Raw genomic sequence first — 52,922 nt, 5'->3', positions numbered from 1 at the left:
TCGTGAGCGCGGTGGTGGCGCTGGCGCTGGGGTGTGCCCGGCAGACGTGGAAGAAGGAAGACGTCATGACGTGGGAGGGCTGCTGCAAGGGGGCCGACGCGTGCCTTGCGCTGCTTCAGGAAGTCCATGGCCCAGACACAGGGGAGCAGTGGCTGTCGCCAGAGCAGTCTTGTGCTGCGTGGAAGCTGGGGCGAGAGGGGGAGGACGTCGTCCCCCGGCTGATTCCGCTTCTTCGTCACGCGGACCGTCGCGTCCGCGGCGGTGCGGCGCAGGCGCTGGCGAAGATGGAAGAGAAGGCTACGGACGCCCTGCCTGCGCTCATCGAGGCGTATGCGCGAGAGCCCGGTGGGATGGCCCTGCACGCGCTCGCCTCACTCGACGACGAGCGAGCAGCGCCAGCCATTGTGCGCTACCTCCTGGAGTCGCCCACGTCGGCTCTGGCGCACCTCGGTCCGACATTGGCCCCGGTGCTGTTGGACGTGCTGGAGAACCCGGAGTCGAGCTGGGAGGAGCTGGTGCTGGTGCGGCACGTCCTCTCCCGGCGCGCCTCCATGTACACGGAGACGTTCGTCCCGCGCCTGCGGGCGCTCCTCGCGCGGGAGCTGGAGGAGCCCACTCTGCGGCGCTCACCAGGGACGGCCTGCCCGTCGGCGCCTGCGCCAGGCTGCGAGGCGGTGTTCGACGCGTGCACCCCGCGAGCGGCCTACGTGGCGTCGGTCCTCGCGGCCTATGGGCGCCAAGGCGCGAAGGCCGCGCCCGAGGCGTTGCAGGCGCTACAGCGGGCGGACGTGCGCCTCACACCCGTGGCGCTGCAGGCGCTGGTGGCCTTCGGGAGTCCTGCTGCGGTGCCGGGCGTCCTTGAGCAACTCGCCGTGCCTGAGTGCCGTGCCCGGGCCCTTGCGAGCCTCGTGTCCCTGGGGGACGTGGCGCGGCCAGTCGCGACGGAGCCGCTGCTGCGGCTGCTGGCCACGGGGGAGGAGGGGTGGGAGCGCGCGCGGGCCGCAGAGGCCCTTGGACGCGTGGGAGACGCCGCCGCCCTCGAGGCGCTACGCCAGGCGGTGTACGCGCCGCACAGCGAAGTCCAGGCCGCGGCGGTTGATGCGCTGGGCAGCTACGCCTTCCATACCCATGCAGAAGAGCTGGTGCCGCTGCTCCAGCGGGTGGTGACGACGCACGCCTCTCCGGTGGCGCGGAGCCACGCGAGATTGGCCCTGGAAGGCCTCGCCGAACAGGAGGTGCGGCATGCGGAGTCCATCGACTGCACCTGCATCATTCCTGGACGCAGCGGGGGTTGGACGCTGTGCGAGGGGCACACCTCCCTCCATTTGCACTGGGAGAAGCCGAAGGCGCCGCCACGAGGGAGTCCGTGTGCAGCCGTGCCTGGTGGGGACTCCGCATCCGTTCTCGAAGCCATGGGGGAGGCGTGCCTCGTCGGATGGGACGACGGGGAGTTTGGGGGCACGCTGGAAGTGCATGAGGCCGGGCGGGTGACGGTGCTGGAGGAGCCCCGGGCCAACCCCCTGCGTGTCGTGCGGATGCACGGCGCCCTCGTGGTGGTGGAGGGACTCGCACACATGTATGGCGGAGCCGGACGTCTGGTGCGTGTCGACGCTTCAGAGGGGCGGTGGCGTGCCACGCCTTGGGTGACTCTCCCAGGTGCACCGATGGCATACGCACTGGATGACGCGGGGGACTTGGTGGTGGGGACGACGAACCAGCGACTCGACGCAGTCGTGTGTGGCCGGGCTGGCACCTTCGCACCTGCCCACGTGGTGCGCGTCACGGGGGACGGGCGCCTGGCTTCCGTTGAACCGGACGGGCGGCCCTGACGCCACCGGTGGGGAAGGGCGCCCCTCCCAGGGCGGGAGGGGGCCTGGCGCGGGCGGGAGGGCTTCAGGCGCGCCGCGTCCGCGAGCGGAACTCGCTGGCCCAGCGCTGGGCGGTGGCCGTGGCGCGCTCGCGCTCCGAGGCGAGGGGCGGCTGCCCGGCAGGCGTTGGCGCCCCTTGGCCGGAGGCGCCGTCCACGCCTGCTGCCCCCTTCTTCCGCACCCACATGCGTGGGGAAGGGGGGGCGGTCGGGGCCGGCGTGGCTGGCGCGGCGTCGGCCTTGGGCCTGCGCCCGCGCGGGAGAATGACTTCAGGGATGCTGTGGGGCGCGGCGTCCTCCACCCACGAGGCGTGCAGGCGGCCCGTGGCCATCATGAGGCGCCGCTTCTGGTAGTGGGCGGCGCAGTAGCCCTGGCTGCGGTGGGGGCGCTTGCAGCCGATGACGGCACAGGCCCGGGCCGTGGGCGCGGCTGCCGGCGGTGGTTTCGCACGGACGGGCTGGGAAGTCTCTGTCGGTCGCGCGGGGCTCGCCGTGCGCATGGCCTGGACAGGCTGCGGCTCCCCGGACAACCGCCGCGCAATGCGACTCAGCGCTGCGGTGAGCGCAGCGACAGGGCCGGCAACCTCCGCTCGAATGGCCGCCCGAAACTCGGACTCAAGGAGTTGCGCTGGAAGAGCGCGGCCAGAAAGGCCCTGCTTCGGGTGGTGGAAAGACTGCAATTCGCGAAGACGATGGGATTTAGGCATATGTAAAATGCGTTGCACCGGATGCGCCGACGGCGCCGTTGTGGACGCGGCGACAAAGCAACGCTGGGAGACGATTACCATTCCCCAGGGCAGCGGCGTAGTCGATAGCGGTGCACGCACTTGCACACGGGATGTGACAGCCGCAGGAGCGCACCTCTTGAGGATGCCTTCCACCTGCACACTCTTGCAGTGGCCCCGCGGACGAACTCCACCACTTTGCTGTTCGTCACGGCCTCGTCGGTCGGCACCGAGCATGTCCCGTACTTCTCGACGAGGGCTAAGACATCCTGGCTTTGCCTACCGCGTGATGACGCTCTTCAGCCCCGTTCGTGTCTCGAAATCCTGGGCCAGTCGCTCCATCTCCGCCGAGTCCTCGCAGCCCAGGATGAATGAGAAGGTGGGCTGCGTCGGATGTCGGTAGAGCAGCAGAGCTGCGTCTCCTCGCTCGTACAGCGCGCAGTGCTCGACAGGAGGGAGCCGCCTGAAGCCCTTCTCCTCGGCGAGCGCAGTCACCACATCGGCCCGGTAGCGAGCTGCGGCAGCAGCGTCATCCGGTGACGAGAACTTTCGCCGGAAGGGTAGTTGTGACAGGCGAAGCTCCTTGAAGGCTTCGTAGTAGAGGAACTCCTCCAGCCCCACGTACATAGGGTGACTACCCTCTGGAGGATAGTTCTCGTCCAATAGTCGATTGACGACCAAGCAGTCGTCAGTCCCGTGAGGGCTTGAGCGATCAAGGAACCAATGCCAGCTTGCAAGCCCGTTGTCTCCTGCAAGGAAGATGTAGCGGCTGTCCTGCAGCCAGGACATGGTGCGGTATACGCCGAGAGTGCTGTGAATGGAGAAGTGGGCATCGGCAATCTCAAGGTCGCCCATGCTCGCTCCCATTGTCTCCAGGAAGCGACGGTAGGCCCCTGGGAGAGGGCCCGCGTCTTCCTCCAGCATTGATATGTCGACCCAATCCGCCGGAGTGATTTTTTCAGAAAAGCCTGGGCGGTATTTTTCGACAAATTCAACAAATGGTTTCATTGGGGCTCCTGGCTATTTGCAGATTGTCTTGCAGTACATGGCAGGGAGTTTTTCTTGGCACTCTGAGCACGACGGCACATCTTCGCCATGCTTGAATACCTGCTCGCGCTCCTTGGGTTCAGAAAGCTTCTTGGTGTTTATGTCTTCTTCTCGAATCTTGAATTTGATCTTCGGACCCCTTTCGAGCTTGATGCCCTCGACTATGGGGTAAAATAGTCGCTCGGCAAGGTGTTTGGGCTTGTGTCCCCCGTGGTTCTCCATGATCTGCTTGGCGGCACACATCCATTTCTCTTCTAGGGCCCCTGCTCCGACGCGAGAATTTACACACTCAAACTCCGCGGCTTTTACGGCCGGCCAAAAGCCTGGTGGCGCATGGCCTGAACAGGCCACGAGCTTCTTGGTCGCGCATGTGCATACCATGGCGCCAATCATGTAGCCCTTGGTGTATGAATTGGTGTTTGGGGTGTAGCGAAGCACAGCCTTGTTCTTGAAGAAGTCCCTTAGGGGGGCGAGTTTGGCCCTCAGGGCTGCGAGTTCGCCCGGCAGCCTTTCTAATTCTGCCCTCTGCTCTGGTCTTAGGCCTTTCCCTGCCGTTCGTCGTTCCGGTGTGTTGAGCTTCTTCAACTGTGCGAGCGCCGACCTCTTTGTGTACTCCTCTTTGTCCAACTCGGCGTACTCGAGAATCTGCTGCTTCTGCTTGTCGAGAGCCGCTTGGAGCCGCTTGAACAGCGTTGCAATCGCCTTCTGTGTCGCTTCGCCTGCCCCCAACGGGTGTTCCTTCCCGCAGAGCGAGCACGGGACGTCGTCGCCATAGATGACAGTCATCACACCGGATGCCTGCATGATGCCCGTCATGGTGGCGGCATTCGCCGGGCCGCCAGAGGGGCCGCAGTTGTTGAGCATGGGGTCGCCCAGCAACTGCACATTCCGCCCCTCGAATTTGACGTTCATCGAGCCGGGGCCAATGAACTTCGTCGACCCGTGGGTGTTGCTGGAGATGAGCCCGCCGCCCGTCCCCTTGCTGGCCATGTCCCCCTTGCTCCCGAAGCTGGCGCCGGCAATGGCGACGGGGTGCCCGTTGATGGTGACTGTCTTCGAGTACCCCTCGGGGGCGTCGCCGCTGTTGCCGATGTTGGGCAGGGGCGTGGGCACGAAGGGAGCCGGCGGGCCGGGCATTTTGCAGACGTTGGGCAGCGTGGCTGCGGCGATGCCCGAGCTGCCCTTGGTGACGGGCGTCCTCGGGAAGTTGACTGTTACCTTGGCCATGGTCTCGCTCCTTCTTCACTTCCGGAAAGTGGCTCTTCCAGCAGTGCGGCGGCGCGCAACCCGGCTTCCGAACTGCCCCAGAGTAGCGCACGAGGGCCGCTCGCGTACCGGCGCTGCCAGGCCTGCGCGCAGAGGACGAGGTTCATCGCTCCCGTGGCGGCGCCCACTTCGCCGCAGCTGCTCACGGGTGTGTGGACGGCGGAGGCGTCGCGGAACGAGGCCCCCAGCCGCAGGGCGACGAAGCCCCACTCCTCGGAGCGGTAGCGCTCGCCATTGAGGTCGCTGTGAATGGCCGCCACCGTCTCGCTCGTGCCTTCGAGTGGCGCGAGTGTCTCGCCCACGGCGGCCGTCAGCCCCTCGCCGAGGTTGAGGTCATCGGTGTGGATGCGCTTCGTCTCATGGGCCGTGGCGACGGTACGCACCGTGGCGTGGGGCGCCAGTCTCCACCGGCGCGCGTCGGGCGCGGACATCACCGCGACGAAGGCCGCGGCCTCGCCGGGAGCGAAGCCCGCCCGCGCCCCTTCTTCAAGCCACTGGCTCCGCTCGCGAAGCCAGGCCAGCGTCTGGACGTCGTGGTAGCTGTCGATGCCTCCCACAATCACCAGTGGGCAGCGAGAGGTGCGGCCAAGCCGAGTCACGGCGTCTCGTAGCCCCTCCAGCGCCGAGGCATGGCCCATCAACCGCGGCTCCACCTGGAGGTTCAGGCGCGCACTACCGAGGGCCGAGAGGGACGCGGCGACTCGCGAGGCATCCGCTGCCTTCCAGCCCGGACGCTCCTCGGGCAGTCCCACCAGCACCGGCACGTCGAGACTCCTCGGGGGAAGGGCGGGTGTCAGCTTGGCGAGGACTTCTTCCAACGCCGAGGCCCCAACCGCAGCCATGCGCGTCACACCACACCATTCCTTCGCGTCCAGCAGTCCGTCCCTCGCGATGAAGGAGTCCGCCTGGCGCCCGAGCTCCGGCACCTGGAGGAGTCGCACACGGCTGATGCCCGCACGCACCGCCGCTGCGACGCTCTCCGCTGTCGTCCCCACCGGGGCACGTGCTCCCGACGCTACGAGTACCGCCTCAGCGCTCATGTCAGTCCGTCCTTTCCGTAATGGCTGTGAAGTCGAGGCGGTCGACGTCCCGGGGGCCGACGCTCAAGCCCGTTTGGAAAACCATGCGCACCTTCTTCTCCTCGGGCTCGATGACGACGGTGCCCAGGGTGGCCTCATGGAAGTGCCGGACGGCGCCGAAGTAGGTGTCGAAGCCGAAACGCAGGTGCGGCAACCTGAAGTGGAGCGAGCCCTTCGGCGTGAGGTGCACCAGGGCTACCTTCTCTCCACCCACGAGGCGGCGTGAGGGCCGCTGGTCATCAGGGGCGCAGAGGGCGAAGCGCTCATTGAAGTCTCGCGGCAGCAGCGGGTGTCGCGTCTTCCGCCACGCTTCGTCGAAGGTGCCTGCCAGCTCGAGCCGTGGCGACCAGTAGCTGGCGACGGGGCCGAAGCCGGCCGGCCCAGCCTTCGCCGGGTTGCCCCGCAGGTATTCGATGCGGTGGGCGGGCTGGTCCACCAGGCGCGCCTCGGTGCTGGCCACCCCGCGCCCCACCGGGTTGCGCGAGTCACTGACGTGCTTGCGCGCGTCCGCGTCGCGCGTGTCGGTACCGCCCCAGGCCCACTCGTAGAGAATGGGCTGGGTGACAAAGGGCTTGGGGGACGAGGGCTTCACGCCCGCCAGGCCGCGCGTGTAGTAGCGCTCCCCATGCACCACGAGCATCTTGTCCACGTCGTGGATGCGGACGGCCACCTCGACGCTGGGCGCGGGCCGTCCGCCGGGTGCATGGGCGCACGCGTTGACGAGGACGTCTGTGTGGGGCTTGGGAGCGACGAGCTCGGCCTCGTAGCGCAAGCTGGAGTGGCCCGCCTCTCCCCAATAGACGGGCTCGGGCAGTGGAGGCTCCTGCGCGTCGGCTGGGCGGAGGTGGCCCGCGTCGTCGACGTCGAAGGTAGCCTTGAGCGCGATGACCCAGTGGTGGTGGCCGTCCTTGTCGCGGACCCACGTCCGCTCGGCCGCGTAGGGTGTCTTATTTTGAAGTGCCCACATGGTTGGTGACGAGGCGTGGGGGGCGTCGTCAGCGCAGGCCGCTGTCGAAGGGCTGCGTGCGGATTCGGGAGTTGGAGGCCCGGGCCTTGGCTTGCTCCGCGCGCTGGACGTGTGTGAAGGCCCGAGTGCGCACCGTCAGCGTGCCCTGGCTCCGCAGGGCTAATTCGCGGGCCAGGACGTGGCGGCGGCGCATGGGACTGGTTTCAAGGGCCTCCACCAAGCCGCTGCCGCTGAAGGGCCGGCCCAGGAGGTACCGCGTGTCCTTCACGAAGCGCTTCTTCTCTGCGCCCCACCAGTCCCTGACGGCGGTCACGTTCGGCCACGGCAAGTCGTCTTCGGGCTTGGGCACCAAGTCTGCGTCCAAGTCCTCTTCGAGTTCCGGCGGCGGTGGGACGTCCTCGGGCCTCTCGCCTGGAGGCAGGGCGTAGGGCCCCTCCAGTCGCAAACCCGTCATGGCGGCAAATGCCTCCCCGGCCAGTTGTGCAACGCTGGGTACTTCCAGCCAGGCGCGGCACGCCTCCATGGCTGCCACCCAGCCGCTGAAGCCCAGGGCCCAAAGGGCATGGGGCCGGAGTCTCTCCACGTCCAACACCGCCAGCAGCAAGGCAACGTCCACCTCGCCGCCGCCCATGGCGAGCAGCACCATGGCGTCAAGGCTGTGGGAGTCCCGGACGCGCACGGCGGTGCGGCACGTTTCCCAGGCTTGCCTCACACCGGAAGCCACCCCTGCCTCTATCGCCGCCGCACGAATGCCCGGGTGGGAGGAGTCCAGCAGGCTTGGAAGCAGCGTCCGCGCTGCGCCTTGTGGGAAGGGCAGGGCGGCACGAAGGGCTGCTACCCGGGCCCGTGGCTCGTCGTGGGTGAAGAAGTGCGCCAACACTTCCGGCGGTGCTTCCTGCCGAATGGACAGCGCCTCCAGCACTGCTGCCTGCAGCGCGGTGTCCTCTCGCTTCAACAAGTCGAGCAGGCGTGCGCCCAGTCCTGGTGCCTCGCTGAGCTCCAGGGCCCGTCGAATAGCAGCACGCGCTTCGGGCTCGGCCTCACGCAGCCGCAGCAGGACTTCATCCACCTCACCGAGGGCCAGCAGCGCGTAGGCCGCCGCGGAGATGCGAAAGGCGTCTTCTGTTTCAAATGCGGGGCGCAGAACGGCTTCGACAGCGGTAGACGCGCCAACCACCAGGCCGTCCAGATGCGCGAGGAGAAGTTCCTCAAGTCTCGCAGTCTCAGTCAGTGAGAAGTCTGGCGCCCCCAGCGCATTCTCCCACTGCAGCCACCGGAACTCCGCTTCGTCGAGATGCTCCTCCAGCACGTCTACCAACAGCATGATGTCTTCTTCCCCCCCTCTGGATTCCGCTACGCGTGGCTGCAAGGGCTCAGATGAATACGCGAAGGCCTTCCGGCCTCGCTTGCAGTCGGCGCGTGAGTGCCATTGCTACAAATGCAGTAGCAGTGGCGAGCATTAAGTTGAAAACGCGCGGCCGAGACAAAGCGCGCTAAACCCGATACGTCCAGCCACCGTCAGCCTGTGAACGAAGCTGGCGGCGGCGCTGCCTGATTGGAGCAGAGCCGCTCAGTGACATCGTCCTTCGGGGAGGGACGATTCACGGCCAATATCGTCAACGCTGCAGCCCGTGAGTCGCTGGGGCTGGCGTCTTCCGGTTCGGACTGGGGAGTGCGTGTCGAGAGACGGGGGCACCAAGCCGGCGCTCACCGTGCCTCGAGGGAAGAGGCGTCCGTGGAGGCGCGGCATGCCACCTGCTTTCCACCCTCGGCCATGAGCATGAAGAAGCGGCGGGCGCTCGCGGAGCGCCTGGGGCGGGCAGAGGTGGATCTGCAGCGGGCGCACGCGAGGTTGGACGGAAGTCCCGAAGCGCGGACGCGGCTGGCCGAGGCGAAAGCCGAGTACCGACTGGCGGAGGCCGCGGCGTTGCAGATGCTGGGCGCCCGTGAAGCCCTGGTGCCGGTGGAGGCGTGTGGTGCCGGCGAGGTTCGCGCCACGGTGGGCCTCCTGGCTGAAGGCCACGTCGCTGCACACGGTGGCCAGGTGGCCGAGAAGTGGCGAGGCACGCGCCGTAAGCGGCGGGCTCGGCCTGTGGCTGCTGAGCGCTTCCTGCGAAGCGGAGCCGCTACGGCGCGCGGCTGAAGCCGCCCTTCGCCGTATGGGTGAGCGCGCCTGGCGGGCGCGCCCTTACCCCTTCGTTGCCAAGCCCTCGCGCAGCATCTCGTCCACCAGCGAGGCGGCCTTCTCCTCGTCGGTCTCACCCTGGACGCGCAGCGCAACGGACTCGAAACGCTGGGCATTGCCTACCACCCAGTCGATGTACTCGCCCAGGGACAAGCGCTCCACGCCGAAGGCGATGTCCTGCATTCCCTTCACGATTTGGACGGCAGTGCCCTGAAGGACACGCCCGTCGCGCATGACGATTACCATGGCTTCCTCTCCTGTAGGTGTCGACGCCAGCAACCGGACTCGATGATGGGGCGGCCAGAGAGCCGCACCTTGGGGAACAGGTATGCCTCGACGCGGCCGACGTCGTCGAGGGTAATGGGCGTGCGTCGGTAGAAGCGCGGGTGGCTCTCGAGCCTGTCGAGCGCCGCCAGCATCGGCGCGTCGACTTCGTACACTTCGCCCTCGACGGCGTGTTTGCCACCGGAGGCGAGGGCGGGGAAGGGGCCGTAGTCATGGAGGGTGAAGCGGGGCCGCGTCCGCGCCGGGCCGATGAGGCGTGCGCCGCGCAGGAGTCGGTGGTTGGGCTCGCCGGACAGCAGCGTCCCGTAGACGAAGACGCGCGTCGAGGTTGAATCGCGCTTCACGCCGCACCTCCCAGGGCGTCCGCGAGCACTGCGCGGTTGAAGCCCAGGCGTCCGTAGGCGTGCCAGAGGACGCGGAAGTAGCGGACAGCGGGCGGCCAGGACTCGATGCTTGCCTCGGGCTGCAGGTACACCAGCGCGCGGCGGCGGAGGCCGGCCCTGTCCGTCACCAGCCGGGTGACGCGCTGGTATGCGAATGGGTGCCCCTCGAAGGCGTCGAGGGCGCGCAAGTCCTCGGGGGTGAGTCGGTACAGCAGCCCCTCGACGCTGGCGCCGCGCACGCGCTGGAGGCTGGCGACGGCGCCGCCCCAGCGGTGGCTGAACCCGCGAAACACCAGGGTGTGGCTGGGAAGCGTGGCCCGGGCCTCGACGGTGGCGCCGGGGCAGCGCGCGCGCATCTGGGCCCTGTCGAGGTTGGAGCCGTAGGCGAAGTAGAGCATGTGGATTCTCCGGTGGAGGACGGGCGCGCGGCCCGCCGTTGTCATTGCCAGCCAGGGCACCCGCAGGGCTCTGGCGCGGTGCCTCCGTGGTGGAGAGGCGTACTGGGTTGGGTTCGTCGCCCAGCGCGGCGGGGCCTACTTCTCGTTGTCGCTGCGCGAGGCGTTGCGCCTCTCGTTGAAGAGGGCCGCCCTCGCCTGGGCCCGGGCGCGCCGGTGTGCGAGCCGGGTGCCACGGACGTGGACCTTCCGTGAAAGACGTCCGCAGTAGCTTTTTGTGGGGTACCTGCCGTGCGATGGGCAGCAGCCCCATCGGCAGATGCTCCGGTCTTTTCGGTTGATTCCGTATGCTTTCATTGGTGCGTCTCTTGTATTGGCGAGGGGCACCCGCCCTTCGATAAAGACATACACGCTCTGGTTCGGCATTGAAGCAAGCGCTGTTTGAGGGGCCCGCGAGGCGAGAGGGGCGGGCCCGGATTCTCTCCTGGGGAGTCTCCTGGCGCGAACGCGGGCGGCGCCAGGGGGCCCTGGCGCCCGCGAAGGCCCTTTCATGCGGCGGCCATGGCTTCGGCGGGCGCGCCGCCCTGCGCGCCCCCAGCGCCGCCCTGCGCGCCCTCCGTGGCCTCGTTGCCGGGCGAGCCGTCCTCGCCCCCGCCCGAGCCGCGCCGGTCGCGGCGCTGCCCCTTCCAGGCGGCGCTGCCCTCCAGCTTCTTGAGGAGGTGGAGCCGGGCCGTCTTGAACTCCTCGCCGATGAGGCCCAGGTGCAAGAGGAACACCCGGAAGTCGTACTTGGCGGTGGCGGGGTTGAAGTCGCGGCGCTTGCTGGAGGCGGCCTTCGAGGCCAGGGCCCGGGCGGCGAGGGCCAACACCAGTTGGACGTAGGCCTTCACCTCGCCTGCGTGCACCGAGCCGTTGAAGTACCGGAATTCAATCGTGCCCCGGAAGAAGAGGCTGTTGAGGTTGAGGCCGTGGTAGCGGCTCGAGTCGTAGCGGTTGGGCATGCTGTTGCGGCGCCCGTACCAAGCCTCATTCACGTCCTGGAGGGTGCGCGGGCGTCGCGCCTCCAGTCGCTGGAGGAAGGCCCCGTCGATGGGCTTGCAGTAGCGGCTCAGTCGCGCCGCGCTCACCCCGAGGGCCGTCTCCAGGAGGCGCTCCTGCTTGTGCACCATCTTCACGAGGTTGGTGACGCCCTTCGCGTCGAAGCGGCTGCCGTCGACGTGGATGTGGATGCCGGTGGAGGCGTCGGAGCGTGCGCCGGCCTCGCGCGCGGCGCGCACCACCTGCTGCAAGGCGTCCAGGTCCTGGTAGGTGAGGATGGGGGAGACGATTTCGCCGCTGCGCTCGCCCCCGCTCAGCGAGGCGTCCGACACCACCTTCCAGATGCGGCCCTGGGCGTCCGTCACCTGCCAACCCCGGTAGTCGCCGGAGGCGTGCCCACCCACCGCGCTCTGAATCGCGTAGGCCAGCTTCTGGCGGGTGGCGCCAACCGTCTCAATCTCAATTCCAAACCGGAGCGTCTTCATGGGGTTTGCCTCTCGCATTCGCGCGGGGCTGTGGCGCCCGTCGCGAAACACATACACGCTCTTGTGTGCGAATGAAGCAAGTCCACTTCGATGCCTTGTGGTGCGGATTCCTGTGTCTGGAATATCCGCGAGAATTCGCGAGGTTGCACGGCGGCGGTCTGCAGGGCTGGCGCGGCAAGCCCGCCTGAATTAGGGCGGTCGGCGGAATTTCAGTGTGTGTGATTGCCTCGATAGCCCGGCGTCGGGAGGGGGATACACTCCCGGACCGGATTCCTCCGCCCCGCCCGCAAGCTCAGCCGGAGGGGCCTCCCACCGGGGCCGGGCTGCTGGCGGGCGCGCGCTCCGCGCGGCGCCTGACGAGAGCCTCCGGCGGGCTCAGCTCACGAGGTCTTTGAGCATCGCCGTCGCGCGCTCGGCTTCCTCTGGAGTGCCCTCTGCAAGCTCCAAGTACACGCACCCCCCGGAGTAGATGAGGATGTCGGGGCGCATCTCGATGTGCACATTCCAGCGCTCTTTCTCCGGGGTTGCCATCTCGACGTTGGCGTAGAGGCGATGGAGCGCTGCGTTCAGTATGCGCTGGCTTGTGCCCCTCGGGAAGCGCACCTCGATGTACGGCTGGGGAGCCCCGTCGCGCGCGGTGCGCTGTCCCACCATCATTGCCTGTTGGCTCGTCGCATCCATTGTAGTCCTCGCGTTTCGTAGGGCAGGGTGTTGCCCGTTGCGAAAGACATACGCGCTCTTGTGGGGATGTAATGCAAGTTGAGTTCGCGGGGCGACGCCAACGCCTGGGCTCCCGTTGCTCCTGCCGCGCAGCCCGAGGCGGGGCTGATACGGGGCGTCTGTCTCAGGAGGACTTCTCGGCGGCCGGGCGGGAAATGGCGCGCTGGCTGTCCTCGGCCACCAGTCGCTCCCGGAAGAGGGCGACGAGCGTCTCGTCCGATTGGTAGTCGAGGCTATTGGAAATCTGCCTGTCCATGCGGACCACGGCCGTCAGGTAGCCGGCGCGCGCGTCAATGCTCAGGGCTGTATTGCTTGCGACTTGGCGGTACAGGAAGAAGAGGTCATCAACGTCTTCATCGGTGTGCGGCATGTGGCCTCCGGGGGCTGCGGCTGTTGGTGTGGCGGGGCACCCGCGCGGTCCTGCGGCGCGGGGGCCCCTGTCCCTTCCGCTCAGCCCATCAGGGTGCTGAGGAGCATCATTCCGCACATGGCCTCGGCGTGGTCCCCCTCGGACAGCTCCAGGTAGATGCGGCCGTGGTTCGGCTCCAGGAGGCGCTCGCTCTGCACAATCCATCGCTCATTCGGGGGCGTGCGTAGCTCCAGGTCGGCTGACAAGGCGTGGAGCGTCGCGCTCAGATGCCGGTGGGTGGAGCCGCGCGGGAGGATGACGTCCAACTGCGGTTGAGGCGTGCCGTACCGGCTCGTGGCGAGGTCGATGCGCAGGGTGGTGTTCTGGAAGTCAACCACCGTCATGTGGACAAGGTGGAGGGGCTTGGGGGAGGTGGTCATGACGTGCGTTCCTGTGAGTTTTGCGCGGCGCTTCGTTGCCCGTCGCGAAAGGCATACACGCTCTGGTTGGCGGGTGTAGCAAGTCCTCTCTGGTGCCTTGGTGGTGATGTCTGGGGATGTCTTTGGTGAGACTTCTTTCTCTTGCGCCCTCGGGTGGTGTGAGGGATGTCACCCTTGTCCCGGGCGCTGCGGGCGCTCCCGAGCGGCCGTGGGGTTCAGCTCGTTCAGGGCGGCTTGGGCGTCTCCGGCGCTCCAGTCCACCAGCCGCGGCAGGCAGGTGTGGATGATGGGGACTCGTTCCGCCAGGCGGCTCAGCAGCCCAGTGGGGACGCCCTGATGTCGTCTGCGCACCCAGTGGCGGAGGAGCCGGGCCCAGGCTCGCTGGTTGGGGAATCGAAACAGGGCCCCCTCGACGTCCACGAAGACAGGGACGTCGCTCGGGCTCTCCAGCCGCTCAATCGTCACACGGTAGTCGCCGGGGCGAATGGGGTGGGGGAGGTGCGCTTCGATTTCGGAGAGCAGGGCCGCGCGGCGGTTGGGCACGCCGAGCCCGAGTGTCTGCGGGACGGAGATGATGCGGTTTGTCTTCATGTCGTGAGCCGGGTGAGGTGGCACGCGGCGAGCGAGAGGGCCCGCCGCGCGCTTGGTTGCTGGTGGAGGACTACTCGTTGCTGGTGGAGTTGAGGTCCGCGCGGCTCATCTCCTTCGCGGACACCTCGAAGCTCTGGGCCGCGACCGGGTGGACGGTGACGCGCTGGCTGTCCTCGGCCGCCAACCGCTCCTGCATCAGGGCCAGCAGCGCGCTGTCCGTCTCGAGGTCGAGGACATAGGAGATGCGAGGGTCGACCCGGACGACGGCCATGAGGTACCCAGCGCGCGCGTCGATGCTCATGGCGGTGTTGCACGCGATGTGCTTGTGGAGGCGAAAGAGAGCGTCCATCTCTTCGGATTGATGTGACATGGGGCTTTCCGTGTTGTTCGGTGGTGGATGGCGGGAGGTGCTGCGGGCACCAACGAGAGCGCGCAAGGACGCTCCATGAGAGGAGGGTTGGGCTGAGGCGGCAGCTCGCGCTACCGCCCGCATGTTCATGTCAGCGGAGGGCCCTGTGCAGGACTTGCAGCCCGCGCTCTGCCTCGTCACGAGTCGGCCGAGGGCCGCCGTCCCCGAGTAACAGCAGGTGGACGCGGCCTGTGAGTCCGCTGTCGAGCACCGCCGACTCGACGAGCCAGTGCTCCTGCGCCGGGGTGCGTAGCTCCACCTGGGCGGCAAGGAGCAGGAGGGCCGCGTTGCGCTGGCGTGCGGAGGTGCGCTGGGGAAATGTGACTTCGACTTCGGGCTGCAGTTCGGCGCCGCCTTCGGGGAGGGCCAGCTTCACTTCCACACGGGCGCCGGAGAGCGCCTTGCGAAGTGCCACCGACACGAGGGCGTCGGTGGCTTGTTCCTTTGTCGCCATGGCAATCCTCACTCGTTCTCGTCCGGAGCGAAGTGCTCGGCGGCCTCGGTGGCGCCCATGGCCGTGAGTTCCCGGTGCACCGCGCGCATGAAGAAGCGGGTCCGACTCGGCAGGCCCGCGTCACGCCAGGCCTTGTCCAGGGCTGCCAGGGCTTCGGTGTCGAGGGAGAGGGGGATGACGCGCTTGCCGTCCTCACGCACCTTCACCTCGCGCTCGGGACGCGGGCCTACGTTGATTCGTCCAGCCTCCGCCTCTCGAATCTTCCACTGGAGGTAGTCGACGTTGGTGCTGCCCGTCGGCCGTCCGACGACCTCGAGGTACTTTGCTTGCAACTCCTGGACACTCAGCCCGGCGAAGCGTCCACGCCCTTGGGTAGGCTGCGCGCCTGCGGCCGGGGTGGCGGTCGGTGCGGCGGGCGCCGGAGGCGCGCTGGGGGCGGCGGCCGTCGCCCGGCGGGTGGGGCTGCGCCGCTTCTTCGCGGCGAGGGCCTCCTCGATGCGGCGGATGAGGTGCGTCTTGTTCGGGCTGCGCGTCTCCTCGCCCACCACTTCGCGGAAGCGGGCGCGCAGCTCCGTCAGGTTCATGGACTCCAGCTTCTTCGTCTTCGGGGCGGTGGTGCGGGGCATGGTGGTGTTTTCCTTTCCGGGCCGTGGGTACACGTTTGCCATTCACAAGGGCGGCCCGGCGGCCCTCATGCGCTGGCGCCCCGCTGGGCGGGGCATGGTTGGTGAGAGGAGGCTCTACTTGCTGCGGGCGTTGCTGGCGGCGCTCAGGCCGGCCTGATAGGCGGCTTCGAGAGCCTCCTTCAGGCGCCACACCGGCACGTCATGGAAGTCGAGGCTGTCGCTCTTGCGTGTCTTCAGTGTTTCAATGTTGAGCGCTTCGCGCGCGATGCGTTCGAGGGTTTCCTCGGGCGCCCGGGCAGGCTTCGCGGAGCTGGCGGTGCGGGGCTTGCGGGGTGTCATTGTTTCATCCTTCCGTGCGCCTTTGGGCGGCGCGCGTGAGGCATACACGCTCTGTTCTGCGCGTATGGCAAGTCATTGTGCGCTGGGATTGCGCAGGTGCGCGAAGCACTCCAAGTCGATGGCGCGTGGGTCGACATGCACGAAGGAGGTAGTGCCGTCCGGGCGAATGGGGGCCGCGTCGATGCGGTCCTCGGCCGTGACGCCCCCGAGGCGCGCCAGCTTCTCGTCCGTGTCCGCGTAGTAGTCGTCTGCGTCCGGGTCGGCGTCAGGGCGGGTGCCGCCGTGTAACACGGCGAAGATGCGGACCTTCTGCCCCTGGAGGCCGGGGATTTCGTTGCCGAGGTAGGTGGTGTCAGTGCCGATAATCATGGGTGTCTCCCTGGCGCGCCGTGGGCAGCGCGTGAAGACATACACGCTCTGCCCCGGGCGTAATGCAAGTCGCTATCTGCGCAGGTGCGCGAAACACTCCAGGTCGCCGGGGCGGGCGTCGTAATGGTCGAGGCTGCTTTTCCCGTCCGGGAGAATGGGGGCGATGTCGAGGCAGTCGGCCTCCTTGACACCGCCGAGGCGCTCCAACGCTTCGTTGAGCCGGATGTAGTCGCCGGCATCGTCGGGGTCCGCCTCTGGGCTGAAGCCTCCGGGCAGCACCGCGAAGATGTGGACCTGCTGTCCCTTGAGGCTGGGAATTTCATCGCCGATGTATGTCGTGGTGGTGCCGATAACCATGGGTGTCTCCCTGGCGCGCCGTGGGCAGCGCGTGAAGACATACACGCTCTGCCTCGGAGACATAGCAAGTCAGAGGTGGAGGGATTCGAGACACCCCTCGCAACGCGGCGCAGGGGGAACTCTGTTTTGCTGGCGGTGTATGCTTATTGACTGGACTCTTCCGGGGCGTGGGGCTGCTCTTCGGGCGACACCGCGATTCGGAGGCCCTGTGGAAACCAGCGCTCTCGGGCTTCCTGCGACAGCGGACTCACCGACACCTTGGCTGCACCGTCGCCCTTGGGCTTGAGCACCGCGTGTAGGCGCCCGCGCTGAACGAGCTCCGCGTGGAGGTGGCCGACGAGGAGCCGGTGCAGGTGGCCGAAGCTGCCAGGCGCGGGGTGCTCCGACTCTCCCTCGGCCGCGCGGATGAGAAACTCGGTGGAGCGGCAGGCGGGGCAGGGCGGGAGCTGGACGAGGCCGTCGTCCACGTCCTCCCGACGGGCGACGCCCACCTCCAGAGAGTCGAGGGCGAGGCGGTTGCCGCTGCCGCACCGGGCGCAGCGCTGCAGCACGTCTTCGGCAGTGACTTCGTGAATGGCCATGGGCGTCCTCACGCGACAGCGGTGTATGAGCCGAACCAGTACGTGGCCCCAAGCGCGGGGATTGTCTGGTGGCTGTAGAAGGCGAAGCCGTCTCTGTCCGGCACCATGACGGTGGGGTTGCCGACGAAGCTTCCGCTGGTGGCGTAGGGGGAGAGGGTGATGGAGGAGGGCGCGGTGGGGAAGCGGCTGCGAAACGTCACCGAGCCGCCGCCGGCCAGGTTGTCGTGCGGGGCGGTGTCGCTGTTGCTGTACTGGAGGCCGAGCCGGCCCACCTCGCGCACGCTGCCCGCCACCTCGAAGGCGGTGTTGCTGGCGGTGCTATTCATGGGGAGCCGCAACGTGCGCGTCCAGGTGGTGAAGGTAGTGGTGAGGCTGGCGTCGTGGAGGAACTCCGCCTCGTTGCGCGAGAGGCGAAAGCCGCCGGCCGCAGCCCCGGAGGTGTCCCGGGCCCAGGCGCTGCCATTCCAGGCGGCGTTGAGGGTGAACCACACCGAGTCGTCGTCGGCGTAGAGGCGCAGGCGCGCGGCTGCGCCCCCCACGCCCAGGGCGTCGAGGAGGAGGACGCGGCCAGTGCCCAGCCTGGGTTGGAGAATGGCCCTGTGCTGGCCTGCCGCCGTCTCGTTGCTCCGGTAGTGCCCGCTGCTGAAGGCCGCGAGGATTTCAGCGAGGGCTGCCTCGACGGTACCTGCACCGAGGAACTCTCCCGTGTCCGCGACGGAGACGGCGGAGGCCGCGTGGGCCCCTGCGGCCTGGGTGACGTGCCCGTTGAGGAAGCCCAGCAGCGCGGCCACCTGCTGCCGCAGGTTGCCGGCGGCGAGGGAGTGGGGCGTCCCGGCCAGCGCCTCTCCTCCAATGCGAGACGCACCGGGGCTTCCGGCCGTCGTCTCCCCCAGGCGGGTGACGACTTCCTGCAGCTGCGCCTGGACGCTGGTGCCGCTGACGTAGCTGTGCGGCGAAGCGCCAATGGCGCTGGCGTGGTGGGCCCCGGTGGCCGCGCCCTGGTGGGCATTCATGAAGCCCAGCAGCGAGGAGAGCTGCGCGTCCACGGTGCCCGCCGGAAGCAGGTTGGGGGTACCGGGCACCGCGTCCGCGCCCACGCGGGAGGCGCCCGGGGTGCCAGCGGCGGCCGAGGAGAGCTTGTCCACGACTTCGTCCACGGCCTCCTGCACGGTGGTGGAGGTGATGAAGCCATGGGGCGCGTAGTCCACGGCACTGGCCTCATGTCTCCGGGTGGTGCCGGAGAAGTGCCCGGCCAGCTCGGCGTCCACCTCGTCCAGCGTCGCTTGCACTGTCGCGGAGCTGGGGCTCAGGACGTCCCAGGTGCCGCTCTCCACGGCCACGGAGGTGCCCCTGGCGAAGATGAAGGCCTGGCGGCGGGAGGTGTCCAAGTCCGCGGCGAGAATCTGCGTCTGCCCGGGGCGGCGCCGGACGTCACACAGCAGCAACTCGTCGGGCTGGAGGGCGGGCTTGGGCGCCTGGTCGACGGGGCCCTCCGGCGCCTGGCGCACCACCAGCTCGAAGGACTCGTCGCGGCGGAAGTACACCTGCTGGGAGTTGCCGTCCGTGCGCGGCTCGGACAGCAGGCGCGTGAAGCGAAGGAAGATGCCCAGCCACCGCTCGCTGCCGGAGGTGGAGACGTCGGTGGGGATGCCGGACAAGTCCACCGCGCAGTCCACCGTCTGCCCGGTGCCGAAGAAGATGCGCTGGCCGAGGTTGTCGTAGGCGCGGCCCGGGGCCGTCAAGTCAACGGAGAGGTTGGGCACGGGCGCGTGCGGCGCGGGCACGGCCCCGGAGATGACGCCGTGGACGCCCAAGTCCGAGGCGAGGTTGCGGTCCGCCTGCTCCAACTGCGCGAAGGCCAAGTCCAGCTCGGCCTCGCTGACACGTTGCCTGAAGAAAAAATCCAGCCGGTTGCTCATGCCTTTGCCCTCCAGGAGAAGGCAAAGGCACGGCGCGAGAAATCGGGGACATGTCGCAGGGCGTTCAGTGCAGCGTCGTCGTCTCGCCCAGTTCGCTGAGGCCTAGCTCCCAGTGCTCGGGGAGAATGGGCGGCAGGGGCTCCACCAGGTCCACGAAGTGGGTGTGCGCGGGCTTGAGGTACTCGACGAGGGTGCGCAGGCGCTGGCGCTCCGGGGGCGAGAGAAGACGCTCCACCTCGACGTTGAAGGCGTAGCGGGCGAAGCGCTCCGAGGGGCCCAGCACCCAGTCCACGCCCAACTCGGATTCACCCAGCACGAGGGTGTCCGAGGCGAAGGGAGAGATGGCCCTCACCTCGATGCCGAGGAAGAAGCGGATGGCGTTGCGCAGGCCCAGCGCGGTGCCCTTCTGCTGGTACATGTCCACGAGGATGGCGGCCAGGCGGCGCCGGGCGAGGACGTCCAGCTCGAAGGCGAAGGGGTTGCCCAAGTCCTGGAGGATGGCGTCCAGGAAAACCTCCGGGGCGCGCTCCAAGTCGAAGACGTCGGGGAAGGCGTCCAAGTCGGCGAGCAGCAGGTCCGTCACTTCCTGGAGGCAGGAGATGAAGCGGTGCAAGTCCCCCGTCACGTCGTCACGGCGGTTGTGGCCCGGCAGCATGTCCCAGAGTTGGAAGTGCCGGGAGGGAGGCCTGGCCGGCCGGAAGCCCGCGAAGATGGCTCTGTGGTAGGGGGCGAGCACCAGATTGCCGTGCGTGTCCGTCACGCCCTCCACACGCACTTCGTACCCCACGTCCGGCGTCAGCTCCGTGTCGAGAACGAGCTGGACGAGGGGGCCGTCCGCCGCGGCCTCGATGGCGGCTACCGGGACTGCGGGCGCGCCGCGAGCCGTGAAGGTGAAGCGCGCCGTGGGAGGCACCCGCACAGCTTCGTCGAAGGCGAGGCGCACCGACTTCGGCGCCAGGGCCTGGGCGCCCACGAGACGGGGCGCTGTCCTGTCCTCTACGGTGAAAGTGTACGTCTCGTCGAGGAGGTGCGCGCCGCCGGCCGTCGCGGAGACGACGCGGACGGAGACGGTGGCCTGGCTGACCAGCGGCACCGCCGGATGGAGCACCACACGCAGGGTGTCCGCCGTTTGCGTCACCTCCGCCCGAGGCCCCGCAAAGGCGGGTTGCACCTCGATGTCAGCCCCGCCTTCGAAGGCGAGGAAGCCGTCCACCCAGACGCGCGTGGCCGCCCGAGCAATGCCGTCCGTGCCGATGTCCACCAGCTCCAGCTCCAGGGTGGTGTCAATGGGGACGTCCGTCTCCCCTGGGCCCGGCGCGCGGTTGAGGAGGAGGGGACGGCGCGTCTCGGCGAAGAGGGAGACGGTGTCGACGTAGAGGGCGGGTAGCTCAACCGTGGCCATGGCGGCACCTCACGAGGAGACGAGCTCCAGGCGGACGCCCACCGTGCGGACACCGGAGAGCTTCGAGACGTTGGCGGTCATGTCCGTGACGAGGCGCTCGCGGCCGGGGCGCCCGAGGCAGCGGGCGTACTTCACGCCGTCCACGACGAGGGACGCTTCCCAGGCCAGGCCCTCCGGGACGCCTGGCGGCACACGGAGGCGCAAGGCGGTGCGGACCAGGTCCACGCCGGTGACGTCCACCGCTTGTGTCACCTCGGCGAAATCCCCGGGGGCCAGCTCGAAGCGACGTCCAGGCTCCTCGTCGCCGAGGACGAAGAGGTACTCGCCCGAGGCGGGCGCGGCCCGCTGGGGCTGAATGCGTCCCTGGCCCAGGCCCAGGCGGCTGGTGAAGGCAGTGAGGGCCATGGCTTCACACCTGCCGGGAGAGCTCGAGCGAGTCGAAGTAGGCCCGGCGCGTGACGTCCCGCACCGCGAAGCCGAAGCCGCCACGGCCCGAGGTGAGGGGTTGGCTACCGGAGTTGATGCCGAGGGCGTCGTCGATGAAGTCGGCCATGCCTGGCACGGGCTGCCAGTCAGGAGGCGTGCCCAGCGGGTGGAGGGCCAGGTCATTGTGGAAGGCCTTGAGGACGACGTCGCCGTTGGCGTTGACGATGACGTCCAGCCGCAGGTGCAGCCAGGTGCCCTGGGAGAAACTGGCCGAGGACTTCAGGAGGACTCCGGGGCCGTCGGCGTCGGGCAGCCCCGTGGCCACCGCCCCCTTGCGGAGCACCACCCGGTGCGGCTCATCGTCGGAGAGACCCAGGAGGTAGGCGGAGTCGTTGACGGAGGTACCCTGTCCGCACAGGAAGATGAAAGGGGAGAAGCCGGTGGGGCCGCCACCAGGCCCTCGCTGGATGCAGCCTCGAATGCTCCCGCCCCGGGCCATGGGGGCGAAGTCCGGCAGGTTGGCGAAGAGTGCGACGGCGCCCTGGGCGGCCGACAACGAGTTGAAGGCGAAGAGGAAGTTGCCGCCGCCTGGGGGACGGGCAATGCCCGCCGTTACGCCCCTGTCCACGGTGGCGATGTCGAGTCCTTGATTGAGGTAGCTCCAGTCTGCGAGTGCCATGGTGTCCTCACTGCGTGGCGGCCAGCGGCCACCCGGTGTCGAAGTCCTCGGTGGGCTGCGTGGAGTTGAAGAGGGCCCCTTGCGCCGTCACGTCCTCCCAGCGCCAGGCGTAGGACTCGTTGGTGTGCCAGCGCTGCTCGAAGTCCTCCCGCGCCGAGTCGTTGAAGAGGCCCGGCACGGCGGTGACGTCCGCCCAGTCCGTGAGGAAGGGCCCCTGGCCCCACGTCTCGACGACGCTCCCCTCGAAGCGGTGTGGGACGAGCTGCGCGGGCGGCAGCTCGAAGAGGAAGCCGTCGTTGTCCCAACCTCGGGAGAAGTCCTCGAAGCCATCGCGCTGGCCGGAGAAGAAGGCGAGGGCCACGGGGACGTCGGAGAGGGCGGCGCGCCATACGTACCAGCGCTCGAAGTCCTCGCATGCCTCCTCCGGCACACCGAAGCCCGCGAAGAGTTCAAGGCGCGTCACCGCCGTCAGCGTCCAGTGCGCTGCCTCGCCGGGCCGGGCGCCCGCGTCCTCGAAGCTGGGGTTGAGGAGGGCCATGTCAGAGGAGCCCTCCGGTGTCCCCGTCCTGGAGGGTGACGCTGCCCAGCACCGGCAGCTCCCGCACCGTCAGCTTCACATCCGCGGGCAGGCCGTTGAGTGTCAGGTCCATTCGCGCGTCGCCCAGCTTCCGGACGCCGGGCACATCCCGGATGACGTTGAAGACGTCGGACCAGGCCACCTCCCCGGCCGGGAAGCCCTGGGCGTCCTTGAGGTTGAAGCCGAAGTCGATGCGCGGGTTGGGCGTGCCGTCCGGCTCGCTGATGCGGAAGTGGGCGGCGAGCGCCTGGCGGACGCGTGCGGCGACGTCCTGGGCCGAAGCGCCCTGGCGCAGGAAGAGGCGGGCGGAGACGTCCACGCGCCGGTACACCGGCTCCTGGACGGCCACCTGGAAGGTGAGGGTGCAGGGGTAGACTTCCGTCACCTGCCGCAGCACCTGGGCCTTGAGGGCTGGCGTGGGGACTCCGCCGCCCTGGGGCACCACGTAGAGGATGCCGGCATTCTCGGCAATGGTGGCGTCCTCGTTGGACGTCAGCATGAGGGCGCGGGCCACGCCGGGGAGGCGCCGGGCGTTGATTTCAAAGTCCTCGCGGGAGACGGTGCGCGTCAGGGCCCGGAGGCTCTCGGGGGCGAGCAGCTTGGCCGAGGCCACCGTCTGCCTGTCCGCGCCACCCGAGGCGGGGGCGGGGTTGTTGACGGACACCTGCACCGCGTGGCCGTGGGCGTCCCGGAAGCTGCCCTCCACGACGACGAGGCGGCCCGCGTCCACATTGCCGTCCGCGCCGCCACCTGTCTTGTACACCACCGCCACGGTGCCAGCGGGCGGCAGGCCGTTGGTGCCGTTGCCGAAGCGGACGGTGGCCTTGTCCCCCTGGTCGACGCTGACGAGGAAGTGGGCGTCGGAGGCGCGGGAGTTGAGGAAGGTGTCCACCTCGCTGAAGGCACCCTGGGCGGTGGACACGCGGGCGGAGCCGTCCAGGTAGGGGGCGAAGTCCAGGTGCGCTTCGAAGTCGGCGAGGCCGCGGGCGTCGAAGAGCTGGGTGTGCGTCTTCGAATGCTCGGCCACCGTGACGACTCGCGGCGGGTTGGCGCCGGCCGGAACGGTGGCGGGTGCCAGCAACTGGAAGCGGACGGCCTCCGTCACCTCCTGGGTGCGGACGACGGTGCCGGCGGGGAAGGTGACGGGGGCGGCGGGCGGCTGGGCCACGCGCAGCTCCACCTCGGCCGTGGCGGCCTGGGCACCATGAAGCCGGTAGCCCAGCATGCGTGCCAGGGTGATGACGTTGCGGCGCTGGGTGGCGGTGGAGAGGCGCGACTCGCGGGCGAGGTTGTCCTGGTAGCTGCCAAGGACGTCGCCAACGAAAGCGTACATCTCCAGCAGGACATTGCCGAAGCTGGCGACGTCGAAGTCCGTCCAGTCCGGGAAGACGCTCTTCGTCAGCGCCATGAGGCGCGCGCGCAGGGCGTCGAAGTCGCGGTGGGTGTAGTCGGTGGACGCGGGAAGAAGTGGCACGTCGGCGAAGGCCTCCACCGGGAGACAAAGGCCTGGGGCTCACTTCTGTAGGGGACATGGGGACTGCGAGCTGGGGCTGCCCCAGGTGCTCAGGAAGATCGCCGACAACGAGCGGGGGCTGGTGGAGTGGGGAGACGGTTCTTCAGGAAGGCGTCTCCTCGAGGAGGAAGCCGTACTGGCGCACGGCCGGGTCGACGTTCGGGTCGATGATGCACCAGACGTAGACCGGACGCTCCGTCACTCGGGCCGTCGTGATGAAGTCCCATGTCACGGCCCCCTCGACGGGGACGATGAGCCGCTGGCCCACCGGCCCCGAGGGGGTCTCGAGCTTCATCACGAGCGAGGCCCGGTTTGTGGTTCCCTTCACCTGGACGAAGTCCTTGATGATGGCGACGTAGCGCTTCCCCTCGAGCCGCACCTGCTCATGGAACTTCTTCTCCCGGCCATGGAGCTTCGTGAACAGGAAGGCCATGCCGATGAAGAGGCCCACGTACACGACGATGTGGATGATGGTGGACATCCGTGAAGGCTACCCCGGTCCCGCAGCCCCGTGGGTATCCTGAGTGAGGGCCCTGAACCAACCTGAGCGAGAATCACGAATCTCGGTTTAGCGCTTCGCCCTACCCGAACAGGGTGCGGAACTTCTCCTCGTCCTGCGCGCGCAGCCGCTCGCTGAAGCGGAGTGCTTCGTCTGGCGCCGGGGGGCATCTACGAGCCGGGACGAGGACGGTGTACTCGTCCCGGGGACTGGGCCCGAAGAGAATGAGGCCGAGGCCGTGCAATTGGCAGCGCGCCACCAGCTCCCGCTTGTCGTTGAAGGAGAGGGTGTGCGGCAGGGCGAGGTACGTCTTCGTGGCGAAGAGCTGGTGGGCCGTCGCCTGCCCATAGGCCGAGAGGAGGTCCTTCGTCGTGCCCCTGACTTCGACTGCGAGGATTTCGGGAGTCCACGAAATGGAGTCCCCCGCACATCGCCGGTACACGCCGACGATGTCCGGCAACTCCCAGGGGCCGCCGAGGCCTTGGCTGCCCATGGGGACTGCGGCGGTGAGTTCCTCCACGTCTCCCTCGAGGAACGTGGCGAGAGGCAGGAGGAACTCCTCTTCGCGCGCAGCGGGCCCTGCGGCTTGGAGTTCGCCCATTCTGATGGGGACGAAGAGCCCGCGCTCGGGCCTGCTGATGACATTCGTGTGGGTAATGCGGCCGAGCGAGCGAAGGACTGGAGGAATGCTGGCGAATGGAGCCTCGAGGTGTTGGTTGTGGACCTCTCGCGCCAGGGGCATGAGGCGAATGCCGGAGGGATGCTGGCAAACAACCTTCACTGCTTTCTCTTGGAGTTGTCGAATGGGAAGCCGGCTGACTTCGCCTCGTGCGTTGTAAAAGCAGATGTGCCCGCTGGCTTCCCACCAGTGCAGGGTGAAGTCCTTGCCATCCATGTATTTCGTTTGTCGGCTCATTGGGTGAGGCGCTCCGTTTGAGGTGAGCCATACAGCCCTCTGGTGCTCGGAGAAGTCCACTTGTATGCGTGGGATTGGAGCGCCACTCAGCCAGGGAGGGGCGCCTCCAAGTCCGCTGTCGTGTCACCCTCTCGCACGCGCACACGAAGCGTCAGCGTGGCCGCCTCCTGCTCGACGCGGATTTGCACGAGCTGGACGCCAGGCAGCCAGCGGGCGAGGGCGTCACGGACGTACACGCGCACCAGCTCCGCCAGCACGCTGTCGTTGCGCTGGTGGCGAAGGCGCGAGAGGCCCGCGCCGAAGCTGGTGCGCCAGGGCAGCTCGCCGGTGGAGTGTGGCGTGGCGCCCTCCGTCAGCAGCACCTGCCTCACCTTCGAGGCGAGCAACTGGGTCTCGGTGCCCGCGGCGAAGTCCTGCTTCCTGTCTCTCCTGAAGGGGACGAGGAGATTCCGCGGTTGCTGGCTCAAGGTGTCCTCCTCACGGAACGGGGATGGCCGCGCGCACCTGCTGCAGCGTGCGGACGATGGCGTCGAGGGGCGCAATGGCCTCTTCCAGCGCGCTTCCCTCGAGGCTGGAGAAGTCCGGCACCTGGGGGCCGCCCACCAGCCCCAGGAGGACGTTGAGGAGGGCCATGAGCTGGGAGAGGGCGGCCAGGGCCTTGCCGACGTTGGCGGCCTCCTGGGCGACGTTGGCCTCCGCGCAGCCTGCCACCGACAGGAGGCCGGCGTCCCCAAGCTGGGCCGCGCGCAGCCGGGCCTGTGCCACGCTCGACAGTCGCTGCTGGAGGTGGACGAGCTGGTTTCGCGCCTGGCCCAGCTCCCCCAGGACAATGTCGATGACGCCCACCACGGTGTAGGGCACCGAGAGCTGGGGGACGAGGCGGAGCAGATTGGACACCTTCTCGGCCAGATTCGGCAGGGCTGCGGCGATGGCTGTCGGGTCCGGCGGCGGCCCCAGTGCGTCAGGTATCGCCTTCACGACGTCGACGAGTGCCAGCACCGCGCCGATGACGTCGAAAATGGGCATAAGCGGCGCGAGCGCCGGCTGGACGGCCTGCAGGAGCTGGTGGTGCTGCAAGGTGGCGCCTCCAGGCAGGGTGAGCGTGGGCGCCTCGGGCAACGGCGGGATGTGGATGCAGATGGGCAGCGCCATGGGCTTCCTCAAATCGGCTCGGCGATGGGGCGCACCACGCGGCCGGCGATGGTGACTTGAGCCGCCTCCAGGGAGATGGCGCCCACCGCGCGCAGGGTGAGGGCGGTGGTGGCCTCCAGGGTGACGGAGTTGGTTTCCGCGTCGAAGGTGAGGCAGTCGCCCGTCTTCCGGTTGGTGAGCTTCAGCTTTCGCTTCCCCGCGGACTCGTCCAATTCGACGCGGAAGGTGGGCGTGGCGAGGACGCGGTTGTCGGGCGGAGACACCTGGGCCTCTTCGGGCACCTCACTCTGGCCGCCCGGCTTTCCCCAGTGCGCGCTGAGGTAGTAGGGCGCGTCGATGTCGCCCATGTTGAAGAAGACGGCCACCTCCGCGCCCACGTGTGGCACCGCGAAGAGGCCCGTGTCCTTGGCGCCGCCGCCGGAGGTGCCCAAGGGCCAGGCCCAGGAGGACTCGGGCTCAAGGACGCCGGGGATGCACACGCGGACGCGGCCGAGCTGCGCCTCGTCGTCGCGGCTGGTGACGTAGCCCACGTACATGCCGAGGAGGCGCGTGTCATGGGCGAGGATGTCGTCGTCGAAGGTGCTCATGGTGGGCTCGCTACCTGGGGAGACTCATTCCGGCTTCCGGGTCCTCGACACCGATGGGCTGCCCGTCACGGCGGTACTCGATGTACCGGGTGCCGGTACGCTTCTCGAATGCCTCTACTTCCTTCAGCGCCCCCGTCGTCGAGGGTGCGCTGGTGTTGGGTTGTCCGCCCTGGGGCTGTCCCTGCTTCTCGGCGCTGGCTTGCTGACGCTGTCCGGTGCCGTCACGCGACAGCTTCAACTCGCAGGTGTAGCCGGAGGCGGAGAGGACGTGCTTCGCCTCGGTGACGTAATACTTCCCGGACAGGAAGCTGGAGATGCCGCGCACCTCCACGACGGACTTCGCACGCAAGCTGGGGTTGCCCACCACCTGGAGGGACAGCTTCACAGTGCCGGCTTCCGCCCGCCGGAAGCGGGCCGCGGACTCGCGCTGGGCTTGAGCGGGTGTCGATGCCGAGGTGGGCTGGACGCTGGTGGTGCTGTTGCGAAGCTGCAGCGACGTGGTGCCCGTGCGCTTGTCCACCACCTCGAGGAAGTCCGCGAGGGTGGTGCGCTCCACGGTGGCACTGCTCGCCTGGGCTTCGATGTTCGCCTTGGCCATGGCGTCCCGGCCACGGACGCCCACCTGGCCCACGCGGCGGCCCAGCTCCGACTCGACGTTGACGGAGAGGATGTCGCCTCGGCCTGTGTCCGCGTACCACCACAGCACCTGGGCGGGCGCTGCGGCCTGGTTGCGCGGGCCGAAGGTGAGGCCCTTGTCGTCGACGTGGAACTCAAACTCCTCGCGCGCGGCCATGCGCCGGAGAAAACGCGCATCCGTCTCCCCGGCCTGGTGGATGGTGTCGAAGGACTCTCCGGTGTCCTCGACGTGGACGGAGCCCTCCTCGTAGCCGTACTCGGCGGCCACCTCGCGCACCACCTGGGCGCGCGTCTTGCCTTTCCAGGCGCGCGTCTTCGCTTCGCGGTGCATGAGGGCGCTGAGGGCCTGGCCCTCGACGGTGAGCAACTGGAAGCCCTTCAGCTTCTTCACCACCACTCGTCGCGGAGGCGCCATGAGGCCCGGGTAGCCCCAGGACACCTCCAGCACCGCGCCGCCGACCAGCTCCGCCCTGTCGAAGAGGGCCAAGTCGAAGTTGTCCAACTGGAGGGACAGCTTGTCGGCCTTCGTCGCCGAGTCCTCGAAGGTGAGGCCGAGGACGCGGCCCTCAAGGGAGAGGGGCTCACCGCCGCGAGCCCTCTCGTGTGCCAGCAGTGTGAGGCGCACGCCAGGCGCGCTCCTGTCGAGGGGGCGCGTCATTCGCCGGCCCTCCGCCGCTGCTCGCTGAGGATGACGTCGGTGAGGACGCGCAGTGAGGGGATGAAGAGGCGCCGCCCAGCCTCCAGCTCCAGCGTCGCGTCGATGATGGGCTCCGGCTGGAAGTCGGCGATGGCCCACCAGAAGCCGCAGGCGCGCGGGAGGGGCGCGAAGTAGCGGCCGGCGAGGCCCCAGAGGGAGTCGCCCTCGGCGACGAGGTGGACGCGCGTGTCCACGTGCGGCTGGAAGCCGTAGGGGACTCTCTCGGAGAGGAAGAGGTGGCCGGCCTCGTCCCGCAGGCCGAGGGAGAAGGAATAGCGACTGCCAGCGTGAGGGGCCATTACGGCACCTCCTGACGGAGCTGCTCGGAGGTGACACGGGTGTCGAGAATCTCCTCGAAGGTGACGGTGGCGGTGTAGACGAGGACGCGTCCGTCGACGGCGAGCTGGCGGTACTGGAACTCCACGCTGGCGACGACGCACTCCACGGTGAGGACGCCGGGCCAGAGGATGAGGACGCGCGGCGGCGCTGTCGCCAGCACACCCTCAGTACCCGCCGGAGGCACGGTGAGGGCGCGCAGGAAGCCGCGGAACGCCATGATGTTGGACGTGTCGGCCTGCTGCGTGGCGAAGGCGTCGAGGTAGAACTCCACGCCTGCCAGCTGTCGGTTGGAGGTGCCCTGAAACTGGAGCACCTGGTGAGACAGGCCCGGTACGGCCAGGCGGTTCCAATTCACCTGGAGCTTCTCTACCAACTGCGTGGGGTTGAAGAGGCACTCCATGGCCTCACCGGTGAGGACATTCACCAGCACGCAGCGAGGAGGACGGGCGAGGCCGGCAGCGATGGACACGTGGAGCCCGCCTTTCAGTACGCTGGCATGGGGGAGAAGCTGCGGGAGGCGGCGTCCCTCTCGGCACGCGCCGTGGCCTGGGCCAGCACCTCTCCGTCCACCTGGACGCTCACGAGGACGGGTGCGCTGGCAGGCGAAGCCGGCTGCGAGGAGAGCACCTCGGGCTGGGGCAGCGAGGCCTGGAGGGCCGCCACCGCCGGCATCGACGAGGACTCCAGGGGCCAATCCACTGGCGAGGTGGGCGAAGCCGAGGAGACGGCAGTCACAGGTGTGGCGGCGCTGCCGGTGGCGTCGTCGAGGCCGAAGGCGACGGACAAGTCCCGGTGGAGGCCCAGTCGGGCCGTGCGTAGCGCCTGCTGGAGGCCGGTGTCCGTGCCGAAGAGGCTCGCCACCGCGTCCACGACGCCGAGGATGGCGCCCACCAACTCCAGGAGGACGCCGGAAATGGCGTCCACCACGCCGAAGACGACGAGCTTCATCCCCGTCCACGCCTCGGCCCAGTCGCCGGTGAGGATGCCACTGAGCGCCATGACGACGCCCCAGAAGACGTCGACGATGCCGGAGAAGGCCGCCAGGGCCGCGTTGAGGACGCCCCCCACCACGGACACGGCGAGGGAGACGGCGGACACCAGCACGCCCACGACGGTGGTGATATTGCCGATGGCAAACCCGATGGCTTGCCCCATGAGGGCCCACCCACTGCTGCCCTGCTGCAAGGCGGAGTTGGTGCCCAAGAGGCCCGAGAGGGCCCCGCCGAGGACGCGGCCGAGGTGCGCCAGGCTGCCGAGGAGGACGTCGACGCCGGCCTTCATGTAGCCCCACTGGCCCGCCAGGCCCTCCACCACCTCCGCGGCGGCCGTCAGGCCCCTGACGACGAAGTCGAAGACGCGGGTGAGGGCGCGGCCCACCGTGGCGCCCGAGGCCCCGAAGGCGGCGAACTTCGCAGCGGCCGTGGTCGCGTCGTCCCGCTCGGAGAGGAAGCCCAGCGCTTCGCCCACCCGCCCAAGCGTCGCCTGGAAGGCGTCGAGGGTGGGGCGCGCGGCCTCAATGCCGGAAGAGAATCCGTCGGCGAGGCCGGAAAAGAAGCTGTGGACGCGGTGGGCCCACAGGTAGAGGTTGATGAGGAAGTCCTTCAGCCCGGCATTCTCGGCCCGGCCCAACTCCTCCCGCACCGCGCCGGAGAAGCCCCCGTCCTCGAAGAACTGGACGAGGCCTCGGAAGGCGAGCGTCACCTGCTCCTGCACACGCCGCGCGAAGTCGCCCAGGCCCCCGAGGTTGTGACGGAAGGCATAGGCGAGGCCGGCCACGGCGACACCCAGGAGGACGACAGCGGCTACCGCCGGAAGCACCGTGGCCAGGAGGCTGCCCAGGGTGAGGCCCAGCACCTTGAGGCCCACCACCAGCAGCGCCAGGCCCACCTTCGCGGCGATGACAGCGCCGACGAGGGAAACCAGGGCACCAGCCCCGAGAGCGAAGGCTGCGAAGGCTCGCTTCACCGGGCCGGGCAGGGCCTGGAAGACACCCAGCACCTGCTGCACCGCGCTGGCGACGAGGGTGACGAGGGGCTTCAACACCTGACTGAAGGGCTCCCCGAGGACGATGGCGAGCGTCTCCAGGTTGCCGGCGAGCAGCGTCTTCTGGCCCTGAAACGTGTCCAGCATCTGCTCACGGAACTTCGTGGCCGTGCCGCCCGCATTTTCGAACTCATCGCGCAGGTACTTGAGGGCCTCGGCGCCGCGGACGACTTCTCCAGTGTCCTTGCGAATGCCATTGGTGAACTGCGTGAGGATGGCATTCACGCCGCCAAGCGCCTCGCGGCCGAAGGCCTTCAAGAGGAAGGCGGAGCGCTGCGCCGCCGTCATGCGCTCGAGGGCGGGCGACAGCTTGTCGAGGATGCCGAGGAAGGAGAGGAAGTTGCCTTTGGAGTCGGTGACGGCAACACCCAGGCCGCGCAGGTGCGCTTGCACCTGCGGGTCCGCCATGCGCTCCATGGCCACGGCGACGGCGGTGGACGCGCGCTCCACGCCGGGGACGACGTTCTTCACGAGGCCGAGGGCGATGAGTGTCTCGGGCAGGGACTGGTTGAGGGCCTGTGCGCCGCGCGCGGCGGTGCCGAGGGCCAGGGGCAACTCATTCGCGCTGAGGGCGAAGACGTTGACTGCCTGGAGCATTTGGTCGACGGAGATGGCGGCCTTGTCGGTGGAGATGCCGAAGGCCTTCATCGCCTGCGACGCGAGGCCCGCTGCGCCCTGGGGTGTCAGCTCTCCCAGCGAGCCACCCGCCAGGTCCAACACCGGTAGCAGCAAATCCATGGACTCAGCGGCGGTGAAGCCGGCCTGGGTGAGCTCGCGAAGGCCCAGCACGGACTCGGTGGGCGTGAATTGCGTGGCGAGGCTGGCTTGGATGGCCGCGTCACGAAGTTGCCCGAGCACCTCGGCCGAGGCGCCGGAGACGGCGGCCACGCCCGCCAGGGCTTGCTCGAACTGGCCGGCAACGTTGGCCAGCGAGAGGGATGCGCCCACGGTGACGGCGCCGGCCGTGAAGATGGCCATGGCGACGCCGAGCCGCTGAAAGGCGGTTTCAATGCGCGCGGTGCCCAACCCTACGCGCCTGTCCAGGCTCATGAAGTTGCGCTCCACGCCCTGAAAGGTGCCAGAGGCCAGGTCCCGCGCCGTGAAGACGAAGCCCAGGCCGAGGTTGTTGAGCACGCGCTACCTCCGCTTCGCGGACTTCTCCAAGGCCTTCGCCTCGCGACTGCGTTGCTGGCCAATGCGCTCGAGGAACCAATCCCTGTCCGAGGTGGGCAGCTCCAGCGCGTCACCGAGAGGCACTGCGAGGCCGCTGCCCCCGTGCTGGTGCCAGCACAATTGGAAGAGGCCCTCGCGCCACGTCTCCAGTGTCACGCCGGGGAAGAGGTGGAGCGCTCCCGTCGCCTCGTTGTCCGCTGCGTCCCCGGGAGGAAGAAGCCCCGGTCGAAAGGGAGCTCCACCTCCTGTCGCATGAAGCACTCGGGGCACTCGACTTCGAGGGTGGTGTCCACGCCGCAGTCGACGCGGTCGAACTCGTCGACGAGGAAGTCGGCGTCGCGCAGGCTCAAGTCTTCGAGGAAGCGGCGCTTGTCGCGCGCGTCCACGCCGTCAACGTCCAGCACCCGGTAGGCGAGGACGGAGGACAGCAGCTTCTCGGGCGTGGCGCGTTGGAGCTGAGGCAGGCGCCGCTCGTCCTCACCCGTCAGCAGCTTGAAGCGCACGCGCGTGCCGGCGTCCGGCAGCGTCGTCTCGAAGCGGTTACCGGCGACGAAGCAGGCGCGGCTGGTGTCCGAGAGGGCGCGCACCGGAAGCTGCCTCAAGTCCAGCTCCCAGTCGATGCGGGCGCGGCAGGCTGCATTCTGGCAGGGGACGGCGAAGGCGTACTCGGGGCCGTAGGTGAGGACGCGCACCTGGAGGAGTGCATAGAAGCGGTCCCCCTGAAGCACCTGGCCCCAATCCACCTTCCCGTCGGCAAAGGCGTAGGGGCCTGCCTCCAGCAGCTCTTCCCAGCACGCGGAGAGCAGCTCATCCACTTGGCCGCCGCTCTTCGCCAGTTTCCTGTCCGCGAGGACGCGCTCCTCCCGCACTCGCATTCCCCGAATACGGCCTGTCAGCCCCGAGGGGCATGAGATGATGTTCGCCATGTCCTTCCTCCACGAAGGACAAAGGCTTTGGACGGCTAATCGGGGACATCGACAGACGCAGCACCCACTCAGGGGGGCGACCAGCCGTGAACGGTTATCTCCGCACGAGAACCAGTGCAGGAGCTTCGCGCTGCTGTGGGACGGAGCAGCGCGTACCTGTCATCGGAACTTCGTGATTCTCCGTGGAAGGCCAGATTAGCATCGGGTCATGCACGAGCTTGATTTAAGGGGGCGTTGGTACCTTGCTGCCTTGGCGTTCGGTTTGCTGGCCTGCAATCGTCCCGAGCCGAAGATTCGCGACAAGTTCAGCAAGATGTACGAGTGCCCCGCAGCAGAGGTCGCTGTCACGGCGCGGAGAGAACTCAACTGGGGCGAAATCTCCAAGAATCCGTACCAGTCCGGCTCGGGCTACGACGTCTTCGAGGCGAGCGGTTGTGGTAAACGTCACTACTTCGCCTGCTGGACTTCGCGAACGATGACCAACGGCGAGATTAGCGACCACTATTCCTGCGTCCCCGCACCTTCCGAGCCCAAGTGAAAGGGCATCGAGAAGGAATGGGCGGGCGTCCTTGCCGCGCCGAAGTCACGCTCGTGAATGAGCGTGTTCGCCAATGGGCGGAGCGGGCGCTACCTCTAGGGAGCGCCCGCCCGCGTGCAAGGCCCATGGGGACGACGTCGCTGGCTGAGTCCTACTTGGCCAACTCGAAGAAGTCGTAGGTGAGGGTGACGGACTCGATGACGTTCTCGTCACTCTCGTTGTCCCATTCGCCCGCGACGAACTTCACCGGCCATGCGCGGGAGAGGCTCCACCGGCGCAGCGTGGTGCCGTCCCTGTCTTGCTGGACGATGTCGAGGTTGCGCTTGTAGAGGCTGTCCGGCAGGCCCAATCCGCTGGCGGTATGGACGACGTCCTGGAACCAGTCGAAGAGCTGGTGGTCCTGCGTGGCGCCTCTCTCCAACGTGACGTCGGAGAAGGTGAGGCGCCCCGGGGACTTGTTGGGGATGAGGCTGCCGCCCTCGAAGTACTGGACGTTGGCGACTTCGACGGACAACTCGCTGCACTTCTGGAAACCGGAGTGCCCGAGGCCGTCCACCTCGCACAAGAATTTGAAGCGCTTATGAAAGCTGCGCGGCTGTCCGATGATGGCCATGGAGATGTTCCTCACAGGCCCGCTGAAGCCAGCTCGGCTTCGAGGGCGCGGGTGTCCTGGGCGATGCGCAAGACGATGAACTCGGCCGGCTTGTTGGTGGCGAGCCCGATGCGTGCCACCAGCTTTCCGGCGAAGACGACGGACGGCGGGTTCAACGCGTCTGACACGTCGACAAAGAAGGCCTTGGCGGGCTCCTGGCTGCGGAAGGCCCCGTTCTTCATCTGCGCGAGGAGGAAGGTGGCGATAGAGCGCCGCACCTGGGCGCGCAGCCCTTCCGTGTTGTTGCGGTGCCGGGCGAACTGCAGGCCCGCCTTGAGGCTGCGCTCGATGAAGGACACCCCGCGTCGCTCGGCGACGTAGGGGAAGTTCCCGCTGGCCTTCAGCGTGCGGCTGCCGTCGATGAAGCGCGGCAGGCCGGGCCCCGTGGTGAGCGGGTTGATGCGGCGGGGGTAGACGATGTCCCGCTTCTTCTCGTCGAGGCACTCCTTGGACTCGAAGCCGAGGACGCCGAACATGCGCCCGGCTTCGATGCCCGCGGAGGCTTCATACACCCCGCCGGGACGCGCAGCGTCGTTGCGAGCGAAGACGCCAGCGATGATGCCGGAGGGCGGGACGGCGAGCTGCGCGACGTTGCCGAAGACGCCGCGGGAGGGGTTGAGCACCTTCACGCGGGGCCAGTAGATGGCCGCGTGCTCAGACAGTCCTTCGAGAGCCGCCTCCTGCGAGACGTAGGACACCATGTCCGCCGCCCTGTAGCCCGCGGGCGAGTCGAGAATGGCGAACACCAGGCCGCCTCTCGCCACCTCGCAGTAGCGCACCATGGCGTTGTGCACGGCAGGCGTCGCCCGGCCGGGGACCAGGAGAAGCGTGAGGTCCTGCACTTCGTCGAGCGCGTAAAAGACCGCTCCCGCCGGCCTCCGAGCCGATGAAGTCCGTGTCGTCCAAGCCGACGAGGCCGTCGGTACCGCCTGTGAGTGCCACCGTCTGCTCGTCGGGGAAGGCGCCGGGTTGCACCATGAAGGCCCGGACGTAGGAAGAGCCGGTGCGCTCGTCATTGAGGACGCGCTCGGCGTAGCGTGCGTCGTCCCCGGACGAGGAGAGGTTGGGGAAGGACTCGCGGTAGGCGCCGTCCTCAAGGACGAGGACGTCGAAGGTGTCGGGGGCACCGTTGGTGGAGGGACGCACCTCCACCTCGAGGCGGTTGGCGTAGGCACCCGCGTCCTTGGCCTCTAGGAGAAGGACGTCGATGTCGCCGGAGGCGTCGCCTGTGTGCAGCATCGCGTCCAGTCCGAGCCCGGAGGCCGCGTCTCCCTGCACATGCAGGGAGGCGCCAGGGCCCGTGGACTGGGTGAGCAACTGCAGGGCCCCCAGGGAGGATGGCGCCACGCGGACACCAGCCACCGCCGCCTCGACGAGAGCACGCACCTCCATCAACTCGACGGCGCGCAGACTCTGGACGTTGCCGCTCCCCACCTGGGGGCCACCGGGGAAGCCGAAGACGTCGCCAGCCACCTCGTCGCCCACCTCCAGGCGGCTGGCGGCGCCCTGTGTGTCGCTGGCGATTCTCAGCACACCGTCTTCCACGAGGGCGCGGCCCCCAACGAGTCCGGCGTTGAGGACGGCGGCCACCTCCTGGGCGGTGGCCTGGGCGATGTCGTCGAAGTCCCCCTCGGCGAAGGGGATGAAGACGTCCCGCCCGGCGTCGACGCGCACGCGGAGCGCCTGGCCGGCGGTGAGGGCATAGGGCCCAGGGCGCCCCGCAGAGACGGAAGCCGCGACGCCGGAGAAGACGACGTCCACCGCCTCGGAGCCGTTGACGGACACGCCCAGTCGCTGGCCGTCGGCCAACGTGAAGGGAGGCCGCATGGTGCCGCGTACGACAGCGGGCGTCGGCCCGCCACCCGTGGTGAGGGCCGCCGCCGCACGCGTGGCCGTGTGCGACTCGGGGATGGACGCGTCCTCGTAGTGGGCGGTGCGCACCACCCAGAGGTTGCTGCCGCCATTCTCGAAGAAGCCCATGGCGGCGAGGGCCAAGTCCGAGTCCGGCGTGAAGCCGCCGAAGGTGGCTTGGTACTCTTCGAAGGAGGTGCACAGCACGGCCTGGCCGATGGGGCCGCGCTCCGCAAGGCCTACGGCACCCGCCACCGAGGTGGGCGCGGAAGGAATTCCGCGGACCTGCGGCTCCTCCTCCTCAACCACGATTTTCGACGACAGCAGCTCACGACTCACGAGGCACCTCGCTTCTTCCGGGACACGCGCGCGGACGCTTCCGGCGCGGGGAGGAGGGATGGAGAGGACGGCGGGGCGGAGGGGGCTTGGCGCTTCAGGGTGACTTCGCCCCGGCGGATGGCAGCGGCCACAGCGGGCACGGAGAGGGCCGCCTCGGGCACGTCCACCAGCGACACGCCCGTGGCCAGGGTGAGGGAGGAGGGCAGGCGCCGGCCTCCACGGCCAGGCTGCACGCCGCAGGCGCACGCGCCGCGCGCTGCGCAGTACGACTCATGAGGCAGCAGGAAGGTGACGAGCCTGCCCAGGGTATTGGTAAGGGTGACACTCATGTGGTGCCTCCAGGGAGTGAGTCCGTTTCGAGGTGCGTCCCAGCGACGGCCTTGCCGATGTCGAGAGGCAGGCCCTCGTCGACGTCGAAGCCGCGCACCACCAGGCCCCAGGTGAAGGCGCGCACGTCATCGCGGCTGCCGAGCTGCGTGCGCACTTCGCCGTCCGCGTCCATTTCCCAGCGGACGGTGCCGCGCGAGGCGTCCTCCGCGTCCCGGGCCATGGAGAGCCAGCGGTTGCGGTTGAGGAAGGTGGCCACGGCGGCCATGAGGTTGAAGAGTTCGGCGGTGCGGTTGGAGGCCGCCGTGAGGGTGAAGGCCAAGTCCACCGTGTACGCGGGGCGCCTGCGCACCAGCTCCGCGCCGGAGGGGCCCTGCACGACGTCCTCGTGAAGGACGTTGGTGGAGTAGCGACGACTCTCGCGCAGCGTGGGGCCTGACAGCACCACTGAGGGCAGCGAGGCGATGGCGATGACGTTGAGGCCGTCCGCCATCGTGTCGTCGTAGTCGACGGAGATGCTGGCGCTGACGTTGGCCACCACCTGGCGCTTCAGCTCGCGCAGCAAGGTGCGCACGAGGCGGGTGAGCGTCGCTTCCTTCGCGACGCGCGGGCGCAGGTAGCGGTAGGCCCCAGGGAGGACAGCGCCCTCGCCTGGAATGGGGCGTCCGTCCGCGGAGAGGTTGAGCAGCTCCACGTCGACGGTGCCCACCTCATGCATGGGCGTCCGCACGTCCACGTAGGCAGTTCCCGTCTCCTCACGGACAGAGAGGACCTCCGCGTGCAGCCCGCCCAGTCGCACGGCCACCCGCGCGGCGAAGCCCGTGCCCGCGAGGCGGAGAATGTCTCCGCCGCTGGTGGGGCCCGAGGAGGGCGCCACCGAGGTGAGGGAGGGGATGGCCATTACCCTGGCCCTCCGAGGCCCAGCTCCTTCGCTACGCGCGCGAGGAAGCGGCGGCTGGCGCCCTGGCGGAACTTCGCGAAGGCCGGCCGCAGGAAGGGCCGCGCGGGCGTCTGCGTCACAATGACGCCGCGCCCGCTCCCGCCGGTGCGCGACTGGCCGGCCAGTCCGGCCTGGCGCAGCAGCGCGAAGAGGAAGCGCCGCATCTTCGGCGTCATGGGGATGACGACGGGCGGGCCGCCGTACTCCTGGAGCTGGGCGACGTCGACGAGGGACTCGCCGTCCGGACTCTTCGCGGTGCGCGACACGCCGATGAAGGCCTTGTCGCCCTCCACGACGACACGGATTGAGTTGCGCAGCGCGCCGGAGACGAGGAGGGCCTTCGTCCCTTTGAAGCCCGCGAGCTGGCGCGCCGCCAACGTCAGCGGGGAAGGCGGGCGGAGCGGCTCGCCACCCGGCGCCTGCTGGGTGAGGCCCTTCACCACCTCGTTGCGCAGGGCGTGCGCCTCCTGGCGCAGAGCCGTCTGCAACGCCCCTTCAAGGCGCGACGAGCCCGCCGTCAGCAACTGGCGGGCCCGTGCCCAGTCTCCGGTGCGCGAGACGGCCATGGACGCCTCAGCCCTGCTTCGCCCGCAGGTGGGGGACGTGCGAGTTGAGCCACTCGAGGGCCACCTGCGTGGCCTTGCTCACCACCGCGCCGTGGCGGACGGACACCGAGGTGAGGGCCAGGGTGTGCGCGGCGACTTCGACGTCCTCCGGCCGGCAGCCGTAGTGCTTGAGTCCCTCGGCCATGGGCCGCACGGCGGGCAGGGTGCCGTAGCGCCAGTAGTGCAGCTCCAGGTTGCAGGTGGACGCCTCGGCCTCGTACCTGGCCCGAGCGGCGGGGCTGGTGAGGTAGGCCAGCTCGTAGCTGGGCCCCTCCTCGTCATGCTGGACGACGTGCTGGTGCTCGTGGACGCACACCACCACCTGGGCCCACAAGTCCCAGCCGCCCTTCGGCACGCCCACCTCGAAGGGCAGGTAGAGGGTGCGGCCCACGGTGGTGGCGTAGCGCTCGAGGAATCGCTGCCTGTCGAGGATGCCCATGCGCTGCAGGGCCTCGGCCGCAAGCTGCATTTCGAGGGAGTCGGCCTTGTTGGCCGTCTTCGTGCGGAAGCGCTCCTGCATGTACTTCCAGAAGGCCCACACCTCGGCAGGCTGGATGTCGCGCTGGAAGAGGCCGCCCACGCCGGGGAGAGACTGAAGGTAGCCCTTCACAGGACACCGCCTTCCGTGGCACCGGCGTCCACGGTGCCGGCGTCGAAGGTGCCCGCGTCAACGGTGGTGGGCAGGCAGGTGTGGCCGGCTACGCCCTCCTCGTTGACGTAGGCGCAGGTGAAGGCGGCGCTGCTGTGCTCGCTGACGGCGTCGCAGTCGGCCAGCGTCTGCCAGTTGCCGTCGCCGTTGCAGATTTCGGCGACGTTGCCGGCGCAGCGCGTGGACACTGGCGCGCAGCCGTCCGGCGCGAGGCAGCGAGGGAGGAAGGCGGTGGCGAGAAGTGGAGTGAGTAGGAGTGCTTTCATGCGAGTCCTCGGGCTTGGGGCCTGTCGTTGAAGGTGACGAGAAGGAGGTTTCGGCGAGGACTCCGGCGGTGGAGGCCGAAGCCGATGGGGCGCGCCTCCGTCACGTAGAGCCCGGGAGGCGTCCTCACGGCCTGCACGAGGGCGCCCGCGACGTCGTAGAGAGCGCCCAGCCTGTCGCTGGGGCGGATGAGGGCGTCGCCCGTGGCCGCGTCGACGAGGCCGAGGCGCTCCAAGTCGCGGAAGTGGAAGACGAGCTCGAAGCTCGTCCGGGGGCTGTTGCCGGAAGGAGTCATGCGCAATGACTCAAAGGCATCCGGCTCCACCTGGCAGGGGACACGCACGGGCGGAAATTCGCGACGGAAGGCTTCGGCCAGGCCGTCGTCGTCCGCGTCCTCGAGTACCGGCTCGCGGAAGTCCGCGTCGTACCCGCTGGCATGGAGGCCCGGGCCGGGGCCCGCCATGGCGGCGGTGTCCAAGCGGTGCAGTTCCGCGAGGAAGGGGAAGATGAGCCTGCCCCTCATCAGGCCGCTCCGGGCAAGGAAGGCTTCACGTAGGGCGAGAGCAAGAGGTCCACCTCCGGCTCTCCGGTGAGAGGCCGCACCGTGGGGCGGACACTGTCGAGGCGGTAGCTCTGCTCGCGCGTCCGCTCCTCCACCACCCGCCAGCGCGTGCGCTCCTCCAGGGAGGCTTCGTCCGCCAGCGGCGAGAGGCTTCGCAGGACGAGGAGCATGCATGCCCGGCGGATGGCGGGCGGCGTGCACCCCTCTGACGTCCCGTCCGCCTCGGTGTAGCCCCACCGGGCGCCGACGATGACGTTGCCCTCGCCACGCGGGAAGACGCGCCCATGGCGGAAGGTGAGGCGGGGCCCGTCGAAGCCCGGGCCCACCGGGGCACCCACCACCACCAGGCGCTCCTTGGAGAAGGACACGTCCGCCCCGTACAGCGCCAAGCGGTAGAGGCGAATGGGCGGCACCGGCAGCCAGAGGGACGGAGTGCCGCGCCCGTCGAGGTGCAACGTCGCCGAGCGCGGCTCGAAGTACCACCCCGTCACCTTGTCGATGGTGCGGGTGGCCTCTTCCAGGAGGACGGCCAGGCGGGTGTCGCCCGCCATGGCCGGTGTGACGCCCTCGGCGCGCATGTCGGCCACCGTGGCGTACACGTCAGTCCTTCTCCCGCTTGGCGCGGCGCGTGTCCTTCTCCTCGGTGGCCTTCGGCAAGTCCTCCGTCGTCAGCGTGCCGGCGGGCCGCGCCGCACTCAGCTTCAGCTCGTCGCTGGCGTTGCGCTTCACCTTGGCCTCATCGGCCTCGGCCGCGTCGAGGGCCTTCGCCTCGGCGTCCGTACTCACGTCGAAGGCGAGCGGCGAGTAGGCGTCGCCGGGGAGTTGGTGCACGGTGCGCAGGTAGTCGGCCACCGGCTTCTCCACCCGGTACCACCCGCGTTCCTCTTGAAACTTGATGCCGGCATACGTGTAGCGCCGCAGCACGTGGCCGCGGCGCGCGTCGTAGGCCTTCAGTCGGACGAGATAGGTGTTGTCCATGGTGAGCCTCACAACTGCACGTTGATGGCCTTGGCCGTGCCGGACTCCTCGGCGAACTTCGCGTCGAAGCGCAGCGTGGCCACCACCTTCAGCGTGCCCTCGCTGATGTCGCGCGCCGACTCGATGCGGATTTGCCGCCAGATGCCGACGTGGATGTTCTTCGGGTTGCACAGCAACACCGCCGTGCGGTCATTCGTCGCGCCGAGGTTCTCCGGCCAGAGGGGAATCGGCCGCAGCGGGACGCCCGAGTAGAGGACCGGCGCGTCGCCCTCGAGGAACTTGTCGCCGACAGCCGTGGCCCTCTCCGCCAGCGTGCTGCGGTAGTCCAGGTCCGCGTCTACGCTGGTAAGAGGAACCCCATGCTGCTCTTGTCGCGCAGGTGCTCCGAGGGCAGCGACTTGAGCAAGTCGCCCAGGACTTCCTTGGAGATGGGCGCGCCGGCCGCGTCCACGACGTTGCTGGTGGCCTGCTTCAACACGCCGTCCAGCGTGGCGAGGAAGGGGTCCGCCGAGGCAGTGTCCCCGTTGACGAGGATTTCCTCCATGTCACGGCTGATTGCGTCCGCCATCATTTCCATGAGCGTCTGGCGCAGCTCGCCGCGCTCGATGGAGTCCTCCAGCACCTCGTCGGAGAGGCGCACCTCACCCTTGAAGAGCTTGGCGTCCAGCTCCACCTGGGAGAGGTCCGGCTTCACGCGCTGGGCGGCGGGGACGGCGGTGGCCTCCTGACCGGGACGGAGGATGCGGCTGCCGAACTTCAGCTTGCTGAACTGCTGCTTGGGCGCCGCCATGGGGACGACGGTGCATTGCTGGAGGAGCACTGACTGCTTTATGAGCAGGCGCATGAACTTCTGCGCCTGGGCGGGCTGGAGGATGCCGCCGCCGGCCGCGAGGTCGGCGAGGGCCAGGTCCGCCTTGGCCAAGAGGGTGCTGTTGTCGAGACGGCTCATGGGGATTCCTTCGGCGTTGAGGCTTCCTGGGGCGGGTGGGGACGTCAGACGTCGTGGAAGGAGAGGGCCTTGTCGACGCTCTCCCGGTTGAGGGGCTTGTTGAGGTCGAGGGGCCAGCCGACGTCCTCGGCGGGAGTCTTGGGCGGACGCTCCGCGGGGGCGCTGCTGTTGGGCAGGCCGAACTGCTTCTCGACGCGCCCCAGTCGCTGGTGCTGCTCCTTAACGGAGCCCTCCAGTGCGCGGACGGCGTCGGTGAGCTTCGTCAGGCCTTCCATGATGCCGGAGGCGTCGGGGCTCGGCGCGGGCGCAGCCGGCTGCGGAGGGGACGCGGGATTGGCGGCCTTGGCGCGCGCCTCGACGTCCTCCTCGTCGTCTTCGTCCTCGTCCTCCAGTGCGTCGGCCAGCGTGCGCAGATGCTGGGCCACTTCCACCACGCGCACGCCGTCGATGCCGTCCGTGGAGGTGAGCGCCTCGACGAGGGCTGTCACCGCTTCGAGGGCCTGCTTGGCCGTGGCGAGGAGCGCGTCATCGGCCTTGGAAGTGTCCGAGGCTGCGCTGTTGGCGCCCTCGGCTTGCGTGGTGTCCTGGGGAGCGTCGTGCATGTCGTCTCTCTTCACGAGGAGGAAGCGGTGCTTGTTGGCGGCCCTGTCCACGAGGGACACCTCCTCCACCACCATGTCGACGAGGCGGTGGACGGACGCGGGGCCTTGGGTGGTGCTCGTCATGCGGCCTCCGGCTGGGAGTCAGCGGCAGGGGTGTCAGAAGGGGGCGTCTCGGAAGCGGGAGAGGCCTCGGGGAGCCGGCGCGCGGTGCCGCCGATGCTGAAGCCCGTCAACTGGCCGTCCTTCACCCGGCCCCAGAGCTCATCCGAGAGGACGCGCACCGCCAGCAGCCAAGTGCCCTTGCGCACCGGCACCTCGCCCAGATTGAAGTCGACGGGGGCGAGGTAGCTCTCCAGCACCTTGACGTGCCCGTTGACACGCATCTGGTGCATGAGGCCCAGGCCGCCGAACTCCTCCATGAAGCGGTGCGCGGCCTGGCGAATCTCCGCGGCGGAGTAGAGGTCGCCCTGCGCGTCCACCGTCTCCGGCTCCAGGACGACGCCCAGGACGTACCGCTCGTCGTCGGGCTCGACGCCTTTGAGGAGTGGCTTCGTCGCGAGGAAGGAGGCGGTGTCGGGCGACTCCTCCGGCTGCCATTCGTCCACCGTGAAGTCCGGGCCGCCCTCCAGCGCCTTCGCGGCGGGCTGGTAGTTGCTGACGAGGAGCTGCGTGAGCACGGAGGAGCCGCCCACGCCGCGCATGGCGGCGATGGTGCGAGGCGTGCGGATCCGCTTCACGACGAAGCCGGAGTCCTTCAGCATCCCGGGCAGCTTGCCCCGGATGCCATACGTCATGAGCCAGCGGCCCTTCAGCGACTTGAGGACGCCGTAGAAGCGCTCCTCGTCGAAGTCTCCCTCGCCGACGTCGACGTTGTAGCCAGGGTAGGGTGGGTCCAGGAAGAAGACGGTGTCCTTCCCGTCGTACTTGCGGACCACCTTCTCGTAGTCGCCGCCGTACACCTTCACGCGCTTGAGGCGCGGGGCGAACTGCTCAATGCGAGCGAGCGTCTTCGCCTGCGTGCCCGCGCCGTTGGGGCTGAAACTGCGTCCGCGCAGCTTCCCGTAGGAGAAGTGCGTCAAGTAGAGGAAGCGGTGCAGGCGCTCGACGTCGCCCTTCGGCTTGGCGTCGAAGAGGCTCTTGAATGTCTTCTCGTCGCCCACCCACGGCAGCTTCTTCAGCTTGGCCAAGCTCGCGGGCGTCAGCTTCTGGATGAGCCGGTAGGCGTCGGCGATTTCGGTGTCCGCGTCGTTGATGGCTTCGACGTCCGAGGGCTCCTTGGCAAAGAGGACGGCGGCGCTGCCGGCGAAGGGCTCCACATACGTCTTGTGCGCGGGCAGCATGGCCACCAGGCGCTTCGCGAGGCGCTTCTTGCCCGCGGGGCTGCCCCAGATGGTTTTTTCCACCGGCTCGCCCTGGAGGGACTCCAGGACATGCCGGGCCCGGGCGAGGGCCTTCGTGAGAGTGTTACCCATCGCGGAGTCCCTCCGGGTCGAAGCCCCACGCCAGCTCCCCGGAGGTGGGGAGGTTGAGGTCGCGAGGCCAGACGACGGGCGTCGCCTCGGCCTTGGCCGTGGACGTCGACTCCGGCGTCGTCGTGCTGCCCTCCGGCGTCGGAGGTGAGGTGGGGGTGGTTGTCGAGGTGGCCGGCATGGCGTTTCGTCTCCGGAAGAGACAAAGGCCTGCGACGCGAAATCGGGGACATCACTAAGTGACGGCGAGCGTCGTGGTGCGGCAGAGGCCGTGGTACGGCGGGAAGCCCACGCCCGTGTCCGCGAGCTGCCGGTCCGAAGCGAGTGCGCGGAACTCGCCGACGTCGTCGCGGGTGCCAGCGGCGGAGCGGAGCACCTCGGCCAAGCGTGTCTCCTGGCCACCTCGGTTGACGTAGAGGAGGGTACGCCCGGTGCCCGCGTCGAGGCGCTCTCGCACCCAGGGCAGCTCCTGCTTCACGTCCTCCGGCCGTTCGAGTGACTCGACGCGTTCGAAGCGCTGGAGCGCTTCTCCCACGGAGAATGTCCGCCCGTGGAGGAATCGGCACACCTGGGTGGTGGCCTCGTCGAGCACCGCCTCGATGCGGTAGCGGCGGATGCCTGCCTCGGCGTAGCTGCTCATCTGACTGAAGGAGCGTCCCTGGCCAACGAAGCTGGCCGCCACCACCTCCCAGTAGAAGGGGGCTCGCTCGATGAGCGCGCCGCGCGCGGCCCTCTCCAAGGACTCAGCGATGTCGCTTCTTCCGAGGCCGGCCTCCAGCCCCTCGGCCACAAGCCGCCGGGCCTCCTCTCCGAAGGCGTCCAGCCGGCGCCCGTATTCGTCCCGCACGAAGTTGCCCTGGGTCCGGACGATGTGCTGGGCCACGCGCCTGTCGACGGCGTTAAAGCGGGCGGCGAGGGCGAGGCCCTGCTCTCGTCGGACGTGGCTGCGGGTGGACGCCACCACCTCTTCGGCTGCGTCACCGAGGGGCGCCTGGATGCGGGAGGGGATGAGGGCTGTCTGCCGGCCAGCGGCCTCCAGGGACTGGGCGACGAGGCGCCTGCGCTGGGCCGCCGTCGTCGTCCTCCAATCCACGTCGAGGATGGCCACCGCCTCTCGCATGGCGTCCACATCCGCGCGCCCGACGGCGCGACGGAGGCGCGCGGCAAGCAGGGCCACGGCGCGGTCCATGCCCACGGCGGTGCCGACGTCCAGGGCCTTGGCCACTGGCAGCCGGAGGACGTCCCCCAGGAGGGTGTCCGCTACCGCGCGCGCCTCGTGGATGACGAGCAGGCTGTCAGCGGCGGCCAGGCACACGGGGCACCTCCTGCGCCACCAACTCCACGGGGCTGCGGCGCCTGGCGCGCACTTCGACGCCGGCCGGAGTGGGGGAGAAGACGACGTCGTGGCTGGCTGCGCACCTGTCACACAGCGAGAAGACGAGGAGGCCGTTGCGCCACAGCGTCGTCGTCTCTTCAAGAGGGCCGCGTCTATGGCACATGCGGCACTCCAGTACACCGCGCTCGGCGTCAGCCTGGGCCTGGAGCACCCACGCGCGTTGGAGCTGCCCGGGCGTCATGTGCGTTGCCCCGAGAGCCAGGTGTCGAACTCTTCGCGGGGGACAGGGACGTGCTCGGTGTCCATGTAGCGGCGGGCCAGCGCCAGGCGCCCTTGGGCCAGGCGCTCCTCCTCGGCGCGAAGCTCTTCTCGCAGCCCCAAGAGGCGCTTCGCCTCGCCCATCAGCAAGCCCCTGTCCTTTTGGGGCCTCAGGTCTTCGACGCCGGTTTGGATGCCCGCCAGCGTGAGGGTGATGGGGCGCTTCACCCAGTCGTCCCCAATCTTGCGGAACTCCCGGTGGAAGATGTCGCCGGCCAGGTGGCGGCCCTCCTCGGGTGTCAGCACGCCCACGCGGACCAGGCGCTCCACCATCTCCGTCATGCGCTCGGGGTCTCTCGTGGCCGTCGTCTGGCTGCGGAAGCGCCAGAAGCGCACGCCCATGTCGGCGAGCACCTTGCGGTTGAGGAGGAAGTCGAACTCGTCGCGCTCGGGCTGGAAGACCTGGTCCTCGGCGAAGCGCAGCTGCGCCTCCGCCACGGAGCGGTTGAAGTCCCGCCCGTCCCCGCGCAGCAGGGGCGGCAGGCGGAAGGCGCTGCCCACCTTGTCGATGTTGCGTTGGTCATACTGCTGAAAAAGGGCGTCCTGCTGCTGCGCGTCCGTCAGAGGGCGCAGCTCAATCTTCGCGCGGCCTCCGTCACCGGTGCCGGCGCCGTCCGCCTCGAGGATGAGGATTTTATGGAAGTTGGCCTTGCCCTTGAGGTTCTCCTCGATGAAGCGCTCGATGCGCGGCACCGAGGCGTCGGAGAGCCTTCCGCCGGAGACGAGCAGCGCCAGGGGCGGGACGGACTTGTTGTTGAAGTAGAGGTAGTTGACCTCCTCCATCTGCCGGGAGCCGAGGACGGACAGGAGAGTGCCTACCCAGCGAGGAATGCCGTAGGGCGAGCGCGGCGAGTGGATGGCGAAGTGGATGAGCTCCGTGGCCGGGCCGTCCGAGGCGTCCGAGGCCTTGAGGGCGGCGACGTCCGGGAAGGCGCGGCCGGTGAGGCGGGAGATGACGCGCGAGTCTGAAAAGGCCTTGAAGTACACCCGCTCGCTGCCCTGCACCTGGATGTAGCGGCGCAGGCGCCGACGGGTGGTGACGGTGTCGAAGCTGACGGCGGAGATGCGCACGCGCTCGCGCACCTCGACGGCCTCCTTGTCCAGGGGCAGGAGGCGCACGGTGTAGGAGGGGACGTAGACGAAGCGGGCGATGTCGCCCTTGCCGTCGCGCAGAACCTCCCAGTACGCGTTGCCCGTCACCTCCAAGTCATGGCGGGTACGGCGGCGCAGCTCGACGAAGCTGGAGTCGAAGCAGCAGAAGTCAAAGAAGGACTCCAGGCGGGCCTTCTCCACCCGGGCCTGCTGACGCACCTCCTCCGCATGGGCTGCGACTTCCTCATCCGTGGGACGTAGGGGCGTCCCGGAAGGCAGCGTGCCGGCGTCACGCGCGGCCAGGCGCTCCAGGGCCATGGCGTCGGCAACCTTCTCCTGCGCCCCTTCACCGTCGAAGTCGATGGCGGGCTCGAAGCGGAACCCGAAGCCGTCGATGTTCGTCGCGTAGGCATCGACATTCTGTCTCAGCGAGTTGGAGTGCTCGACGAGGAGGCAGAGGGCCTCCGGCTCATACGGGGGCTGGAGGGCGCCGGCCTCGCTGAAGGCCATGGCGTCCTCGCCTCCAGGACGGCTGGCGGGCTCGTCGACGCGGGCGCCCACCACCATCGCCTTGAGGATGGCCTGGAGGCGCTCCTCGGCCTGGTGAACCTCGGCCGGCACTGTCACGGGCGGTCCTCCACGTAAGCCAGGAGGCCGGTGGGAGTGTGCGAGACGGCGCGCACGTGGTGCCCGCGGGCAGCCAGCTCCACGCGTGCGGCCTCCTGCAGCTCGTCGAGCGTGGAAGCCTCGACGGTGAATCCCTGCCCGGGGCGTGGCACGCCCGAGCCAGAAGAGAGGACGAAGACTTTGACGACGCTCTGCACACGGGCCTCCCGGACAAAGTGGAGGCAAGGCGCGCGGTGGGAGGGGCGCCCTCGACGTGCGAGGGCGTTGGGGCCGCGCGCCTTACCTCCAGCGAGGGCAAAGGCCTCGGGCCCGATTTCGGGGACATCCGGCGCGCACAATTCGCTCAAGTGGTGACGGTCAGAACGCGCTGGACGCAGAGCTGGCCTTCATGGTCGGCCGCGACTTGGGTCGTTTGGTGAGTCGACCCACTATGGGGCGGATGAGAGGGGCGACTTCGGCTACTCGCGAAAGAAGAAGGGGCTGGTCGCCAGCGAGAGCGGCCGACCAGCATGCAGCAAGAGCGCGAGACATTCTTTGCGGCTACTGGGACAGTCGAGGGTGGCCGTAATGGCTCCATTGGCGAGTCCGGCAGCCACACCCGTATGACGGCGCGAGCATGCATGTGCGCGCTTGTTTGGGCGCGATTGTCAGGCCGTGTCCCGCATACCCGGGGCACGGTACTCACCATGATTGATTGGCGCCCTCGTCCTGGACAGAGGCGAGGCTCTCATGATGGTGGAGAGTGGCACCCCGTGCGCAGTATTCCTTGCTTTCGATTGTGGGGACCTGATGCTGGCGTTACGCCCAGTACCCCGTCCTCGATGCCAAGGAGGCGTGAGTCTCCGAGCGCAGGTGACCGAATTCGCCGCATCATCCGCAGGAGCGTATCCGGGCTGGTGGCCATTGCTAAGGGCCCGAGAAGCTTGGCTCAGGCTTTGTCCCCGCAGTCATGCCAACGGTGCACTGCGCAGTCGCGAGCCGCCGTGTCCGAGGAGCGGGTAGGTGCACTGGCCGCTCAACGAAGGTGCTGGGGTCGGACAACAGCGGACTAGGAACTGTACGGGGGGCTGCCGCCGCCCTCGTTGTCCCATCCATCCTCCTGGCGTCCCGAGCCGTGCCATTCCGCAGCAGGGGATGCCTGGCGCGCCAGTGGGCTCATGCTCCAACTGCCGAAATCCAGCAATTCGAGGGTGTGGTCCTCCGACTGGACGCGGTACGCAATCCACTGGTCGCCCAGGAATACCCGATGAATTCCTGGAGAGACGACTGCGAGTTCCTCCGCATGGGGGCGACTCACCCTAGACGGGGACTGAGCGGCGTCCTCAGCCGCCGCAGCGAGCATGTCCAGCCGCTCCTGGATGAGTTGGTGCCCGGAGGGAGGAAGCTGCTCGTACGCTTCCGAGAGTTCGGGGACGATGGTGACGCGATAGGACATGGCGAGATACCTCAGTGAAGGAATGGCCCCGCCCATGCTCGCGTTTCGCTCGGAAGGTCCATGTGCATGTGATTGAAGGGTGCACCCAAAGAGTGGGGTGTGGTGGGGGAATGAGAGAGACGCGCTCCCGGGCTCCTCTGGACTTATTTCCAGGATGATGGGGCTGAAGGCGAATAATCTCTGCACGTATTGGTAGAAATTGATTGCCCTCCCTAGCTCTTTGCGACTTCTCAGGAGAGTCTCTCGAAATGAAGGCAGGAAGTCGTCAAGTGGAGTGGCTCCTTCTTTCGGGCTGCGCCTCATGTGAGCGCTGTGTGGACTCCAATGGGAGTACTTGGCAAAGCTCGTCCATGGAGACCGACAGCACCACGGTGGCGCTTACTGACTGGACAATACGGGTAGGCAGCTCGACCCGGCCGGCGTGGAAGAAATTCCAGAACGCTCCAATCTGGTCGGCGGCTTCGGAGCGCAGCTTCACTTGAAGCCCCTCGACCTTCCAAGTCTCGCTGTCAATGTACACGGCCTCCACGACGCCTATCTGCTGCCCCCCTGCGGCCACAACGGTACGACCTGGGCGGATACGCTCTGAAAATCGCATGTGCCAACTCCACTCTTTCTCATCAGGATGGACATTCGAACGTGGGAGTGCCGTGGGCCTTGCGACGCATGAGCAGGCGGCGTGTCGGGCGTTGGCGCCGCTCGCCTGCTGCTGCAGGCTGCGAGGGCGGGGCGTGCGATACTCGGATGAGCCTCAGGCGGGCGAGCAGCCGCATCACCTGCCATGTGGGGTCCAACTCGAAGCGCTTCGCGGCGAAGTCTGGGCTCGCCGGCCGGGCATGGTGGTTGTTCTGGAATAGCTCGCCCATGCACACTACGTCCAGAGGCAGCGTGTTTCGTGACTGGTCTCGAATCTTGAAGTTGCGGTAGCCGTATCGGTGTCCGCACCAGTTCACGATGGCACCATGCACAGGCCCCATCACAAAGTGCACGGGGAGGAGCGCCCAGTGCCATCGGCGCGTGGCGAAGCGCTTGTAGACTAGCGTGTAGAGCGCACCAAACCCCAGGCGGGAAGCCCAACTGCTGAAGAAGCGGTCCACTGCGGGCCACTGGGGGTAGCCACCAGTAAAGCGTGCCTCGGCCTGGACGTTGCCCGTGAGTAGGCCCCCGTAGCGACGCCCCGTCTCCAACATCATGCGCGGCAGGTGTTTGTGGTGCGCGGGAGAGTGCGGGTCACGAACAGTGTCCGCGTAGGCATGGTGTTCACGATGCAGGATGGCGTAGGCGCGTGGGTCGAGGTAGCTCGAGCCCTGCACCAGCGCGGTGCCCAGGTGCAGGGCGCGTTCAGCGCGCGGCGTCATCGTGAACATCCGGTGTGCGGCATAGCGGTGCTGGAAGAGGCTTTGGAAGAGCACACTCAGCGTCCAATGGGCGGCGAAAAAGGGAAGCATATTCGTACAACTCCCTGGGGTGTCACCTCTCTGTCAGTCAACGCCCCAAACTGGGGCAAGGCGAGCGGCTCATGGCTCGCGAGGCTGGTAGGGCCGGGCGTCCAGCGGCAGCGTAAGGGTGAAGGTTGTTCCGGTCGCGGCGTCACTCTGGACTGTGACGCTTCCTCCATGTGCTTGTGCACACCCCCAGACGAGCGTCAGTCCAAGCCCCCACCCCTTCGACGTCCCTTCCTGCGCGGATTGGGTCCGGGTGAAAGGCTTGAAAATTTGTTCCTGGTCCGTGAGTGCGATGACAGGACCTCGGTTGTGGACTGACGCTTGGGCCGTGTCTCCGGTCCGGGTGACTGTGAAGGTGATGGGCTCGGTGGCGGAGCCGTACTTGATGGCGTTGCTCCCTAAATTCCAGAGCGCGCGGTGGAGTTCCTCCGCGCTCCAGACTCCCCGGACGCGCTCCTCCGCATGGAGCATGAAGCGCTCCCCATGGAGCGCAATTAGGTCTTCGACCACTTCTTGGGCGACACCGCCAAGGTCGCAGGTGTCGAGGCGAAGCGGCAGACGCTGGCCTGCCTGGATGCGGTTCGCGTCAAGCAGGTCCCGCACCATCTGGTCGGTGCGTTCGATGTTCCGGTCGATGCGTAGTGCCAGGTCTCGTCGTTGGTCCAATCGTTCGGGGTGCCGCATGAGAAGCTGCGCCCCTGACTTTGCCGCTGACAGCGGTCCACGAAGGTCATGAGCGAGCACCGAGACGAAGTGTTCACGAAGCGCTCGCTCGGCCTGCAACGCTTCGATTTTCTCGCGTAGATTCGCGTACAGCTTGGCGTTGTCCATGTGGACGCTCAGCTGCTGACCCAGAGACAGGAGCCGCGCCTTCTCGCGAGCGGTGAATTCTCGGACCTCGGCAAGGCCGACATACATGATGCCTACCAGCGCGCGGTGGGAGGGGAGCCGAACCCCGAGCAGCGACCGCAGCCCGTTCTGACGCAGTGTGGGGCTCACCTCGAGCGACGTCGTCTCGGTATCCAGTACCGAGCTGGTCTCCTCGCCCCCAGCGGCAACCCTGCCAGGAAAGGACGCAGGATTGATGGAGGTTGCGTAGTGCTCGAGCTGCTCGCTCGCCAATCCCGCGGCGGCCGCGGTGACGAGCTGTTCCCCCTCAGCCTCATAAAGGAGCACGGCACCACTCTGGGCGCTCATCGCCTCGATGATTAACTCGAGGACATCCTTCAAGTGGTCGTGCAGGGATGCCGCATCCCTGCCGACGAGCGCCTCACTGGCCACCTTCTGGAGCAGTCGCAGGTACCGCTTCTCCGTCTGCTCATCCTCCAGCAGGTGACGGCTGAAGAGTTCCGACACGGCGGTCGAAGCTGCATGCAGCTCGGTGAAGAGCCGCTCGACGTCAAGGGCGCTGGGGTAGGCTTCAGGCGATGCGTTCGCCCACATGCTGGCGATGCACCGTCCCAGGATGGCGAACTCCTCGATGACCTCCGCCACATTGAAGCCCTGCCGGAGGCGGGCGGCCACATGCGTCTCGACGTGCGCCTGCCGCGCGTGGGCAGGCCCATCGGGCGCCCCTTCCTCTTCAGCGAGCGAGGCAAGGTAGACAGGCATGATGTTCTTGAACTCAGGCGCGTCCAGCCCGCGGGCGGACGCGGCGCGGGCTGCCTGCTCGGACCACAGTCGGATAATTTCACCTTGATGTCGGCGGATGGTCTCCGCAACGCTCGCCATCGTGCTACCTCGTCCTGATAAAGTGTGGAAACCGCCTAAACCGAGGTTCGTGAATCTCGATCAGGTTGGAGAGCAAGCGGGCGCAGGGGGAGCGGGAAGAGAGAGCAGGGGCACCTCCCGTTCGGCTCTGTGTGCGCAGAAGACCTGAGAGCGAGAAGGCCCTGCCCGAGGGCAAAGGTAGGCAGTGGTTGAAGAGGAAGCAGCGGCAGGCGCTGCTTCGGTGGGCGGCCAAGAGTGGCTGCCCGCTCACCTATCGGAGGTGCCTGTCAGTCGCGGCCGTTGGGCGTGGAGCGTCGTGTCGCGCCGCTGCCAAGGCGCTGGAATGCGCCACCTCGACAGTGGTGGTCGCAGTACGACGCTACCGGGAGGGTGGGCGCCAGGCCCTTCGAGATAGACGGGAGGGCAACGGACGCGCCAAGGTGGACGAGCGGTTCCGCGAGAGGCTCGTCCGGGCGCTGGAGGGCACGCCCGAGGATTGGGGGTGGTGTCGCCCCACCTGGACCCGGGAGTTGCTGTGCCAGGAACTGGCCCGCCGAGGCCAGGTGCGCGTGTCCGTGGCGACCATGGGGCGCACGCTCGCCTCGCTCGGCGCCCGGCTCAAGGCGGCCAAGCCCGTCGTCGAATGTCCCTGGCGCGACTGGAAGCGACGCCGTCGGCTCTACGAGCTGAAGTGTCTCGAGGTGTTTGGGCCTGCCCACGAGCCCGTGCTTCACGTGGACGAGGTCGACATCCACCTCAACCCAAAGGTGGGGCGCGACTGGTGTCTGCCTGGGCAGCGACGGGTGGTGGTGACGCCCGGCAACAACCAGAAGCGCTACTTGGCTGGAGCGCTCAATACTCGCACGGGGCAGCTGACGTGGGTGGAAGGCAAGTCCAAGGCAAGTGCCCTCTTCATCCAGTTGCTGTGGCGTCTGGCAAGCCAGTACCGGCGGGCTCGCCGTATCCACCTCGTCCTCGACAACGCCTCTGTCCACTCCAGCAAGAAGACGCTCAAGGCCCTCGCGCAGCTCGGCGGACGATTCGTCCTCCATTTTCTGCCGCCGTACTGCCCCCAGGGCAATCGCATCGAGCGGGTGTGGCTCGACCTGCACGCAAACGTCACCCGCAATCACCGCTGCCGCACCATGGCCCGCCTCATGGCCCGCGTGCATGCCTACCTCTCCGCTCGCAATGTCCAGCGCTCCGCCAGTCCATCCCTGCGCCGAGGCGACCTCAGACGCTCTGCCTGAGGCCGTTCGAGAATCGAGATCGTTGGTTTAGCGCCTCCTGCACGAGGAAATGCTAATATGACGGATTGTCGGTAGAATTGAGCAGATGCTCCCTCCAGGGCTGGCCTCTGTTAATAAACCGTCTTGGCGGGCGTGTCGGCTGCCTGCCGGCAGACACAGTGGTGAACGCCTTCATCAGTGCCACTCAAGCTTAGAGCACCTAACGAAAGTAAGGGCTGGAGTAGTCGCTTGCCCTGGAGTGGTCGCCTGTCCTGCGCATGCCCACCTTTCGGAAATGGTCCGAGAGCTCGTCCCCGACGCATTTTGGCAGCGTGTGGCCCCGCTGCTGCCAGCACCGAAGCCAAAGAAGAAGTCCGGACGTCCTCGTGCAGATGACCGCGCGGCCCTGGAGGCCATCGTCTTCGTGCTTCGCAGCGGAATCCCTTGGGAGATGCTGCCTCGCAAGCAATTCGGCCTCTCCGGGATGACTGCCTGGCGCCGGCTGGAGGAGTGGACGCGAGCGGGCGTGTGGGAGGAACTGCAGCGCCGACTCCTGGACGAGTT

The 52,922-nt window shown here is 68.2% G+C and carries 66 protein-coding genes (1 of these 66 running past the window's edge); 5 read left to right on the top strand and 61 right to left on the bottom strand.

Translation table 11 applies throughout. The features are described 5' to 3' along the window. Positions 1-1,829 carry the 3' portion of a HEAT repeat domain-containing protein gene (locus BLU09_RS36515; protein WP_090495763.1) on the top strand. Its footprint begins 46 nt before the window's first position, so the window shows 1,829 of its 1,875 coding nt (coding positions 47-1,875); its start codon lies off the left edge, out of view; it ends in the stop codon at positions 1,827-1,829. Between the two features lie 64 nt (positions 1,830-1,893). Here BLU09_RS36515 and BLU09_RS36510 read toward each other — a convergent pair whose 3' ends face one another. The 6 genes from BLU09_RS36510 to BLU09_RS36485 all read right to left on the bottom strand — a co-directional run bounded on the left by BLU09_RS36510 (position 1,894) and on the right by BLU09_RS36485 (position 8,275). Next, entirely contained in the window at positions 1,894-2,367 is a 474-nt protein-coding gene (locus BLU09_RS36510; protein WP_090495762.1) for a cell wall protein, read from the bottom strand. A gap of 504 nt (positions 2,368-2,871) precedes the next feature. Then, positions 2,872-3,600: a hypothetical protein gene (locus tag BLU09_RS39675; protein ID WP_244172348.1), complete on the bottom strand. Its 729-nt coding sequence runs from the start codon at positions 3,598-3,600 to the stop codon at positions 2,872-2,874. Between the two features lie 12 nt (positions 3,601-3,612). Beyond that, positions 3,613-4,866 carry a DUF4150 domain-containing protein gene (locus tag BLU09_RS36500; RefSeq protein ID WP_090495761.1) on the bottom strand — a complete coding sequence of 418 codons (1,254 nt, stop codon included), beginning with the start codon at positions 4,864-4,866 and terminating at the stop codon, positions 3,613-3,615. Continuing rightward, complete coding sequence (locus BLU09_RS36495) at positions 4,854-5,945, bottom strand: hypothetical protein (RefSeq protein WP_090495760.1); 1,092 nt, start codon at positions 5,943-5,945, stop codon at positions 4,854-4,856. Before BLU09_RS36495 ends, BLU09_RS36500 begins: the two co-directional genes overlap by 13 nt. 1 nt (position 5,946) lies before the next feature. Then, complete coding sequence (locus BLU09_RS36490; protein ID WP_090495759.1) at positions 5,947-6,951, bottom strand: DUF2169 family type VI secretion system accessory protein; 1,005 nt, start codon at positions 6,949-6,951, stop codon at positions 5,947-5,949. A 28-nt stretch (positions 6,952-6,979) separates the two neighbouring features. Continuing rightward, positions 6,980-8,275, bottom strand: coding sequence for a TIGR02270 family protein (locus BLU09_RS36485; RefSeq protein ID WP_090495758.1), 1,296 nt, complete (start codon positions 8,273-8,275; stop codon positions 6,980-6,982). A 450-nt stretch (positions 8,276-8,725) separates the two neighbouring features. Between BLU09_RS36485 and BLU09_RS36480 the strand changes: the two genes are divergently transcribed. After that, positions 8,726-9,094 (top strand): hypothetical protein, encoded by a 369-nt coding sequence (locus tag BLU09_RS36480; RefSeq protein WP_090495757.1) that lies wholly within the window; start codon positions 8,726-8,728, stop codon positions 9,092-9,094. A 45-nt stretch (positions 9,095-9,139) separates the two neighbouring features. Here the strand turns inward: BLU09_RS36480 and BLU09_RS36475 are convergent, their stop codons facing one another. From BLU09_RS36475 to BLU09_RS36315, 31 genes are all read right to left on the bottom strand, one after another. Further along, positions 9,140-9,370: a hypothetical protein gene (locus BLU09_RS36475; RefSeq protein WP_020478940.1), complete on the bottom strand. Its 231-nt coding sequence runs from the start codon at positions 9,368-9,370 to the stop codon at positions 9,140-9,142. A 5-nt stretch (positions 9,371-9,375) separates the two neighbouring features. Continuing rightward, a complete protein-coding gene (locus BLU09_RS36470; protein ID WP_090495756.1) occupies positions 9,376-9,765 on the bottom strand; it encodes a gamma-glutamylcyclotransferase family protein in 390 nt (129 codons plus the stop codon). Continuing rightward, positions 9,762-10,202 (bottom strand): gamma-glutamylcyclotransferase family protein, encoded by a 441-nt coding sequence (locus BLU09_RS36465; protein WP_090495755.1) that lies wholly within the window; start codon positions 10,200-10,202, stop codon positions 9,762-9,764. The genes BLU09_RS36470 and BLU09_RS36465 overlap by 4 nt, the downstream gene beginning before the upstream one ends. Positions 10,203-10,747: 545 nt before the next feature. Then, positions 10,748-11,722 (bottom strand): amidoligase family protein, encoded by a 975-nt coding sequence (locus BLU09_RS36455; protein WP_090495753.1) that lies wholly within the window; start codon positions 11,720-11,722, stop codon positions 10,748-10,750. Positions 11,723-12,097: 375 nt separating this feature from the next. Then, complete coding sequence (locus tag BLU09_RS36450; protein ID WP_244172347.1) at positions 12,098-12,403, bottom strand: hypothetical protein; 306 nt, start codon at positions 12,401-12,403, stop codon at positions 12,098-12,100. A gap of 163 nt (positions 12,404-12,566) precedes the next feature. Further along, complete coding sequence (locus BLU09_RS36445) at positions 12,567-12,812, bottom strand: hypothetical protein (protein WP_244172346.1); 246 nt, start codon at positions 12,810-12,812, stop codon at positions 12,567-12,569. Between the two features lie 80 nt (positions 12,813-12,892). Beyond that, positions 12,893-13,231, bottom strand: a complete 339-nt coding sequence (locus tag BLU09_RS36440; protein WP_090495752.1) for a hypothetical protein — start codon at positions 13,229-13,231, stop codon at positions 12,893-12,895. Positions 13,232-13,399: 168 nt separating this feature from the next. Then, complete coding sequence (locus BLU09_RS36435; RefSeq protein WP_090495751.1) at positions 13,400-13,822, bottom strand: hypothetical protein; 423 nt, start codon at positions 13,820-13,822, stop codon at positions 13,400-13,402. 70 nt (positions 13,823-13,892) lie between these two features. Next, positions 13,893-14,192, bottom strand: coding sequence for a hypothetical protein (locus tag BLU09_RS36430; protein ID WP_090495750.1), 300 nt, complete (start codon positions 14,190-14,192; stop codon positions 13,893-13,895). 130 nt (positions 14,193-14,322) lie between these two features. Beyond that, positions 14,323-14,685 (bottom strand): hypothetical protein, encoded by a 363-nt coding sequence (locus BLU09_RS36425; RefSeq protein ID WP_090495771.1) that lies wholly within the window; start codon positions 14,683-14,685, stop codon positions 14,323-14,325. An 8-nt stretch (positions 14,686-14,693) separates the two neighbouring features. Then, on the bottom strand, positions 14,694-15,311 hold the full coding sequence (locus BLU09_RS36420) for a DUF2924 domain-containing protein (protein WP_090495749.1): 618 nt from the start codon (positions 15,309-15,311) through the stop codon (positions 14,694-14,696). Positions 15,312-15,425: 114 nt separating this feature from the next. Further along, complete coding sequence (locus BLU09_RS36415; RefSeq protein ID WP_090495748.1) at positions 15,426-15,650, bottom strand: DUF6900 domain-containing protein; 225 nt, start codon at positions 15,648-15,650, stop codon at positions 15,426-15,428. A gap of 72 nt (positions 15,651-15,722) precedes the next feature. Next, entirely contained in the window at positions 15,723-16,019 is a 297-nt protein-coding gene (locus BLU09_RS36410) for a hypothetical protein (RefSeq protein WP_090495747.1), read from the bottom strand. A 72-nt stretch (positions 16,020-16,091) separates the two neighbouring features. Beyond that, the gene (locus BLU09_RS36405; protein ID WP_090495746.1) at positions 16,092-16,376 is read right to left on the bottom strand and encodes a hypothetical protein; all 285 of its coding nucleotides are present in this window, start codon (positions 16,374-16,376) and stop codon (positions 16,092-16,094) included. A 143-nt stretch (positions 16,377-16,519) separates the two neighbouring features. Further along, positions 16,520-16,957: a hypothetical protein gene (locus tag BLU09_RS36400; RefSeq protein WP_090495745.1), complete on the bottom strand. Its 438-nt coding sequence runs from the start codon at positions 16,955-16,957 to the stop codon at positions 16,520-16,522. Positions 16,958-16,965: 8 nt separating this feature from the next. Then, positions 16,966-18,876, bottom strand: coding sequence for a hypothetical protein (locus BLU09_RS36395; protein ID WP_090495744.1), 1,911 nt, complete (start codon positions 18,874-18,876; stop codon positions 16,966-16,968). Between the two features lie 64 nt (positions 18,877-18,940). Then, positions 18,941-20,278 (bottom strand): phage tail protein, encoded by a 1,338-nt coding sequence (locus BLU09_RS36390; RefSeq protein WP_090495743.1) that lies wholly within the window; start codon positions 20,276-20,278, stop codon positions 18,941-18,943. Between the two features lie 9 nt (positions 20,279-20,287). Next, entirely contained in the window at positions 20,288-20,683 is a 396-nt protein-coding gene (locus BLU09_RS36385; RefSeq protein WP_090495742.1) for a hypothetical protein, read from the bottom strand. A gap of 4 nt (positions 20,684-20,687) precedes the next feature. Next, positions 20,688-21,383, bottom strand: coding sequence for a hypothetical protein (locus tag BLU09_RS36380; protein WP_090495741.1), 696 nt, complete (start codon positions 21,381-21,383; stop codon positions 20,688-20,690). A gap of 7 nt (positions 21,384-21,390) precedes the next feature. Continuing rightward, the gene (locus tag BLU09_RS36375; protein ID WP_090495740.1) at positions 21,391-21,921 is read right to left on the bottom strand and encodes a hypothetical protein; all 531 of its coding nucleotides are present in this window, start codon (positions 21,919-21,921) and stop codon (positions 21,391-21,393) included. 1 nt (position 21,922) lies between these two features. Further along, positions 21,923-23,452 carry a baseplate J/gp47 family protein gene (locus tag BLU09_RS36370; RefSeq protein ID WP_208610783.1) on the bottom strand — a complete coding sequence of 510 codons (1,530 nt, stop codon included), beginning with the start codon at positions 23,450-23,452 and terminating at the stop codon, positions 21,923-21,925. A 124-nt stretch (positions 23,453-23,576) separates the two neighbouring features. Continuing rightward, a complete protein-coding gene (locus BLU09_RS36365; protein ID WP_090495739.1) occupies positions 23,577-23,954 on the bottom strand; it encodes a hypothetical protein in 378 nt (125 codons plus the stop codon). Positions 23,955-24,054: 100 nt separating this feature from the next. Beyond that, positions 24,055-24,573 (bottom strand): hypothetical protein, encoded by a 519-nt coding sequence (locus tag BLU09_RS39670; protein WP_244172344.1) that lies wholly within the window; start codon positions 24,571-24,573, stop codon positions 24,055-24,057. A gap of 401 nt (positions 24,574-24,974) precedes the next feature. Further along, the gene (locus tag BLU09_RS36355) at positions 24,975-25,355 is read right to left on the bottom strand and encodes a GPW/gp25 family protein (RefSeq protein ID WP_090495737.1); all 381 of its coding nucleotides are present in this window, start codon (positions 25,353-25,355) and stop codon (positions 24,975-24,977) included. 10 nt (positions 25,356-25,365) lie between these two features. Further along, on the bottom strand, positions 25,366-26,040 hold the full coding sequence (locus BLU09_RS36350; protein WP_090495736.1) for a hypothetical protein: 675 nt from the start codon (positions 26,038-26,040) through the stop codon (positions 25,366-25,368). Positions 26,041-26,048: 8 nt separating this feature from the next. Next, positions 26,049-26,627, bottom strand: a complete 579-nt coding sequence (locus tag BLU09_RS36345; RefSeq protein ID WP_090495735.1) for a phage baseplate assembly protein V — start codon at positions 26,625-26,627, stop codon at positions 26,049-26,051. A gap of 10 nt (positions 26,628-26,637) precedes the next feature. Beyond that, positions 26,638-27,921, bottom strand: coding sequence for a phage late control D family protein (locus BLU09_RS36340; protein ID WP_090495734.1), 1,284 nt, complete (start codon positions 27,919-27,921; stop codon positions 26,638-26,640). Continuing rightward, the gene (locus BLU09_RS36335; protein WP_090495733.1) at positions 27,918-28,259 is read right to left on the bottom strand and encodes a LysM peptidoglycan-binding domain-containing protein; all 342 of its coding nucleotides are present in this window, start codon (positions 28,257-28,259) and stop codon (positions 27,918-27,920) included. Before BLU09_RS36335 ends, BLU09_RS36340 begins: the two co-directional genes overlap by 4 nt. After that, positions 28,259-28,768, bottom strand: a complete 510-nt coding sequence (locus BLU09_RS36330) for a CIS tube protein (protein WP_090495732.1) — start codon at positions 28,766-28,768, stop codon at positions 28,259-28,261. The genes BLU09_RS36335 and BLU09_RS36330 overlap by 1 nt, the downstream gene beginning before the upstream one ends. A 14-nt stretch (positions 28,769-28,782) precedes the next feature. Next, positions 28,783-31,476 (bottom strand): phage tail tape measure protein, encoded by a 2,694-nt coding sequence (locus BLU09_RS36325; RefSeq protein WP_090495731.1) that lies wholly within the window; start codon positions 31,474-31,476, stop codon positions 28,783-28,785. 191 nt (positions 31,477-31,667) lie between these two features. After that, entirely contained in the window at positions 31,668-32,441 is a 774-nt protein-coding gene (locus tag BLU09_RS36315; protein WP_090495729.1) for a T4 family baseplate hub assembly chaperone, read from the bottom strand. Positions 32,442-32,649: 208 nt separating this feature from the next. Between BLU09_RS36315 and BLU09_RS36310 the strand changes: the two genes are divergently transcribed. Then, on the top strand, positions 32,650-32,979 hold the full coding sequence (locus BLU09_RS36310; protein WP_090495728.1) for a hypothetical protein: 330 nt from the start codon (positions 32,650-32,652) through the stop codon (positions 32,977-32,979). 151 nt (positions 32,980-33,130) lie between these two features. On the opposite strand, the gene BLU09_RS36305 is transcribed toward BLU09_RS36310, so the two are convergent. The 24 genes from BLU09_RS36305 to BLU09_RS36200 all read right to left on the bottom strand — a co-directional run bounded on the left by BLU09_RS36305 (position 33,131) and on the right by BLU09_RS36200 (position 51,150). Then, entirely contained in the window at positions 33,131-33,592 is a 462-nt protein-coding gene (locus BLU09_RS36305) for a phage tail protein (RefSeq protein ID WP_090495727.1), read from the bottom strand. An 11-nt stretch (positions 33,593-33,603) separates the two neighbouring features. Beyond that, positions 33,604-34,332, bottom strand: coding sequence for a phage tail sheath family protein (locus tag BLU09_RS36300; RefSeq protein WP_244172343.1), 729 nt, complete (start codon positions 34,330-34,332; stop codon positions 33,604-33,606). Continuing rightward, complete coding sequence (locus BLU09_RS36295; RefSeq protein WP_167371230.1) at positions 34,286-35,821, bottom strand: phage tail sheath protein; 1,536 nt, start codon at positions 35,819-35,821, stop codon at positions 34,286-34,288. Before BLU09_RS36295 ends, BLU09_RS36300 begins: the two co-directional genes overlap by 47 nt. Next, entirely contained in the window at positions 35,818-36,150 is a 333-nt protein-coding gene (locus tag BLU09_RS38985; RefSeq protein WP_167371229.1) for a hypothetical protein, read from the bottom strand. Before BLU09_RS38985 ends, BLU09_RS36295 begins: the two co-directional genes overlap by 4 nt. Further along, complete coding sequence (locus tag BLU09_RS36290; protein ID WP_090495725.1) at positions 36,147-37,049, bottom strand: IPT/TIG domain-containing protein; 903 nt, start codon at positions 37,047-37,049, stop codon at positions 36,147-36,149. The genes BLU09_RS38985 and BLU09_RS36290 overlap by 4 nt, the downstream gene beginning before the upstream one ends. Then, positions 37,049-37,654 (bottom strand): hypothetical protein, encoded by a 606-nt coding sequence (locus BLU09_RS36285; RefSeq protein WP_090495724.1) that lies wholly within the window; start codon positions 37,652-37,654, stop codon positions 37,049-37,051. Before BLU09_RS36285 ends, BLU09_RS36290 begins: the two co-directional genes overlap by 1 nt. A gap of 7 nt (positions 37,655-37,661) precedes the next feature. After that, a complete protein-coding gene (locus BLU09_RS36280) occupies positions 37,662-38,303 on the bottom strand; it encodes a hypothetical protein (RefSeq protein WP_090495723.1) in 642 nt (213 codons plus the stop codon). Beyond that, entirely contained in the window at positions 38,300-38,608 is a 309-nt protein-coding gene (locus BLU09_RS36275) for a hypothetical protein (RefSeq protein WP_090495722.1), read from the bottom strand. The genes BLU09_RS36280 and BLU09_RS36275 overlap by 4 nt, the downstream gene beginning before the upstream one ends. Continuing rightward, complete coding sequence (locus BLU09_RS36270) at positions 38,605-39,129, bottom strand: hypothetical protein (RefSeq protein ID WP_090495721.1); 525 nt, start codon at positions 39,127-39,129, stop codon at positions 38,605-38,607. The genes BLU09_RS36275 and BLU09_RS36270 overlap by 4 nt, the downstream gene beginning before the upstream one ends. Further along, positions 39,129-39,767 carry a hypothetical protein gene (locus tag BLU09_RS36265; RefSeq protein ID WP_090495720.1) on the bottom strand — a complete coding sequence of 213 codons (639 nt, stop codon included), beginning with the start codon at positions 39,765-39,767 and terminating at the stop codon, positions 39,129-39,131. Before BLU09_RS36265 ends, BLU09_RS36270 begins: the two co-directional genes overlap by 1 nt. A 1-nt stretch (position 39,768) precedes the next feature. Next, positions 39,769-40,146 (bottom strand): hypothetical protein, encoded by a 378-nt coding sequence (locus BLU09_RS36260; RefSeq protein WP_090495768.1) that lies wholly within the window; start codon positions 40,144-40,146, stop codon positions 39,769-39,771. Between the two features lie 8 nt (positions 40,147-40,154). Continuing rightward, entirely contained in the window at positions 40,155-40,325 is a 171-nt protein-coding gene (locus tag BLU09_RS38980) for a hypothetical protein (RefSeq protein ID WP_167371228.1), read from the bottom strand. Between the two features lie 158 nt (positions 40,326-40,483). Continuing rightward, positions 40,484-41,095, bottom strand: coding sequence for a phage major capsid protein (locus BLU09_RS36255; RefSeq protein ID WP_090495719.1), 612 nt, complete (start codon positions 41,093-41,095; stop codon positions 40,484-40,486). Between the two features lie 44 nt (positions 41,096-41,139). After that, the gene (locus BLU09_RS36250) at positions 41,140-41,820 is read right to left on the bottom strand and encodes a hypothetical protein (protein ID WP_090495718.1); all 681 of its coding nucleotides are present in this window, start codon (positions 41,818-41,820) and stop codon (positions 41,140-41,142) included. Beyond that, positions 41,817-43,169 (bottom strand): XkdF-like putative serine protease domain-containing protein, encoded by a 1,353-nt coding sequence (locus BLU09_RS36245; protein WP_090495717.1) that lies wholly within the window; start codon positions 43,167-43,169, stop codon positions 41,817-41,819. Before BLU09_RS36245 ends, BLU09_RS36250 begins: the two co-directional genes overlap by 4 nt. After that, positions 43,162-43,347 (bottom strand): hypothetical protein, encoded by a 186-nt coding sequence (locus BLU09_RS36240; RefSeq protein WP_090495716.1) that lies wholly within the window; start codon positions 43,345-43,347, stop codon positions 43,162-43,164. Before BLU09_RS36240 ends, BLU09_RS36245 begins: the two co-directional genes overlap by 8 nt. Before the next feature lie 54 nt (positions 43,348-43,401). Further along, on the bottom strand, positions 43,402-44,481 hold the full coding sequence (locus BLU09_RS36235) for a head morphogenesis protein (RefSeq protein ID WP_090495715.1): 1,080 nt from the start codon (positions 44,479-44,481) through the stop codon (positions 43,402-43,404). Further along, on the bottom strand, positions 44,462-44,743 hold the full coding sequence (locus tag BLU09_RS36230) for a hypothetical protein (RefSeq protein WP_090495714.1): 282 nt from the start codon (positions 44,741-44,743) through the stop codon (positions 44,462-44,464). The genes BLU09_RS36235 and BLU09_RS36230 overlap by 20 nt, the downstream gene beginning before the upstream one ends. Beyond that, on the bottom strand, positions 44,740-46,539 hold the full coding sequence (locus BLU09_RS36225; protein ID WP_244172341.1) for a phage portal protein: 1,800 nt from the start codon (positions 46,537-46,539) through the stop codon (positions 44,740-44,742). Before BLU09_RS36225 ends, BLU09_RS36230 begins: the two co-directional genes overlap by 4 nt. Then, positions 46,536-46,736: a hypothetical protein gene (locus tag BLU09_RS39665; protein ID WP_244172339.1), complete on the bottom strand. Its 201-nt coding sequence runs from the start codon at positions 46,734-46,736 to the stop codon at positions 46,536-46,538. The genes BLU09_RS36225 and BLU09_RS39665 overlap by 4 nt, the downstream gene beginning before the upstream one ends. 851 nt (positions 46,737-47,587) lie before the next feature. Then, positions 47,588-47,974, bottom strand: a complete 387-nt coding sequence (locus BLU09_RS36215; protein WP_244172337.1) for a hypothetical protein — start codon at positions 47,972-47,974, stop codon at positions 47,588-47,590. Between the two features lie 265 nt (positions 47,975-48,239). Next, on the bottom strand, positions 48,240-48,572 hold the full coding sequence (locus BLU09_RS36210) for a PRC-barrel domain-containing protein (RefSeq protein WP_186818041.1): 333 nt from the start codon (positions 48,570-48,572) through the stop codon (positions 48,240-48,242). A 22-nt stretch (positions 48,573-48,594) separates the two neighbouring features. Further along, positions 48,595-49,422 carry an acyl-CoA desaturase gene (locus tag BLU09_RS36205; RefSeq protein WP_090495712.1) on the bottom strand — a complete coding sequence of 276 codons (828 nt, stop codon included), beginning with the start codon at positions 49,420-49,422 and terminating at the stop codon, positions 48,595-48,597. Positions 49,423-49,491: 69 nt separating this feature from the next. Then, positions 49,492-51,150: a sensor histidine kinase gene (locus BLU09_RS36200; RefSeq protein WP_090495711.1), complete on the bottom strand. Its 1,659-nt coding sequence runs from the start codon at positions 51,148-51,150 to the stop codon at positions 49,492-49,494. A gap of 131 nt (positions 51,151-51,281) precedes the next feature. On the opposite strand from BLU09_RS36200, the gene BLU09_RS36195 reads away from it, so the two are divergent. Beyond that, positions 51,282-52,379, top strand: coding sequence for an IS630 family transposase (locus tag BLU09_RS36195; RefSeq protein WP_306440824.1), 1,098 nt, complete (start codon positions 51,282-51,284; stop codon positions 52,377-52,379). Positions 52,380-52,653: 274 nt separating this feature from the next. Next, positions 52,654-52,922, top strand: a 269-nt coding sequence (locus tag BLU09_RS38975) for a transposase (RefSeq protein ID WP_143043202.1), incomplete at its 3' end; no start/stop codon positions are given.

The sequence above is a fragment of the Myxococcus virescens genome (assembly GCF_900101905.1).
In the GTDB taxonomy this organism is placed as follows: domain Bacteria; phylum Myxococcota; class Myxococcia; order Myxococcales; family Myxococcaceae; genus Myxococcus; species Myxococcus virescens.
The sequence above is the reverse complement of the archived record's forward strand: the minus strand, read 5'-3'. Positions and strand labels throughout refer to the sequence as shown.

What these genes read in the sequence shown, in the direction of transcription:
- BLU09_RS36415 (WP_090495748.1), bottom strand. Translation starts at nt 15,650, where the DNA reads ATGACACCCCGCAAGCCCCGCACCGCCAGCTCCGCGAAGCCTGCCCGG.
- BLU09_RS36440 (WP_090495752.1), bottom strand. Translation starts at nt 13,231, where the DNA reads ATGACCACCTCCCCCAAGCCCCTCCACCTTGTCCACATGACGGTGGTT.
- BLU09_RS36480 (WP_090495757.1), top strand. Translation starts at nt 8,726, where the DNA reads ATGAGCATGAAGAAGCGGCGGGCGCTCGCGGAGCGCCTGGGGCGGGCA.
- BLU09_RS36305 (WP_090495727.1), bottom strand. Translation starts at nt 33,592, where the DNA reads ATGGCCATCATCGGACAGCCGCGCAGCTTTCATAAGCGCTTCAAATTC.
- BLU09_RS36200 (WP_090495711.1), bottom strand. Translation starts at nt 51,150, where the DNA reads ATGGCGAGCGTTGCGGAGACCATCCGCCGACATCAAGGTGAAATTATC.
- BLU09_RS36315 (WP_090495729.1), bottom strand. Translation starts at nt 32,441, where the DNA reads ATGGCGAACATCATCTCATGCCCCTCGGGGCTGACAGGCCGTATTCGG.
- BLU09_RS36400 (WP_090495745.1), bottom strand. Translation starts at nt 16,957, where the DNA reads ATGGCCATTCACGAAGTCACTGCCGAAGACGTGCTGCAGCGCTGCGCC.
- BLU09_RS36455 (WP_090495753.1), bottom strand. Translation starts at nt 11,722, where the DNA reads ATGAAGACGCTCCGGTTTGGAATTGAGATTGAGACGGTTGGCGCCACC.
- BLU09_RS38985 (WP_167371229.1), bottom strand. Translation starts at nt 36,150, where the DNA reads ATGAGTGTCACCCTTACCAATACCCTGGGCAGGCTCGTCACCTTCCTG.
- BLU09_RS36310 (WP_090495728.1), top strand. Translation starts at nt 32,650, where the DNA reads ATGCACGAGCTTGATTTAAGGGGGCGTTGGTACCTTGCTGCCTTGGCG.
- BLU09_RS36395 (WP_090495744.1), bottom strand. Translation starts at nt 18,876, where the DNA reads ATGAGCAACCGGCTGGATTTTTTCTTCAGGCAACGTGTCAGCGAGGCC.
- BLU09_RS36335 (WP_090495733.1), bottom strand. Translation starts at nt 28,259, where the DNA reads ATGGCCCCTCACGCTGGCAGTCGCTATTCCTTCTCCCTCGGCCTGCGG.
- BLU09_RS36240 (WP_090495716.1), bottom strand. Translation starts at nt 43,347, where the DNA reads ATGCCGGCCACCTCGACAACCACCCCCACCTCACCTCCGACGCCGGAG.
- BLU09_RS36375 (WP_090495740.1), bottom strand. Translation starts at nt 21,921, where the DNA reads ATGGCCCTCCTCAACCCCAGCTTCGAGGACGCGGGCGCCCGGCCCGGC.
- BLU09_RS36465 (WP_090495755.1), bottom strand. Translation starts at nt 10,202, where the DNA reads ATGCTCTACTTCGCCTACGGCTCCAACCTCGACAGGGCCCAGATGCGC.
- BLU09_RS36270 (WP_090495721.1), bottom strand. Translation starts at nt 39,129, where the DNA reads ATGAGGGGCAGGCTCATCTTCCCCTTCCTCGCGGAACTGCACCGCTTG.
- BLU09_RS36255 (WP_090495719.1), bottom strand. Translation starts at nt 41,095, where the DNA reads ATGAGCCGTCTCGACAACAGCACCCTCTTGGCCAAGGCGGACCTGGCC.
- BLU09_RS36230 (WP_090495714.1), bottom strand. Translation starts at nt 44,743, where the DNA reads ATGACGCCCGGGCAGCTCCAACGCGCGTGGGTGCTCCAGGCCCAGGCT.
- BLU09_RS36430 (WP_090495750.1), bottom strand. Translation starts at nt 14,192, where the DNA reads ATGTCACATCAATCCGAAGAGATGGACGCTCTCTTTCGCCTCCACAAG.
- BLU09_RS36485 (WP_090495758.1), bottom strand. Translation starts at nt 8,275, where the DNA reads ATGCTGTTGGTAGACGTGCTGGAGGAGCATCTCGACGAAGCGGAGTTC.
- BLU09_RS36390 (WP_090495743.1), bottom strand. Translation starts at nt 20,278, where the DNA reads ATGGCCACGGTTGAGCTACCCGCCCTCTACGTCGACACCGTCTCCCTC.
- BLU09_RS36250 (WP_090495718.1), bottom strand. Translation starts at nt 41,820, where the DNA reads ATGACGAGCACCACCCAAGGCCCCGCGTCCGTCCACCGCCTCGTCGAC.
- BLU09_RS36365 (WP_090495739.1), bottom strand. Translation starts at nt 23,954, where the DNA reads ATGTCCACCATCATCCACATCGTCGTGTACGTGGGCCTCTTCATCGGC.
- BLU09_RS36210 (WP_186818041.1), bottom strand. Translation starts at nt 48,572, where the DNA reads ATGCGATTTTCAGAGCGTATCCGCCCAGGTCGTACCGTTGTGGCCGCA.
- BLU09_RS36495 (WP_090495760.1), bottom strand. Translation starts at nt 5,945, where the DNA reads ATGAGCGCTGAGGCGGTACTCGTAGCGTCGGGAGCACGTGCCCCGGTG.
- BLU09_RS36345 (WP_090495735.1), bottom strand. Translation starts at nt 26,627, where the DNA reads ATGAGCACCTTCGACGACGACATCCTCGCCCATGACACGCGCCTCCTC.
- BLU09_RS39675 (WP_244172348.1), bottom strand. Translation starts at nt 3,600, where the DNA reads ATGAAACCATTTGTTGAATTTGTCGAAAAATACCGCCCAGGCTTTTCT.
- BLU09_RS36425 (WP_090495771.1), bottom strand. Translation starts at nt 14,685, where the DNA reads ATGGCGACAAAGGAACAAGCCACCGACGCCCTCGTGTCGGTGGCACTT.
- BLU09_RS36435 (WP_090495751.1), bottom strand. Translation starts at nt 13,822, where the DNA reads ATGAAGACAAACCGCATCATCTCCGTCCCGCAGACACTCGGGCTCGGC.
- BLU09_RS36205 (WP_090495712.1), bottom strand. Translation starts at nt 49,422, where the DNA reads ATGCTTCCCTTTTTCGCCGCCCATTGGACGCTGAGTGTGCTCTTCCAA.
- BLU09_RS36340 (WP_090495734.1), bottom strand. Translation starts at nt 27,921, where the DNA reads ATGACGCGCCCCCTCGACAGGAGCGCGCCTGGCGTGCGCCTCACACTG.
- BLU09_RS36215 (WP_244172337.1), bottom strand. Translation starts at nt 47,974, where the DNA reads ATGTCCTATCGCGTCACCATCGTCCCCGAACTCTCGGAAGCGTACGAG.
- BLU09_RS36420 (WP_090495749.1), bottom strand. Translation starts at nt 15,311, where the DNA reads ATGCCCCGCACCACCGCCCCGAAGACGAAGAAGCTGGAGTCCATGAAC.
- BLU09_RS36500 (WP_090495761.1), bottom strand. Translation starts at nt 4,866, where the DNA reads ATGGCCAAGGTAACAGTCAACTTCCCGAGGACGCCCGTCACCAAGGGC.
- BLU09_RS36450 (WP_244172347.1), bottom strand. Translation starts at nt 12,403, where the DNA reads ATGGATGCGACGAGCCAACAGGCAATGATGGTGGGACAGCGCACCGCG.
- BLU09_RS36510 (WP_090495762.1), bottom strand. Translation starts at nt 2,367, where the DNA reads ATGCGCACGGCGAGCCCCGCGCGACCGACAGAGACTTCCCAGCCCGTC.
- BLU09_RS36475 (WP_020478940.1), bottom strand. Translation starts at nt 9,370, where the DNA reads ATGCGCGACGGGCGTGTCCTTCAGGGCACTGCCGTCCAAATCGTGAAG.
- BLU09_RS36300 (WP_244172343.1), bottom strand. Translation starts at nt 34,332, where the DNA reads ATGGTGTCCTACGTCTCGCAGGAGGCGGCTCTCGAAGGACTGTCTGAG.
- BLU09_RS36490 (WP_090495759.1), bottom strand. Translation starts at nt 6,951, where the DNA reads ATGTGGGCACTTCAAAATAAGACACCCTACGCGGCCGAGCGGACGTGG.
- BLU09_RS36405 (WP_090495746.1), bottom strand. Translation starts at nt 16,376, where the DNA reads ATGGTTATCGGCACCACCACGACATACATCGGCGATGAAATTCCCAGC.
- BLU09_RS36380 (WP_090495741.1), bottom strand. Translation starts at nt 21,383, where the DNA reads ATGGCACTCGCAGACTGGAGCTACCTCAATCAAGGACTCGACATCGCC.
- BLU09_RS36350 (WP_090495736.1), bottom strand. Translation starts at nt 26,040, where the DNA reads ATGGCGCTGCCCATCTGCATCCACATCCCGCCGTTGCCCGAGGCGCCC.
- BLU09_RS36245 (WP_090495717.1), bottom strand. Translation starts at nt 43,169, where the DNA reads ATGGGTAACACTCTCACGAAGGCCCTCGCCCGGGCCCGGCATGTCCTG.
- BLU09_RS36385 (WP_090495742.1), bottom strand. Translation starts at nt 20,683, where the DNA reads ATGGCCCTCACTGCCTTCACCAGCCGCCTGGGCCTGGGCCAGGGACGC.
- BLU09_RS36275 (WP_090495722.1), bottom strand. Translation starts at nt 38,608, where the DNA reads ATGAAAGCACTCCTACTCACTCCACTTCTCGCCACCGCCTTCCTCCCT.
- BLU09_RS36285 (WP_090495724.1), bottom strand. Translation starts at nt 37,654, where the DNA reads ATGGCCGTCTCGCGCACCGGAGACTGGGCACGGGCCCGCCAGTTGCTG.
- BLU09_RS36410 (WP_090495747.1), bottom strand. Translation starts at nt 16,019, where the DNA reads ATGATTATCGGCACTGACACCACCTACCTCGGCAACGAAATCCCCGGC.
- BLU09_RS36290 (WP_090495725.1), bottom strand. Translation starts at nt 37,049, where the DNA reads ATGGCCATCCCCTCCCTCACCTCGGTGGCGCCCTCCTCGGGCCCCACC.
- BLU09_RS36260 (WP_090495768.1), bottom strand. Translation starts at nt 40,146, where the DNA reads ATGGACAACACCTATCTCGTCCGACTGAAGGCCTACGACGCGCGCCGC.
- BLU09_RS39670 (WP_244172344.1), bottom strand. Translation starts at nt 24,573, where the DNA reads ATGGGCGAACTCCAAGCCGCAGGGCCCGCTGCGCGCGAAGAGGAGTTC.
- BLU09_RS36445 (WP_244172346.1), bottom strand. Translation starts at nt 12,812, where the DNA reads ATGCCGCACACCGATGAAGACGTTGATGACCTCTTCTTCCTGTACCGC.